General features: G+C 70.3%; 54 protein-coding genes and 1 tRNA gene (1 of these 55 cut by a window edge). 28 read left to right on the top strand and 27 right to left on the bottom strand.

Features of this window, described 5'->3' with window-relative positions:
• The 8 genes from DSC45_RS24960 to ssd form a co-directional block, all read right to left on the bottom strand.
• Nucleotides 1–1,193 carry the 5' portion of an ATP-binding protein gene (locus DSC45_RS24960; RefSeq protein WP_346426677.1) on the bottom strand. It extends 727 nt beyond the left edge of the window, so the window shows 1,193 of its 1,920 coding nt (coding positions 1–1,193); the start codon lies at nt 1,191–1,193; the stop codon falls past the left edge of the window.
• 306 nt (nt 1,194–1,499) lie between these two features.
• Entirely contained in the window at nt 1,500–1,874 is a 375-nt protein-coding gene (locus DSC45_RS36585; RefSeq protein WP_240434833.1) for an Rv3654c family TadE-like protein, read from the bottom strand.
• Between the two features lie 4 nt (nt 1,875–1,878).
• Complete coding sequence (locus DSC45_RS36580; protein ID WP_240434832.1) at nt 1,879–2,409, bottom strand: TadE family type IV pilus minor pilin; 531 nt, start codon at nt 2,407–2,409, stop codon at nt 1,879–1,881.
• On the bottom strand, nt 2,396–2,659 hold the full coding sequence (locus DSC45_RS24945; protein WP_119294179.1) for a DUF4244 domain-containing protein: 264 nt from the start codon (nt 2,657–2,659) through the stop codon (nt 2,396–2,398). Before DSC45_RS24945 ends, DSC45_RS36580 begins: the two co-directional genes overlap by 14 nt.
• Nucleotides 2,660–2,759: 100 nt before the next feature.
• Nucleotides 2,760–3,542, bottom strand: a complete 783-nt coding sequence (locus DSC45_RS24940) for a type II secretion system F family protein (RefSeq protein WP_119294306.1) — start codon at nt 3,540–3,542, stop codon at nt 2,760–2,762.
• Nucleotides 3,543–3,666: 124 nt separating this feature from the next.
• The gene (locus DSC45_RS24935) at nt 3,667–4,464 is read right to left on the bottom strand and encodes a type II secretion system F family protein (protein ID WP_119294178.1); all 798 of its coding nucleotides are present in this window, start codon (nt 4,462–4,464) and stop codon (nt 3,667–3,669) included.
• Complete coding sequence (locus DSC45_RS24930) at nt 4,461–5,615, bottom strand: TadA family conjugal transfer-associated ATPase (protein ID WP_119294177.1); 1,155 nt, start codon at nt 5,613–5,615, stop codon at nt 4,461–4,463. Before DSC45_RS24930 ends, DSC45_RS24935 begins: the two co-directional genes overlap by 4 nt.
• Entirely contained in the window at nt 5,612–6,703 is a 1,092-nt protein-coding gene (ssd, locus tag DSC45_RS24925) for a septum site-determining protein Ssd (protein WP_119294176.1), read from the bottom strand. The genes DSC45_RS24930 and ssd overlap by 4 nt, the downstream gene beginning before the upstream one ends.
• 487 nt (nt 6,704–7,190) lie before the next feature.
• On the opposite strand from ssd, the gene DSC45_RS24920 reads away from it, so the two are divergent.
• A complete protein-coding gene (locus tag DSC45_RS24920) occupies nt 7,191–8,024 on the top strand; it encodes an HAD family hydrolase (protein WP_119294175.1) in 834 nt (277 codons plus the stop codon).
• Between the two features lie 413 nt (nt 8,025–8,437).
• Here the strand turns inward: DSC45_RS24920 and DSC45_RS24915 are convergent, their stop codons facing one another.
• Nucleotides 8,438–9,253, bottom strand: a complete 816-nt coding sequence (locus tag DSC45_RS24915; protein WP_119294174.1) for a Fic family protein — start codon at nt 9,251–9,253, stop codon at nt 8,438–8,440.
• A 101-nt stretch (nt 9,254–9,354) separates the two neighbouring features.
• Between DSC45_RS24915 and DSC45_RS24910 the strand changes: the two genes are divergently transcribed.
• Nucleotides 9,355–10,419 (top strand): ATP-binding protein, encoded by a 1,065-nt coding sequence (locus DSC45_RS24910; RefSeq protein ID WP_240434830.1) that lies wholly within the window; start codon nt 9,355–9,357, stop codon nt 10,417–10,419.
• Here the strand turns inward: DSC45_RS24910 and DSC45_RS24905 are convergent.
• Entirely contained in the window at nt 10,385–11,680 is a 1,296-nt protein-coding gene (locus DSC45_RS24905) for a polysaccharide deacetylase family protein (RefSeq protein ID WP_119294173.1), read from the bottom strand. The genes DSC45_RS24910 and DSC45_RS24905 overlap by 35 nt on opposite strands.
• 427 nt (nt 11,681–12,107) lie before the next feature.
• Here DSC45_RS24905 and DSC45_RS24900 point away from each other — a divergent pair, with 427 nt between their 5' ends.
• The 6 genes from DSC45_RS24900 to DSC45_RS36575 all read left to right on the top strand — a co-directional run bounded on the left by DSC45_RS24900 (nt 12,108) and on the right by DSC45_RS36575 (nt 20,145).
• Nucleotides 12,108–14,462, top strand: coding sequence for a bifunctional SulP family inorganic anion transporter/carbonic anhydrase (locus DSC45_RS24900; protein ID WP_119294172.1), 2,355 nt, complete (start codon nt 12,108–12,110; stop codon nt 14,460–14,462).
• A 113-nt stretch (nt 14,463–14,575) separates the two neighbouring features.
• Complete coding sequence (acs, locus tag DSC45_RS24895) at nt 14,576–16,591, top strand: acetate--CoA ligase (protein ID WP_119294171.1); 2,016 nt, start codon at nt 14,576–14,578, stop codon at nt 16,589–16,591.
• A gap of 286 nt (nt 16,592–16,877) precedes the next feature.
• Nucleotides 16,878–18,278: a Na+/H+ antiporter NhaA gene (nhaA, locus tag DSC45_RS24890; RefSeq protein WP_119294170.1), complete on the top strand. Its 1,401-nt coding sequence runs from the start codon at nt 16,878–16,880 to the stop codon at nt 18,276–18,278.
• 127 nt (nt 18,279–18,405) lie between these two features.
• Nucleotides 18,406–18,897, top strand: a complete 492-nt coding sequence (locus DSC45_RS24885; RefSeq protein WP_119294169.1) for a phage holin family protein — start codon at nt 18,406–18,408, stop codon at nt 18,895–18,897.
• Entirely contained in the window at nt 18,894–19,829 is a 936-nt protein-coding gene (locus tag DSC45_RS24880; protein WP_119294168.1) for an alpha/beta fold hydrolase, read from the top strand. The genes DSC45_RS24885 and DSC45_RS24880 overlap by 4 nt, the downstream gene beginning before the upstream one ends.
• Nucleotides 19,830–19,956: 127 nt before the next feature.
• Nucleotides 19,957–20,145, top strand: a complete 189-nt coding sequence (locus tag DSC45_RS36575) for a hypothetical protein (protein WP_119294167.1) — start codon at nt 19,957–19,959, stop codon at nt 20,143–20,145.
• 146 nt (nt 20,146–20,291) lie between these two features.
• On the opposite strand, the gene DSC45_RS24870 is transcribed toward DSC45_RS36575, so the two are convergent.
• The 3 genes from DSC45_RS24870 to nth all read right to left on the bottom strand — a co-directional run bounded on the left by DSC45_RS24870 (nt 20,292) and on the right by nth (nt 23,606).
• Nucleotides 20,292–21,491, bottom strand: coding sequence for a MarP family serine protease (locus DSC45_RS24870; protein WP_119294166.1), 1,200 nt, complete (start codon nt 21,489–21,491; stop codon nt 20,292–20,294).
• A gap of 135 nt (nt 21,492–21,626) precedes the next feature.
• Nucleotides 21,627–22,334, bottom strand: coding sequence for an NUDIX hydrolase (locus DSC45_RS24865; RefSeq protein ID WP_205571421.1), 708 nt, complete (start codon nt 22,332–22,334; stop codon nt 21,627–21,629).
• Nucleotides 22,335–22,496: 162 nt separating this feature from the next.
• Nucleotides 22,497–23,606: an endonuclease III gene (gene nth, locus DSC45_RS24860; protein ID WP_162929350.1), complete on the bottom strand. Its 1,110-nt coding sequence runs from the start codon at nt 23,604–23,606 to the stop codon at nt 22,497–22,499.
• Between the two features lie 252 nt (nt 23,607–23,858).
• On the opposite strand from nth, the gene DSC45_RS24855 reads away from it, so the two are divergent.
• Nucleotides 23,859–24,533, top strand: coding sequence for a Crp/Fnr family transcriptional regulator (locus tag DSC45_RS24855; RefSeq protein WP_119294165.1), 675 nt, complete (start codon nt 23,859–23,861; stop codon nt 24,531–24,533).
• Nucleotides 24,534–24,874: 341 nt separating this feature from the next.
• Here the strand turns inward: DSC45_RS24855 and DSC45_RS24850 are convergent, their stop codons facing one another.
• From DSC45_RS24850 to DSC45_RS24835, 4 genes are all read right to left on the bottom strand, one after another.
• Nucleotides 24,875–25,705 (bottom strand): MBL fold metallo-hydrolase, encoded by an 831-nt coding sequence (locus DSC45_RS24850; RefSeq protein WP_119294164.1) that lies wholly within the window; start codon nt 25,703–25,705, stop codon nt 24,875–24,877.
• 117 nt (nt 25,706–25,822) lie between these two features.
• Entirely contained in the window at nt 25,823–26,689 is an 867-nt protein-coding gene (locus DSC45_RS24845) for an NUDIX hydrolase (protein WP_119294163.1), read from the bottom strand.
• Nucleotides 26,690–26,890: 201 nt separating this feature from the next.
• Nucleotides 26,891–27,382: a RidA family protein gene (locus DSC45_RS24840; protein ID WP_119294162.1), complete on the bottom strand. Its 492-nt coding sequence runs from the start codon at nt 27,380–27,382 to the stop codon at nt 26,891–26,893.
• The gene (locus DSC45_RS24835) at nt 27,379–27,537 is read right to left on the bottom strand and encodes a Sp36 family protein (protein ID WP_019992579.1); all 159 of its coding nucleotides are present in this window, start codon (nt 27,535–27,537) and stop codon (nt 27,379–27,381) included. Before DSC45_RS24835 ends, DSC45_RS24840 begins: the two co-directional genes overlap by 4 nt.
• A gap of 305 nt (nt 27,538–27,842) precedes the next feature.
• On the opposite strand from DSC45_RS24835, the gene DSC45_RS24830 reads away from it, so the two are divergent.
• Both DSC45_RS24830 and DSC45_RS24825 read left to right on the top strand, forming a co-directional pair.
• Nucleotides 27,843–28,811, top strand: coding sequence for an ATPase BagA (locus DSC45_RS24830; RefSeq protein WP_119294161.1), 969 nt, complete (start codon nt 27,843–27,845; stop codon nt 28,809–28,811).
• Nucleotides 28,808–30,340, top strand: coding sequence for an ArsA family ATPase (locus tag DSC45_RS24825; protein ID WP_119294160.1), 1,533 nt, complete (start codon nt 28,808–28,810; stop codon nt 30,338–30,340). Before DSC45_RS24830 ends, DSC45_RS24825 begins: the two co-directional genes overlap by 4 nt.
• Before the next feature lie 286 nt (nt 30,341–30,626).
• Here the strand turns inward: DSC45_RS24825 and DSC45_RS24820 are convergent, their stop codons facing one another.
• The gene (locus DSC45_RS24820; protein ID WP_205571429.1) at nt 30,627–31,001 is read right to left on the bottom strand and encodes a WhiB family transcriptional regulator; all 375 of its coding nucleotides are present in this window, start codon (nt 30,999–31,001) and stop codon (nt 30,627–30,629) included.
• Between the two features lie 421 nt (nt 31,002–31,422).
• Here DSC45_RS24820 and DSC45_RS24810 point away from each other — a divergent pair, with 421 nt between their 5' ends.
• The gene (locus DSC45_RS24810; protein WP_119294158.1) at nt 31,423–33,684 is read left to right on the top strand and encodes a transglycosylase domain-containing protein; all 2,262 of its coding nucleotides are present in this window, start codon (nt 31,423–31,425) and stop codon (nt 33,682–33,684) included.
• A gap of 147 nt (nt 33,685–33,831) precedes the next feature.
• On the opposite strand, the gene DSC45_RS24805 is transcribed toward DSC45_RS24810, so the two are convergent.
• Nucleotides 33,832–34,296 carry a GatB/YqeY domain-containing protein gene (locus DSC45_RS24805; protein WP_119294157.1) on the bottom strand — a complete coding sequence of 155 codons (465 nt, stop codon included), beginning with the start codon at nt 34,294–34,296 and terminating at the stop codon, nt 33,832–33,834.
• 93 nt (nt 34,297–34,389) lie between these two features.
• Here DSC45_RS24805 and DSC45_RS24800 point away from each other — a divergent pair, with 93 nt between their 5' ends.
• Nucleotides 34,390–35,319 (top strand): metallophosphoesterase, encoded by a 930-nt coding sequence (locus DSC45_RS24800; protein ID WP_119294156.1) that lies wholly within the window; start codon nt 34,390–34,392, stop codon nt 35,317–35,319.
• A gap of 105 nt (nt 35,320–35,424) precedes the next feature.
• A tRNA-Pro gene (locus DSC45_RS24795) sits at nt 35,425–35,498 on the top strand.
• A 302-nt stretch (nt 35,499–35,800) separates the two neighbouring features.
• On the opposite strand, the gene DSC45_RS24790 is transcribed toward DSC45_RS24795, so the two are convergent.
• The 3 genes from DSC45_RS24790 to DSC45_RS24780 form a co-directional block, all read right to left on the bottom strand.
• On the bottom strand, nt 35,801–37,048 hold the full coding sequence (locus DSC45_RS24790) for a DUF418 domain-containing protein (RefSeq protein WP_119294155.1): 1,248 nt from the start codon (nt 37,046–37,048) through the stop codon (nt 35,801–35,803).
• Nucleotides 37,038–37,364, bottom strand: coding sequence for a hypothetical protein (locus tag DSC45_RS24785; protein ID WP_162929347.1), 327 nt, complete (start codon nt 37,362–37,364; stop codon nt 37,038–37,040). Before DSC45_RS24785 ends, DSC45_RS24790 begins: the two co-directional genes overlap by 11 nt.
• Before the next feature lie 189 nt (nt 37,365–37,553).
• Nucleotides 37,554–37,892 carry a MerR family transcriptional regulator gene (locus DSC45_RS24780; protein ID WP_119294153.1) on the bottom strand — a complete coding sequence of 113 codons (339 nt, stop codon included), beginning with the start codon at nt 37,890–37,892 and terminating at the stop codon, nt 37,554–37,556.
• A gap of 1,116 nt (nt 37,893–39,008) precedes the next feature.
• Here DSC45_RS24780 and DSC45_RS24775 point away from each other — a divergent pair.
• The gene (locus tag DSC45_RS24775; protein ID WP_119294152.1) at nt 39,009–39,548 is read left to right on the top strand and encodes a DUF4231 domain-containing protein; all 540 of its coding nucleotides are present in this window, start codon (nt 39,009–39,011) and stop codon (nt 39,546–39,548) included.
• 325 nt (nt 39,549–39,873) lie between these two features.
• Here DSC45_RS24775 and DSC45_RS24770 read toward each other — a convergent pair whose 3' ends face one another.
• Complete coding sequence (locus DSC45_RS24770; protein WP_119294151.1) at nt 39,874–40,686, bottom strand: LacI family DNA-binding transcriptional regulator; 813 nt, start codon at nt 40,684–40,686, stop codon at nt 39,874–39,876.
• A gap of 30 nt (nt 40,687–40,716) precedes the next feature.
• Here DSC45_RS24770 and DSC45_RS24765 point away from each other — a divergent pair, with 30 nt between their 5' ends.
• The 3 genes from DSC45_RS24765 to DSC45_RS24755 are packed head-to-tail and all read left to right on the top strand — an operon-like array spanning nt 40,717 to nt 44,146.
• Entirely contained in the window at nt 40,717–41,583 is an 867-nt protein-coding gene (locus tag DSC45_RS24765) for an ABC transporter permease subunit (RefSeq protein ID WP_240434829.1), read from the top strand.
• A complete protein-coding gene (locus DSC45_RS24760; RefSeq protein WP_119294149.1) occupies nt 41,580–42,521 on the top strand; it encodes a carbohydrate ABC transporter permease in 942 nt (313 codons plus the stop codon). The genes DSC45_RS24765 and DSC45_RS24760 overlap by 4 nt, the downstream gene beginning before the upstream one ends.
• 2 nt (nt 42,522–42,523) lie before the next feature.
• Entirely contained in the window at nt 42,524–44,146 is a 1,623-nt protein-coding gene (locus DSC45_RS24755) for a type 2 periplasmic-binding domain-containing protein (RefSeq protein WP_162929345.1), read from the top strand.
• A 70-nt stretch (nt 44,147–44,216) separates the two neighbouring features.
• Here the strand turns inward: DSC45_RS24755 and DSC45_RS24750 are convergent, their stop codons facing one another.
• From DSC45_RS24750 to DSC45_RS24740, 3 genes are all read right to left on the bottom strand, one after another.
• Complete coding sequence (locus DSC45_RS24750) at nt 44,217–44,774, bottom strand: GNAT family N-acetyltransferase (RefSeq protein ID WP_119294147.1); 558 nt, start codon at nt 44,772–44,774, stop codon at nt 44,217–44,219.
• Between the two features lie 66 nt (nt 44,775–44,840).
• The gene (locus DSC45_RS24745) at nt 44,841–46,037 is read right to left on the bottom strand and encodes a sensor histidine kinase (protein ID WP_119294146.1); all 1,197 of its coding nucleotides are present in this window, start codon (nt 46,035–46,037) and stop codon (nt 44,841–44,843) included.
• The gene (locus tag DSC45_RS24740) at nt 46,028–46,690 is read right to left on the bottom strand and encodes a response regulator transcription factor (protein ID WP_119294145.1); all 663 of its coding nucleotides are present in this window, start codon (nt 46,688–46,690) and stop codon (nt 46,028–46,030) included. The genes DSC45_RS24745 and DSC45_RS24740 overlap by 10 nt, the downstream gene beginning before the upstream one ends.
• Nucleotides 46,691–46,928: 238 nt before the next feature.
• Between DSC45_RS24740 and DSC45_RS24735 the strand changes: the two genes are divergently transcribed.
• The 4 genes from DSC45_RS24735 (at nt 46,929) to DSC45_RS24720 (ending at nt 50,699) form a co-directional block, all read left to right on the top strand.
• The gene (locus DSC45_RS24735) at nt 46,929–48,218 is read left to right on the top strand and encodes an FtsX-like permease family protein (protein WP_119294144.1); all 1,290 of its coding nucleotides are present in this window, start codon (nt 46,929–46,931) and stop codon (nt 48,216–48,218) included.
• A 159-nt stretch (nt 48,219–48,377) separates the two neighbouring features.
• The gene (locus tag DSC45_RS24730; protein ID WP_119294143.1) at nt 48,378–49,760 is read left to right on the top strand and encodes an ABC transporter permease; all 1,383 of its coding nucleotides are present in this window, start codon (nt 48,378–48,380) and stop codon (nt 49,758–49,760) included.
• Nucleotides 49,761–49,766: 6 nt separating this feature from the next.
• On the top strand, nt 49,767–50,477 hold the full coding sequence (locus DSC45_RS24725; protein WP_119294142.1) for an ABC transporter ATP-binding protein: 711 nt from the start codon (nt 49,767–49,769) through the stop codon (nt 50,475–50,477).
• A 75-nt stretch (nt 50,478–50,552) separates the two neighbouring features.
• A complete protein-coding gene (locus DSC45_RS24720; protein ID WP_162929342.1) occupies nt 50,553–50,699 on the top strand; it encodes a hypothetical protein in 147 nt (48 codons plus the stop codon).
• A gap of 32 nt (nt 50,700–50,731) precedes the next feature.
• On the opposite strand, the gene DSC45_RS24715 is transcribed toward DSC45_RS24720, so the two are convergent.
• On the bottom strand, nt 50,732–51,376 hold the full coding sequence (locus DSC45_RS24715) for a TetR/AcrR family transcriptional regulator (protein ID WP_119294140.1): 645 nt from the start codon (nt 51,374–51,376) through the stop codon (nt 50,732–50,734).
• Between the two features lie 342 nt (nt 51,377–51,718).
• Between DSC45_RS24715 and DSC45_RS24710 the strand changes: the two genes are divergently transcribed.
• The 6 genes from DSC45_RS24710 (at nt 51,719) to DSC45_RS24685 (ending at nt 55,909) form a co-directional block, all read left to right on the top strand.
• Nucleotides 51,719–52,855 carry an FAD-dependent oxidoreductase gene (locus tag DSC45_RS24710; protein ID WP_119294139.1) on the top strand — a complete coding sequence of 379 codons (1,137 nt, stop codon included), beginning with the start codon at nt 51,719–51,721 and terminating at the stop codon, nt 52,853–52,855.
• 199 nt (nt 52,856–53,054) lie between these two features.
• Entirely contained in the window at nt 53,055–53,627 is a 573-nt protein-coding gene (locus DSC45_RS24705; RefSeq protein WP_119294138.1) for a DUF5994 family protein, read from the top strand.
• A 6-nt stretch (nt 53,628–53,633) separates the two neighbouring features.
• Nucleotides 53,634–53,942, top strand: a complete 309-nt coding sequence (locus DSC45_RS24700; protein ID WP_119294137.1) for a hypothetical protein — start codon at nt 53,634–53,636, stop codon at nt 53,940–53,942.
• Complete coding sequence (locus DSC45_RS24695) at nt 53,939–54,253, top strand: hypothetical protein (RefSeq protein ID WP_240434828.1); 315 nt, start codon at nt 53,939–53,941, stop codon at nt 54,251–54,253. Before DSC45_RS24700 ends, DSC45_RS24695 begins: the two co-directional genes overlap by 4 nt.
• A gap of 61 nt (nt 54,254–54,314) precedes the next feature.
• Entirely contained in the window at nt 54,315–54,764 is a 450-nt protein-coding gene (locus DSC45_RS24690; protein WP_240434827.1) for a LuxR C-terminal-related transcriptional regulator, read from the top strand.
• 146 nt (nt 54,765–54,910) lie between these two features.
• The gene (locus DSC45_RS24685) at nt 54,911–55,909 is read left to right on the top strand and encodes an NAD-dependent epimerase/dehydratase family protein (RefSeq protein WP_119294136.1); all 999 of its coding nucleotides are present in this window, start codon (nt 54,911–54,913) and stop codon (nt 55,907–55,909) included.
• Nucleotides 55,910–56,038: the final 129 nt, after the last annotated feature.

Raw genomic sequence — 56,038 nt, 5'->3', positions numbered from 1 at the left:
TGACCCGACATCAGCACGGTGGCCGGTTCGTCCCGCCGCTGCTGCGGCACTCCGTACGGTTCCGGCCACCGCGCCGGCGACGCCGACTGCCCCGCCGGCTCGGTCATGAGATGGAACGGTACGAACGTCACCGCACACGTACCGCCGTACGCCGACGTTCCGTTCAGCTTCACCTCGAACCCCAGCTCACGGCTCCACCGCCCGACGCAGGCCAGCCCGAGACGGGGCACAGCGCCGAGCCGGGCCAGGTCCTGGTCGTCGCGGAGCAGCCGCGTGGCCTGCTCCAGCACGTCCTGCGGCATGCCACGCCCGGCGTCCTCGATCTCGATGACCGCGCCCGCACCGACTTCCCGGATATTGACCACCACCGGATGGTTCTGGGGCGAGAACGTGGTGGCGTTGTCCAGGAGTTCGGCGATGGCGTGCATCAGACCCTCGACGGCCGGTGCCACGGCGTACAGCGTCTGCCCGCCCCGTACCTCGATACGGCTGTACTCCACGATCCGGGACTGCGCGCCCCGCACGCAGTCGTACAGCGACACCGGACGGTTCTCCCGTCGCGCGGGCCACACCCCGCACATCACCAGGAGCGTCTGGGCCTTACGGGTCATCTGGGCGGCCGCGTGGTCCGCCTTCATGACGTCGGCCATCACCCGGGAATCGTCGATGGACTGCTCGACCTGGTCCAGAAGTTGCTGCTGCACGGAGGCCATCGCGTGCATGGTCCGGGCGACGGATTCGAATGCGGCCTGGACGGAATCACGCAGTCCGCGCTCGCGCCGCATCGCCTCGTCCGACCCCAGCGCCACGATCATCGCGGATACCGCCCGCTCGAACTCGGCACCGGTCTCGCCGGGCGCCGCGATCGGGCCCGGCACGCCTTCCAACCGCTGGCCGGCACGCACCCGTTCGGCGATCGCCGGGGCCCGTACGCCCGCGAGGTGTACGACCTCCGCGCTCCGGGCCGCGGCCAGCCGCTCCGCACGGTCACGCTCCGCCCGCTCGCCGGACAGCCGCCGTGACTGCACGAGCAGCCCGGTCAACAGCAGCACCGCCAACGAAGCGCAGCCGGCGGCCAACGCCGCGCGCCAGTCGTCCGCCGCGCCCATCAGCACGAGGACCGCGATCCCGCCCGCGACCATCACGGCCGCGGCCCACACCGCAGCCGTACGACCTGCGAAACCGCGGGTCACCACGGCACACCCGCCCCGACGCCCCTGCGCACCCCGGTCACCACGACTGCCCCTTCCGGCACACCGAACTCCCATGCGAAATAGGGAATATTGCAACCCTAGATCAACACTCCCGATTTGACTTCCCTTCTTGACGACCAGATCTCCACACTCCATCCCCTCCGCACACCTCTCCCTCACCCCTCAGTCACCCCCAGGCGCGCGTACGGCCTCCACCCGGCGCCCGGCCCGGACCTCACCCCTCATCGAACGCCTCCGCCCCCACCACCGCCTCGAACACCCCTGCTTCCGGCTCCACTTCACCCGTCACCGCCCCTCTCCTCGCACCTCCGCTCCCGACTTCGCCTCTACACCCGACGAACCCCCACCCCCGTACGCGGGCCCCGCCCTCGCCCGCACCTCCGACACAAACGGTCCCGCCGCCGCCCGCACGGTCACATCCGCGATCTCGCCACTGACCGCGCACCGCACCACCTCACCCCGCTGAGCCCGCGCCACCCGAGCCCCTGCCGCACAGGCCACCCGCGGCCCCTCCAGCGCACGGTCCGCCACCGCGAGCGCGGCCAGGTCCGCGGCCCCGCCTGCCCGATGACGGCCCAGGACCGCCTGCCCCAGGAGCAACACGGCCCCGACCACGACGGCCAACACCCCGACCACGAACACCACCCACACACTGGCCACCCCGTCATCCGCCTTCCACCAGGCCGCCCTCTCCAACTTCCCCGGCCCTTCCGGTTTCCCCGGCCCTTCCGACTTCCCCGGCCTCCCCGGCCGTTCCGACTTCCCCGGCCTCACCTGCCGTTCCGGCCTCCCCGACTCCCCCGGCCTCCCCGGCCCTTGCGGCCTCCCCGACTTCTCCGACCGCGCCACCCTCCGCCATCGCGACCGCCTCTGCCCCCACATCAAGCGCCAGACCTCCGATCCCCGCCGTACGTGCCTCGACCGACACCCGCACCAACTCCCCCTCCCTACGCACCGCCACGCGAGCCCCGCGCGGAGCCGCCTGCTCCGCGACGGCCACCGTGACCGCCTGCGGCTCCTGACGGGCCGCCGCCCTGGCGCCGGCCCGGGCGGCGTCCACACACTGGATCTGCGCGCACGCAGCCATCAGGCCCCAGAGCAGCGACACCGCGACGATCGCCAGCACCGGCAGCACCACAGCGGTCTCCGCCGTCACATAGCCCTCGTCCCCGTCAACCCGCTCAGAACTGGGCATCAAGCCCCTTACCGATGACCGCCTCCAGTGCCCCCTTGACCGTGTCGCTGGTGACCACCCGGTAGAGCACCGCCGCGAATCCGCAAGCGGCGACCGTCCCCAGCGCGTACTCGGACGTGATCATCCCCGCGTCCCCCGACCCGCTCGTCTCTCCGCACACCAGCCGAGACCACCAGACCCGCCGCCTCGACCAGCACGCCCGCCCGGACCCCTTCCGCACCCGCAACTGCAACCGCCCGACGAAACCCATCACAACCCCCACAAAACATCGCCCCACAGATCCCGCACCCCGAGCCTCAAAGCCCGACGTCCCTCAACCCTTCGCACCACCTCCCTCAACAGCCCACCCCTCACCCCCCGTTCAAGATCCGGCCAGCCATCCCGACCAACACCGGCGCGATGCCCACCACCAAGAACGCGGGAAGAAAGCAGAGCCCCACCGGCGCGGCCATCAGCACCGCCGCCCGCCGCGCCCTGGCCGTAGCCGCTCTGGCCCAAGCCGACCTGCACTCGGCAGCCAGACCCGCCACTTGGTCCGCCGCCGGCGCCCCGGACGCGTCCGCCCGCTCGAGACACCGGGCGAGCGGTCCCGCGCCAGGCCCCGGTATCGCGGCCAACCTCCGCCAGGCTTCCGCTGGTTCACCGCCGAGCCGCAACTCCGCTGCCACCCTCGCCAGACATCGCCCCACCGGCCCCGGCAGCGAACGCCCCACGGACTCGGCCGCGACAGCGGGCCCGGCACCCGCCGCCACACACGCGGCCAGCAGATCTGCGGCCAACGGCAACTGCCGTTCCGCCTCGGCCGTTTCCACCTCACCCGCCGCTGCGCCCCGGCGCCTGCGATGCCGTACGGCGTATCCCACAGTCAGGCCGATCAGCCCGCCAACCACACCTCCCCACACCGCATATCCCGCGCAAGCAACCCCCACCACAGACACCCACCCCGCCCCCGACGACCATCGCCCCGACCGCTCCCCCGACCACGACACCGGCTGCACCGCCGACGCCACCCTCGATCCCGGACTCGCCTCCGCCCTCGAACTCTCCGGCACCTCTTCCCCCACCGCCCGCACTCGCGCCCGAACCTCCCGCACCCGCCGCCCGACCACCACGGCCCACACCACCGACACCATCCCCACAAGCGCGGCCCCGATCAACAGCCCCACCCCCAGCCTGTGGACAACTTCCGCACCCAGCACCGCCACTCCCCTCGTCCCATCCCTCACCGTTCACCCCTCACCGTTCGCCGCTCGCTCCTCACGCCTCTGCCCGGCGCACGATCCACGCGGCCCACCACAGCCCGACCCCTTCCAGCACCACCCCCACGGCGAGACACCCGAGCCCCACCCCCGTATGCAGCAGGACACGCAACGGGCTCGCCCCGAGCGCGGCGCCCATCAGCAGACCGACCACAGGCAACCCGGCCAACAGCACAGCAGTCGCCCGCGCACCCGCCAACTGAGCGTGCAAATCGGCTTGTTGGTCCCGATCAGCACGCAGAGCCCCTTCGAGCCGGGCGAGCCCCCGATCCAGCCCGGCCCCTCGCTCCACCGCCACCGACCAGCACGCCGCAAGCCCGAGCAACCCCTGAGCTCCCGGCTCCTTCGCCGCATCCCGCAACGCTGCCGGCACATCGCCGCCGAACCGCGCCGCCGCCAGCACCGAACCCTCCCCACCTCCCACCCCACCGGTCTCCCGCGCCGCAGTCAGCAGCGCCTCGGCCGGCTGGCACCCCGCCCGCACCTCGGCAATCACCGCACCGCACAACGCGATGACGGCATCCCCCCGCTCCTGCGCCACCCGCCCCAGCGCACGCACCCGCCAGGCCCTCGCCAAGACCGGTGCCGCCACGCCCCCGAGCACGAGCGGCAGCACCGAGCCGCCGAGGACCGCAAGCACCAACCCACCGGCCAGACACCAGACTTCGGGCCGGCACCCCACCGCACGCCCTCTCACGACCCACCCCGACACCCGTCCGGCGCCAGCCCCACCACTCCCCGCGCCAACCGCGAACAACGCCCGCACCCGCCGCTGACCCCGCCCCCGAAGCCTCACAACTCACCCCCCGATCCTCCGAGAAGCCCCCGCAGCCGCTCCCACCCCTCCGCACGCTCGAACGCAGCCGGCCCCCACCGCAGAGCAGGCACGGCCCGCACCAGCCCGTCGCCACCCCGCTCGAGCACCCGCACCTCAGCGATACGCCGCCGGCCACCCCGGTCACGATCGAGATGCAGGACGACGGACACCGCGGCCGCCAACTGACTGTGCAGAGCGGCACGATCGAGCCCGGCCGCGGTGGCCAGCGCCTCCAGCCTCGTCGGCACATCCGCCGCAGCGTTCGCGTGAACGGTCCCCGATCCGTCGTGCCCCGTGTTGAGAGCCGCCAGCAGATGTACGACCTCGGCGCCCCGCACCTCCCCGACGACCAGCCGGTCCGGCCTCATCCGCAGCGCCTGTCGTACGAGATCCTGCAGCGTGACCAGACCGACGCCCTCCTGGTTCGCAGGACGGGCCTCCAGGCGCACCACATGCGGATGGTCGGGCCGCAGTTCCGCCGAGTCCTCGGCGAGCACGATCCGTTCACGGTCCCCGACGAGCCCGAGCAACGCGGACAGCAGGGTGGTCTTCCCCGACCCCGTGCCCCCACTGATGACGTACGAGAGCCTGGCCGCCACGAGCGCCCGCAGTACGGCGTCCCCACCCGGCGGCACAGTGCCGGCGGCCACCAACTCGGCCAGCGAGAAGGCCTTCGGCCGCACCACGCGCAGCGACAGACACGTCGAACCGACCGCGACCGGCGGAAGAACGGCATGCAGGCGGGTGCCGTCCGGGAGCCGGGCGTCCACCCAGGGCCGCGCGTCGTCGAGGCGGCGCCCGGCCACCGTAGCGAGACGCTGCGCGAGTCGCCGTACGGCGGCCGCGTCGGAGAAGGTGACCGGGGCCAGTTCGAGCCCGTGCCCGCGGTCGACCCATACCTGGTCCGGCGCGGACACCAGGACGTCGGTGACCTCGGGGTCCGCGAGCAGGGCCTGCAGAGGCCCCGACCCGACCAGCTCGGAGCGCAACTCACCTACTACATCGAGGAGTTCGCAGTCACCAAGCACCCTCCCCTGCTCCCGCAGGGCCTCGGCGACCCGCGCCGGGGTGGGCTCGGCCCCGTGCTCGGCGAGCCAGTGGCGCACGCCGTCGAGCAGTGTGCGGGTCATGCCGTACCGCCCGCCGGCACCCGCTCCCAGAAGGCCTCGCAGAACCGGGCGAGCGGTCCACGTGCCCGCGCGCCCGGAGGCGCGTCGTCCCGTGCCAGCCCGGGCTCCTCCGGCAGCTCACCGGCGAGTGGCACACCGAGCAACCTGGCGATCTCCTCGGCCCCGATGCCGACCGTGAACGGCCCTCTGACCACCGCACGCAGATCCCCGAGCACCATCCGCGCCGCCGCGGCCACCCGCCCGGAAGCCGCCACGGGCCGCAACGCCGCCGGTACCACGAGCAGCCCGAGGTCGAGTTGGGTCAGGGCCTCGGCGACCGCGGCGTCGATCCTGCGGGGCAGATCCACGACGACCACACCCCCTCGCCGTCGCGCCGCGGAGAGCACGGCCCGCATCGCCTCCGCCGGCACCGCCACCGAATCACCCCGGTCCCAGCTCAGCACGCGTAGCGCGTGCAGCTCGGGGAGCGCGCCCTCGAGGGCCCCGCTGCCGAGCCGGCCACGCGATTCCGCGAACGCGGGCCAGCGCAGCCCCTTGACCGTCTCGCCGCCGAGCAGCACATCGAGACCGCCCCCGAGCGGATCGGCGTCCACCAGCATGGTCCGCCGCCCGGCCTTGGCGGCCGTCACCGCGAGGGCGCACGCCAGCGTGGAGGCGCCGGCACCCCCGCACCCGCCGAGTACGCCGACCGTCAGGGCCTGCCCACCGACGCCTTCGACCACATCCGCGATCCGGTCCACCAGCCATTGCTCGCCGTCCGGCAACCGCAGCACGTGGTCCGCACCGATCTCGACCGCCCGCTGCCACACGTCCGGATCGTCCTGGTCCCTGCCCACCAGGCAGACGCCGCGTCTGCGAGTGGCGCCGCGCAGGCGCCGGGCCGCGTCGTCCCCCACCAGGACCAGCGGTGCCGTCTCCCAGCCGCCCCCGCGCTCCGGCAGGGCAGGGTGTACTTCCGGCCGCGCCCCCGCCGCGGCGCACAGCCGCAACAAGTCGTCGAGCAGTGCTGCGTCCTCCGTGACGATCAGCGGTCCGTCGAGCTGCCCTTCACCGGCCGACGGCCGGTCGTTCGTGATCGATGCGGTCACGATCTCCGCCCCCTCTCGCTGTGAACGTGGTGAATCCGCAGTCGCGAAGTGGGCCGTGAACACAACGCCGAACTTCGCGAGCGGGATTCACCATGAGCGAGCTTCGGAAATCGTGTGGATCTTGGTCCAAAACTGTGGACAACTCGCGGGTTGTGAATAACTCGCTCACTCAAAGCAGTGAGGTCTACGGATCTCCCTCACAGCAGCCCAACCATCACGCACAGTGACCGGATCGGCTGGTCGAGGCGCACGCCCGACGAAGCGACCAGGAGGCGAATTTGATCAAAAAAAGAGGGCCAAAACGGGCCCGGACATGCGACGACCCCCGCCGGGGGGGAGAGCGGGGGTCGTCCCCACGGCCGACTCGGGGGGGGAGGAGTCGGACCGGGTTAGCACGGTCGCGAACGATCCGTGACTTCCATGGTGTACCCGAGAGCCTTCTCAGGCAAACCCACGCGCCACACCTTACGCCGAATGGTGGGCGCCTATGCTCGACCCCGTGGAAAACCACTCGTCACCCCGGACAGCAGCCTTCTTTGACCTGGACAAGACGGTCATTGCGAAGTCGAGCACGCTCACCTTCAGCAAGTCCTTCTACCAGGGTGGACTGATCAACCGCAGGGCAGTACTGCGTACTGCCTACGCCCAGTTTGTGTTTCTCGCGGGCGGTGCGGACCACGATCAGATGGAGCGGATGCGCGAATATCTCTCCGCGCTCTGCCGTGGCTGGAATGTGCAGCAGGTCAAGGAGATCGTCGCGGAGACTCTGCACGACCTGATCGACCCGATCATCTACGACGAGGCCGCGTCCCTCATCGAGGAGCATCACACCGCCGGACGGGACGTGGTGATCGTCTCGACCTCCGGCGCCGAGGTGGTGGAGCCGATCGGCGAACTGCTCGGCGCGGACCGCGTGGTGGCCACCCGCATGGTGGTCGGCGACGACGGCTGCTTCACCGGCGAGGTGGAGTACTACGCGTACGGCCCGACGAAGGCGGAGGCGGTCCGCGAGCTGGCCCGGACCGAGGGCTACGACCTGGAGCGCTGCTACGCGTACAGCGATTCCGCGACGGACGTGCCGATGCTGGAGGCCGTCGGCCACCCGCACGCGGTGAACCCCAGCCGGGGCCTGCGCCGCGAGGCGGTCGCCCGTGACTGGCCGATTCTCGACTTCCACCGCCCGGTCCCACTCAAGCAGCGCGTCCCGTCCCTGTCGGTCCCACCGCGGCCCGCCCTGGTGGCCGTGGCCGCCGTCGGCGCCGCGGCGGCCACCGCCGGGCTCGTCTGGTACGCGAGCAGACGCCGCATCGCGGCTTCCTGACGCGCGGGACCCCGCCCGTCACCACGTCCCGATCTGACCTCTGCATTCTGCGCCCGTTTTGCACGTATTTGAAGCTAAAAGTAAAGAACCGCGGCCAGGGCTTTCGCATCCCCGGTGACAGGAGTACAAAGGATTCAACGGCCCGCGAGACCAAGGACATCCGAGAGGATTACCTTCCAACGCAATTCGGCCCCACGGACCGCGCATGGTCGTACAGCACCCACGCGACGTCGACCCGTCGAATACGGGCCAGCCGCACCAGGCAACGGGCAAAGACCCCGACCTGATGGGCAAATACACGAGGACGCTTGGTAACTGGGCGGACATGCCAGCGGCGGTACCGGGACCGGTACCGCCGCAACCCTGTTCAGGGACTTTTCCGGGAACTTCGCGCCCCGCCACCAGCAGGCACCTCAGGCAGCTCCGCGCTGCAGCGCCTCACAGACAGCCGTCGATTCCCGCGCCCCGAGTTCAACGGCCTTGCCGCAGTGGGTGATCCAGGCCGCCATACCGTCCGGCTTACCGGAGGCATAAGCGTCGAGCGCCCCGCAGTACGCGGCCCGCCCCAGCTCCGCATGGCCCACCTCGGCCGGGCACACCGACTTCGGATCGAGACCGCTACCGATCAACACGATGCGCTCCGCCGCCCGCGCCACGAGTCCGTTGTACGAGCCGAACGGGCGCAGTGCGAGCAGCTCTCCGTGCACCACCGCCGCGGTGACCAGCGCAGGGGCGGAGCTGCCGTCGATGATCAGCCGGGACAGGCCGTCGAGACGGCCGGCGACCTCGTCCGCATCAGGCAGTGCGAGCTCGATCAGCGGCTCCTCGACCGGCTCACCGGCCTGCCGGGGCCGGCCCACCGTCTCGTCCTGCACCCCTGCGGCCACCAGGTGGAGCCGGGCCAGTACGCGCAACGGCGACTGCCGCCAGATGGACAGCAGTTGCCCCGCCTCCGCGGTCAACCGCAGCGCCGCGCCGACCCCACGCGCCTCGTCCTCGCTGCCGAAGTCGCTGCGCCTGCGCACCTCTTCGAGGGCCCAGTCGGCGCCGGCGAGTGCGGCGGAGCCGCGGGCTCCGCGCAGCGCGGCCTCCGAGGTGATCTCGTTGCTGCGGCGGCGCATGACCCGGTGGCCGTAGACCTGGTCCACGGACTTGCGCACCGACTCCACGCTGTCGGCCACACCCGGGAGCGAGCCGAGAACGGAGAGCGGATCGGCTGTCGTACTCATAAGTACGACACTACGCACCCGAGGGCCGCACCCCACGAAGGAGTGGTCTTCTTCACGCTGGTCGACCACTCACCGAGATGACACCACTACTCTTGGTGAACATGAAAATTGCTTTCGTCGGGAAGGGCGGCAGCGGCAAGACGACGCTGTCCTCGCTCTTCGTCCGTCACGTCACCGCCTCCGGAACCCCGGTCATCGCAGTGGACGCGGACATCAACCAGCACCTCGCAGCCGCCCTCGGTCTGACCGACGAGGAGGCCGCCGCACTGCCCCCGATGGGCGCGCAACTGCCCCTCATCAAGGACTACCTGCGCGGCACCAACCCCCGGATCCCCTCCGCGGAGACCATGATCAAGACGACCCCGCCCGGCGAGGGTTCGCGGCTGCTGCGGGTGCGTGAGGACAATCCGGTGTACGCGGCCTGCGCCCGGAACGTGGAACTCGACGGCGGCGCCGCCCGTTTGATGGTCACCGGCCCCTTCACCGAGTCCGATCTGGGCGTCGCCTGCTACCACTCCAAGGTCGGAGCGGTGGAGCTCTGCCTGAATCACCTCGTCGACGCCCGCGACGAGTACGTGGTCGTCGACATGACGGCCGGTTCCGACTCCTTCGCCTCCGGCATGTTCACCCGCTTCGACCTGACGTTCCTGGTCGCCGAGCCCACCCGCAAGGGCGTCTCCGTCTACCGGCAGTACAAGAGCTACGCCCAGGACTTCGGCATCGCACTCGCGGTGGTGGGGAACAAGGTGCAGGGCGAGGACGACCTGGCCTTCCTGCGTGAGGAGGTAGGCGACGACCTGCTCGTCACCTTCGCCCACTCCGACTGGGTACGCGCGATGGAGAAGGGCCGTCCGCATCCCTTCGAGCAGCTCGAAGAGGCGAACGCCACCGCCCTGCGGACCATGACGGACGCCGCGGACGCCTCGTACGAGCACCGGGACTGGGCGCGCTACACCCGGCAGATGGTGCACTTCCACCGTAAGAACGCGGCGAGTTGGGGAAACGCGAAGACGGGTGCCGACCTGGCGGACCAGATCGACCCCGCCTTCGTACTCGGTGAGGGTCTTGCCGACGGAATCGGCGGAGGCCTCGAAGGAGACCTCGCAGTAAGTGGGGCTCAGGACGCGGGCGTCAGCTCCGCTCCTTGTGCTCCTCTCCCGGCTTGACGGCCGGAGCACCCGGTACGCCCTTGGGCGCCGGAGCGGGCTTTCCGGAGAGGTATGCCGGCCAGCCCTCCTTCGGCGCCTGACCGACACCGAGCTTGCGCATCTTCTGCAGCACCTTCGGGTCCTGGGCGTCGAGCCAGTCGGCGAGCTGGCGGAAGGAGACGCAGCGCACCTCCTTCTTGGTGCAGACGCCCTCGATCGTCTCCTCGATGGCACTCATGTAGGTGCCGCCGTTCCACGACTCGAAGTGGTTGCCGATGACCAGCGGGGCGCGGTTGCCCTGATAGGCGCGCTCGAAGCCCTGGAGCAGGCCGTCACGCATCTGGTCGCCCCAGTACTCGTGCTTGGAGGGGTCGCCCTTCGTGGTGCTGCCCGACTGGTTGACCATGAAGTTGTAGTCCATGGTCAGCGTCTCGAAGGCCCGGCCGGGCACGGGGACCAGCTGCATGGACAGGTCCCACAGACCCTCCTTCTTCTTGGGCCAGACCTGGTTGTTGACGCCGCTGGTGTCGTAGCGGAAGCCGAGTTCGCGGGCGGCCTTCATGAAGTTCTGCTGGCCCTCGAGGCAGGGTGTGCGGGCGCCGACGAGTTCCTTGTCGTAGTCGAAGGGCAGCGGCTCGGCCTTCTTGTCGCCGGTGTTGGTCTTCCACTGCTTGACGAAGGACTTGGCCTGGGTGATCTCGCTCTTCCAGTCCTCGACGGACCACTCGCCCACCCCGCGGCCCTTGCCGCAGAAGTGGCCGTTGAAGTGGGTGCCGATCTCGTTGCCCTCGAGCCAGGCGCCGCGCAGTTGGTCGACGGTGTCCTTGATGCCCGCGGCGTCATTGAAACCGATGTCGGAGCTGCCCTGCTCGTGCTGCGGCGGGCTGTACTGGCCCTTCTTGCCCTCCGGCAGCATGTACACACCGCTGAGGAAGTACGTCATGGTGGCGTTGTTGGCCTTGCCCACTTCACGGAAGTGCGAGAAGAGCTTCTGGCTGTCCTCGCCGGCGCCGTCCCAGGAGAACACCACGAACTGCGGAGGCTTCTGACCGGGCTTCAGGCGCTCGGGCTTGGGCTGCTTCGGCTGGGTCCCGGTGTACGCGGTCGAGCCGTCACCGATGAGCCGAACGGGACTCTTCGGGGCCGCTGCGGCCTTCTTGGGGCCGTGCGCCCCCTCCTCCTTCTTCTGCCCGGACTCTCCGCCCGAGCAGCTGACAAGTCCCACGGCGCATGCCGCGACGGCGACACCCGCGGCAAGTCTCCTGGTGGCGGCGTTCATCCGCCCACCTCTTCTTTCGGGTCGGGGTCTCTTCGGCAGGGGTGACGTGGATACGCCGGAACTACGCGGGTGGCCTGCTGCGCGGTCCTGCCGATGGCGCCGCCAAAATCGCATGGCCTTACGGAGCGAAAGGTGCGACAAGCCGTAAAGCTGCTCTATTCGCTCACCTGAGTGAACGGATGAACCATTTGCCCGGCTTGCCCGACTCCATTCTTTACTCTCCATTACTGTTCATTTACCGAGAGTTGGCACTCCACGGCGCTCTCGGTACGCCGTCCCCGCCCCCTTCGCACACCCCGCGCCACCACCCCGCCCCACCGGCCGATGCCGCCGGCGTATGCCGTGACCCACGGCCGCATCCCATCCCGACCCCGCCCACCAGCGGGGCTGTCAAGCGACCGCGAAATCCCTCACGAGACGGGAAAACATGTCCGCCTCTGTCCCCACCCGTGCCGACGACTCCGGCCCCACCAAAGACCAGCGGCCGCACGGGCCGCCGACCCGACGCCTGCGTATCGCCGGAGCCGACGTCTCCGCATCGATCGCCGTCTTCCTGATCGCCCTCCCGCTGTCCCTCGGGATCGCTCTCGCCACCGGCGCCCCGCTGCAGGCCGGACTCGTCGCCGCCGCCGTCGGCGGAATCGTCGCCGGCACGCTCGGCGGTGCACCCCTCCAGGTCAGCGGCCCGGCGGCAGGCCTGACGGTGGTGACCGCCGATCTGATCCAGCAGTACGGCTGGCGCACCACGTGCGCCATCACCGTGCTCGCCGGACTCGCCCAACTCGGCCTGGCCTTCCTCAGAGTGGCCCGTTCGGCCCTCGCAGTCAGTCCGGCCATCGTGCACGGCATGCTGGCCGGAATCGGCATCACGATCGCCTTCGCGCAGCTGCACATCGTCCTCGGCGGCAGCCCGCACAGCTCGGTCGTGGACAACGTCCGCCAGTTGCCCTCCCAGCTGGCCGACCTGCACCCCGCGGCCGTCTCGGTCAGCGTGCTCACCCTGGTCGTCCTGCTCGGCTGGCCCAGGATTCCCGGCCGGGCCGGGCGACTGGTGCGCACGGTGCCCGCCGCGCTCGCCGCGGTGACCGTCGCCACCCTCGTCGCCGCGCTCGGCGGACTGCGTCTGGACCGGGTCGACCTGCCGTCCTGGAGCAGCCACGCGCTCGCCGGACTGCCCGACGGCCCGGTGCTCGGGCTCATCGCCGCCGTACTCACCATCACCCTGGTCGGCAGCGTGGAATCGCTGCTCTCCGCCGTCGCCGTCGACAAGCTGGCCGCGGGGCGCAAGTCCGGACCGCGCGTGCCGCGCGCCGACCTCGACCGCGAGCTGCGCGGTCAGGGCGCGGCCAATATCGTCTCCGGCACCCTCGGCGGCCTGCCCGTCACAGGTGTGGCCGTACGCAGCGCGGCGAACGTCCGGGCCGGCGCGGTGAGCAGCAACTCGGCCATCCTGCACGGCTTCTGGGTAGTGATCGCCGCCCTGCTCCTGGTCGCGGTCCTCGACCTGATCCCGCTCGCCGCCCTGGCCGCGCTCGTGATGGCGGTCGGCGTACAGATGGTCTCGCTCACCCATATCCGTAACGTCACCCGTCACCGCGAGGTGCTGGTGTACGGCGTGACCACGGCCGGCGTCGTGCTGCTCGGGGTCCTGGAAGGCGTGGCGATCGGTATCGCCGTCGCGGTTGCCGTCGCGCTGCACCGGCTTTCGCGTACGCGGATCACCCACGAGGAGCGGGACGGGGTCCACCATGTACGGGTGCGGGGCCAGTTGACGTTCCTCGCCGTGCCGCGGCTGAGCCGGACACTGCATCTCGTACCGCACACAGCCGGTGCGGTGGTGGAGCTGGACGGTTCGTTCATGGACCACGCCGCGTACGAGGCGCTGCAGGACTGGCAGGACGCGCACACCACACACGGGGGCTCGGTCGAGCTGACCGGCCGTTCCGGCGGACGGATCGCCGAACCCGCCGGAGGAGGCGACCACTGCTGCCGCCCCTGGACCGCCTGGCGCAACCACCGTTGTGAGCGTCCCGCCGAGCACGGCGAGCCTCAGGTACACCAACTCGCCAGCGGGATCAGCGCGTTCCAGCGGGACACCGCGCCGCTGGTGCGCGACGAACTGGCCCGGCTCGCCGAGGAGGGCCAGCGCCCCTCGCAGCTCTTTCTGACCTGCGCCGACTCCCGGGTCGTCACATCGATGATCACGTCCAGCGGCCCCGGCGACCTCTTCGTCGTACGGAACGTGGGCAATCTGGTGCCGCCGCCCGGCGAGGAGAGCGGGGACGATTCGGTGGCGGCCGCCATCGAGTACGCGGTGGACGTGCTCGAGGTCGACTCGATCACGGTGTGCGGGCACTCCGGCTGCGGCGGCATGCAGGCCCTGCTGCAAGGCGCCCAGGACACGGCTGACGGGACGGACGACGCGGCGAGCGGACCGACGGTGCCGTCCGGCCCCGACGAGCTGCCCGCCACTCCGTTGCGTCGCTGGCTGCGGCACGGTGCACCCAGCGTGGAGCGGATGTCCCGGCAGGGGCACAACTGGGCGCGGGTCGCGGGCCGGCCGCCCGGCGACCCGATCGAGCAGCTGTGCCTGACCAATGTCGTCCAGCAATTGGAGCATCTGCGCGGCCACGAGTCGGTCAAGCGGCGGCTCGCGGACGGCAGCCTCGCGCTGCACGGCATGTACTTCCACGTGGGCGAGGCCCAGGCGTATCTGCTGACCGGCGGCGACGATCTCTTCGACGTGGTCGCCCCCGCGGCACTGCAGACGGCGCGCGTCTGAACCGGGAGCGCCCGGGCTCCGTGAGACTGTGTGGCCCCGCTTCCGGGGCCACACGCCACGCACAGGTCTAAACCAGTTGTCCAAGGGCCCTTGTCACCAGGGGCGGGCGTCTGATGAGCTGTGGCCTGGGACACAACGGTCGCCCCCCGACAAAGCACCGTAAGGGAGATGTCGTGAGCAACGAAAGCCTGGCCAACCTCTTGAAGGAGGAGCGACGCTTTGCGCCGCCTGCCGACCTGGCCGCGAACGCCAACGTCACGGCGGAGGCGTACGAGCAGGCCAAGGCTGACCGGCTGGGCTTCTGGGCCGAGCAGGCCCGGCGGCTGAGCTGGGCGACCGAACCGACCGAGACCCTCGACTGGTCGAACCCGCCGTTCGCCAAGTGGTTCGCCGACGGCCGGCTCAATGTCGCGTACAACTGCGTCGACCGCCACGTCGAAGCCGGTAACGGCGACCGGGTCGCCATCCACTTCGAGGGAGAGCCCGGCGACAGCCGCGCGATCACCTACGCCGAGCTCAAGGACGAGGTCTCCAAGGCGGCCAACGCCCTGACCGAACTCGGCGTCGGCAAGGGCGACCGGGTCGCCGTCTACATGCCGATGATCCCCGAGACGGCCATCGCCATGCTGGCCTGCGCCCGCATCGGCGCCGCCCACTCGGTGGTCTTCGGCGGCTTCTCCGCGGACGCGATCGCCAAGCGCGTCGAGGACGCCGACGCCAAGGTCGTCATCACCTCCGACGGCGGTTACCGCCGCGGCAAGCCGTCCGCCCTGAAGCCGGCCGTCGACGACGCCGTCTCCCGCGTGGACAGCGTCGACCACGTCCTCGTGGTCCGCCGCACCGGCCAGGACGTGGAGTGGAACGAGGACCGCGACCTGTGGTGGCACGAGGTCGTCGAGCGGCAGAGCGCCGAGCACACGCCGGAGGCCTTCGAGGCCGAGCAGCCGCTCTTCATCCTCTACACCTCGGGCACCACGGGTAAGCCGAAGGGCATCCTGCACACCTCGGGCGGATACCTCACGCAGGCCGCGTACACCCACCACGCGGTCTTCGACCTCAAGCCGGAGACCGACGTCTACTGGTGCACCGCCGACGTCGGCTGGGTCACCGGCCACTCGTACATCGTCTACGGCCCGCTGGCCAACGGCGCGACGCAGGTCATGTACGAAGGCACCCCGGACTCCCCGCACCAGGGCCGCTTCTGGGAGATCGTGCAGAAGTACGGCGTCTCGATCCTCTACACGGCGCCGACCGCGATCCGTACGTTCATGAAGTGGGGGGACGACATCCCCGCGAAGTTCGACCTGTCCAGCCTCAGGGTCCTCGGTTCGGTCGGTGAGCCGATCAACCCCGAGGCCTGGATGTGGTACCGCAAGCACATCGGCGGCGACCGCTGCCCGATCGTCGACACCTGGTGGCAGACCGAGACCGGCGCGATGATGATCTCGCCGCTGCCCGGTGTCACCGAGACCAAGCCGGGCTCCGCCCAGCGTGCCCTGCCCGGTATCGCGGCCACCGTCGTGGACGACGAGGCGCACGAAGTGCCGGACGGTGGCGGCGGCTATCTCGTCCTGACCGAGCCGTGGCCGTCGATGCTGCGCACCATCTGGGGCGACGACCAGCGCTTCATCGACACCTACTGGTCGCGCTTCGAGGACAAGTACTTCGCCGGTGACGGCGCCAAGAAGGACGAGGACGGCGACATCTGGCTGCTCGGCCGGGTCGACGACGTCATGCTCGTCTCCGGGCACAACATCTCGACGACCGAGGTCGAGTCCGCACTCGTCTCGCACCCGTCCGTCGCCGAGGCCGCGGTCGTCGGCGCCAACGACGAGACCACCGGACAGGCGATCGTCGCGTTCGTCATCCTGCGCGGCACGGCGGACCAGTCCGAGGAACTGATCGCGGAGCTGCGCAACCACGTCGGGGCCACCCTCGGCCCGATCGCCAAGCCCAAGCGCGTCCTGCCGGTGGCCGAGCTGCCGAAGACCCGCTCCGGCAAGATCATGCGCCGCCTCCTGCGGGACGTCGCCGAGAACCGCCAGGTCGGTGACGTCACCACCCTGGCCGACTCCTCCGTGATGAACCTGATCCAGACCCAGCTCCCCTCGGCGTCCTCCGAGGACTGAGTCACCCAGGACACGCTCCCAGGCCGCTCACCACGAGCGGACCGCTGCATACGGACAGGGCACCCGGCCTCCCGCCGGGTGCCCTGTCCGTCTCCGCATCCGCAGGCACCCGGCCTCCACGACAAGCGGCCGTGCTCCCGCGGTGCGAAGATCACCGCGTGTACGGCCTTGCGCCAGGCGGGTAGGGTGACGACCGCGTCCATCACATGAGACGCAAAACTAGGTGCGCCGGGAAGTCTGGTCGGCAACGAGTTCGTTGTGCCCGTCTTCTCGGAGGTATCGCACCGTGGCCGCGCCCGCTCCCCGCAACAACCGCAAGGTCATGGGACAACTGTCCCTTCCCGAGCGGAACTTCGTCGCCGAGGCGCTGCGCACCGAGACCGTCGGCGGCATCCTGCTCCTGCTCGCCGCGATCGCCGCCCTGATCTGGGCGAACACCCCGCTGAGCGACGCCTACGAATCGGTTCGCGGCTTCCACATCGGCCCCGAGTCGCTCGGCCTCGACCTGAGCATCCAGCACTGGGCAGCCGACGGCCTGCTCGCGGTCTTCTTCTTCGTCGCCGGTATCGAACTCAAGCGGGAACTCGTCGCCGGCGAGCTCCGCGACCCCAAGGCCGCGATCCTCCCCGTCGTCGCCGCCCTCTGCGGAATGATCGCCCCCGCCCTCGTCTACGTCCTGGTCAACGTCACCGGCGACGGATCACTGAGCGGCTGGGCCGTGCCGACCGCCACCGACATCGCCTTCGCGCTCGCCGTGCTGGCCGTGATCGGCACCTCGTTGCCGTCCGCGCTGCGCGCCTTCCTGCTGACCCTGGCCGTGGTCGACGACCTCTTCGCGATCCTGATCATCGCCGTCTTCTTCACCAGCCAGATCAGCTTCCTGCCGCTGGCCGGCGCGGTGTTCGGGCTCGCCCTGTTCTGGCTGCTGCTGCGCAAGGGGGTACGCGGCTGGTACGTCTACGTTCCGCTCGGCCTCGCCGTCTGGGCACTGATGTACAACAGCGGCGTGCACGCCACCATCGCCGGTGTCGCGATGGGCCTGATGCTGCGCTGCTCCCGCCGCGACGGCGAGGCGCACTCCCCCGGCGAGCACATCGAGCACCTGGTGCGACCGCTGTCCGCGGGCCTCGCCGTACCGCTGTTCGCCCTGTTCTCCGCCGGTGTCGCCATCTCCGGCGGCGCGATCGGCGATGTCTTCGCCCAGCCGGAGACGCTCGGTGTCGTGCTCGGCCTCGTGGTGGGCAAGACGATCGGCATCTTCGGCGGCACCTGGCTCGCCGCCCGCTTCACCCGGGCGGAGCTGAGCGACGATCTGGCCTGGCCCGACCTGTTCGCGGTGGCCTCACTGGCCGGCATCGGCTTCACGGTCTCGCTGCTGATCGGCGAACTCGCGTTCGACGGCGACGCGCAGTTGACCGACGGTGTGAAGGCCGCGGTGCTCTGCGGTTCGCTCATCGCCGCGGTGCTCTCCGGAATCCTGCTCAAGTTCCGGAACGCCAAGTACCGCAAGCTCACCGAGGACGAGGAGCGGGACGAGGACCAGTCGGGCATCCCCGACATCTACGAGGTGGGCGACCCCGCGTACCACCTGCGGATGGCCGCGCTCCACGAGCGCAAGGCGGCCGAGCACCGCAAGCTCGCCGATTCGGCTGCCGCGGGCGGCGCCGACGACTCCGGTCCGGCATGATTCAACTCCAGGCCCGCGCTGCGGACCGGCCCCGTACTCTCGGGTAGACCCGGCACGACCGGGTAGGCCCCCGGGCACCCGGCCGTCCGGCCGGGGCACCGCAGCAGAAGAGAAGAGGGAGACCGCGATGAGCGCAGCCGATGGCGCCGACCGCAGCCTTGGACAGCTGGTCGCCTCGGCCACCGCCGAGATGTCCGCACTCATGCACGACGAGATCGCGCTGGCCAAGGCGCAGTTGCGGCAGGACGCCAAGCGGGCCGGGATCGGCGGTGGCGCGTTCGCCGCAGCCGTGGCCGTGCTGATCTTCTCGCTGCCGATGCTGAGTTTCGCCCTCGCGTACGGCATCCACGCCTGGAGCGACTGGCACCTGTCCGTCTGCTTCCTGCTCTCCTTCGCGGCGAACGTCCTGTTCGCAGGGCTGCTCGCGCTGATCGGCCTGGTCTTCGCCAAGAAGGCCAAGAAGGGCAAGGGCCCGCAGAAGGTCGCCGCTTCGGCCAAGGAATCGGCTGCCGTACTGGGGAACGTCAAGCCGCATCCGCGCGCCGTCCCCGCCGGGACCAGGGAGCTGCCGGCCACGACCCCGATCGAAGCGGCGTCTGTGACACGCTCGTCCTCATGACGGAACCCGCCACACCTGCCGCGCCCGCCTCGGCCGTACGCATCGACGGCCCCTGGACGCACCGGGACGTCGCCGCCAACGGCGCGCGCTTTCATGTGGCCGAGGCGGGGGACGGCCCTCTCGTCCTGCTGCTGCACGGCTTCCCGCAGTTCTGGTGGAGCTGGCGGCACCAGCTCACCGCACTCGCCGACGCCGGATTCCGCGCGGTGGCGATGGACTTGCGGGGCGTGGGCGGCAGCGACCGCACGCCCCGGGGCTACGACCCGGCGAACCTGGCGCTCGACATCACCGGAGTCGTACGGTCCCTCGGCGAGCCGGACGCCGCGATCGTCGGGCACGACCTCGGCGGGTATCTGGCCTGGACGGCCGCCGTGATGCGCCCCAAGCTGGTGCGCCGGCTCGCGGTCTCCTCGATGCCTCATCCGCGCCGCTGGCGTTCGGCGATGCTCTCGGACGTCAAGCAGACGGCTGCCGGTTCCTACATCTGGGGCTTCCAGCGCCCATGGATCCCCGAGCGCCGACTCACCGCGGACGATGCCGCGCTGACCGGGCGTCTGATCCGCGAGTGGTCGGGGCCGCAGCTGCCGGACGACGAGACGGTGGAGGTGTACCGGCGCGCCATGTGCGTACCGTCCACGGCGCACTGCGCGATCGAGCCGTACCGCTGGATGGTGCGCTCACTCGCGCGGCCGGACGGCATCCAGTTCAACCGCCGGATGAAGATGCCGGTCCGGGTGCCGACGCTGCACCTGCACGGCTCGCTCGACCCGGTGATGCGCACACGCAGTGCGGCGGGCTCGGGCGAATACGTCGAAGCGCCGTACCGCTGGCGGCTGTTCGACGGGCTCGGGCACTTCCCGCACGAGGAGGACCCGGTCGCCTTCTCCACCGAGCTCATCAACTGGCTGAAGGACCCCGAGCCCGACCGGTAGCAGGGCCCCAGGCCGGGGTTCGCTGGTGGTGAACTCCTGTGCTACGAACGCCAATTGCCCCACGCATACGCCGATTAGGCACCGCCCTCGCGGTTACCGACCATGGGCCACGGGCACACGTCCCGGTATGGGCTGGACGCACGACTACAGTGACGTAGTACGCAATCGCCGCCGCTCCTCCGGCGCCTCGAAAGCACATCCCGGCGGTGGTTCCCCGGGCCGAGGGGCCGACGACTCCGGATTTGCGGTGGGCATTCCCCGCATTCTCCGGCGCCGGGCACGGTGGGTGTCGGCACGGCTGAGGCATCCGCGCTGAGGCATCCGCGCTGAGGCATCCGCGCTGTGAAGCGTGGCGAGGCATCCGCGCTGTGAAGCGTGGCTCTTCCAGCCGGAGCGCCCGGGCACCACACACGGACCGCAGGCCCGAGCCTTACGGCTTCGGGCCGGCAGCTCCGCTCCGGGTCACAGTGCGCAACCCTCGCTGTCCACCTGCTGCTTGGCGGACCGGCCGAGCTTGACGTCCTCGCGGACCTCGTCGGCCGTCAGCGCGTATCCGGTGTCCGGGTCGTCCAGCGACTTGGCGAACACCACGCCGTAGACCTTGCCGTCCGGGGTCAGCAGCGGGCCGCCGGAGTTGCCCTGCCGCACGGTGGCGTAGAGGGAGTAGACGTCTCGCTGCACGGTGCCGCGGTGGTAGATGTCCGGACCGTTCGCGTTGATCCGGCCGCGGACCCGGGCGGAGCGGACGTCGTACGCGCCGTTCTCCGGGAAGCCCGCGACGATGGCGCTCTTGCCGCCGTTCGCGTCCTGGTCGGTGAACTGCAGCGGCTTCGCCCGCAGATCCGGTACGTCCAGGACGGCGATGTCCCGCTCCCAGTCGTAGAGCACCACCTTGGCGTCGTACTGCCTGCCCTCGCCGCCGATCTGGACGGTCGGCTCGTCCACGCCGCCGACCACGTGGGCGTTGGTCATCACACGACGCTCGGAGAAGACGAAGCCGGTGCCCTCGAGGACCTTGTTGCAGCTCTCCGCGGTGCCGACGACCTTCACGATGGACTTCTTGGCGCGGGCGGCGACCGGGCTGCCGGCCAGCTTCGGGTCGGGCGGCTGGACCTCGGTGATCGGCTCGTTGGCGAACGGGCTGAAGACCTGCGGGAAGCCGTTCTGCGCGAGGACCGAGGAGAAGTCCGCGAACCAGGTGCCCGCCTGCTCCGGCAGCGCCTGCGAGACGCCGGTGAGCACCTTGGAGCTACGGACCTCCTTGCCGAGCGTCGGCAGGGTGGTGCCGGCCAGGGCCGAACCGATCAGCCAGGCGACGAGGAGCATCGCGAGCACGTTGACCAGGGCGCCGCCGGTGGCGTCCACGGCGCGGGCGGGCGACCACGTGATGTACCGGCGGAGTTTGTTGCCCAGGTGGGTGGTGAAGGCCTGGCCGATGGAGGCGCAGATGATGATCACGACCACCGCGACGATCGCCGCCGACGTGCTCACCTTCTGCTCGTCGGTCATCGCGTCCCAGATGACCGGCAGCAGATAGACGGCGACGAGACCACCGCCGATGAAGCCGATCACCGAGAGAACGCCCACCACGAAGCCCTGGCGGTATCCGACGATCGCGAACCACACGGCGGCGAGGAGGAGCAGGATGTCCAGCACGTTCACCGAGTCAAACCTCGCCTCGCATCACGGATCGCCCCTTACCGGCCAATCGCCTCTTCCCTGCCATGTCCGCACAGTCCGGTGGCCGGATCCAGACGGTCGTGGCCCCCGCGGCGCATGGCGCGAGTGCCCACCCTGTCATGCGTGCCAGTCGAGCGGGACCTGCTTCGAGCGGTCCCACGGCCGCTCCCAGCCTGCGAAGTGCAGAATCCGGTCGATCACGCCGGCCGTAAAACCCCAGACCAGGGCGGGTCCCACCAGGAATGCCGCCCCTTGGTGTCCCCGCGGGTGCACCGACGTCACACGGTGCTCGGGATCCGTGAGATGGGACACGGGAACCGTGAAGACCCGTGCGGTCTCGGCCGGATCGACGACCCTGATCGCGCTGGGCCGCCGCCACCAAGCCAGTACGGGCGTGACCACGAAACCGCTCACCGGGATGTAGAGCTTCGGGAGTACGCCGAAGATCTGGACCCCGGAGGGATCGAGTCCGGTCTCCTCCTCCGCCTCCCGGAGCGCGGCACGCAGCGGCCCGGTTGTGGCCGGATCGCCGTCCTCCGGATCGAGTGCGCCGCCGGGGAAGGAAGGCTGCCCGGCGTGTGAGCGCAACGAGCTCGCCCGCTCCATCAACAGCAGCTCGGGCCCCTGCTCACCCTCGCCGAACAGGACGAGTACGGCGGACTGCCGGCCGGCGCCGCTCTCCGGCGGGAGGAAACGGCTCAGCTCGCTCGGCGCGACGCTCTCGGCCGCCGCGGCCACGGGGGCCAGCCACTCAGGCAGTTGGTCCCGGCTGACGGTCACCTCGTCACCGCTGCGGGCGGTCTCGCTGGCGCGGGTCACGGGCATCCCCCTCCGTTCTCCGTAGTTCTCGGCGGCTGTGGGTCCGGGTGCGTACGGACAGCCCTGTGGTCGTGCCGCGTACCGATGGCGTTCGGTCCGTTGCTGTGGAGGACAACGCTCGCCGCCCGCCGGTTCGTTCCAGCGGCGGCGTCGTACCCCATCGCGCTGCTACGAGGCGCCGAGCGGCGGGGCGGGCTTGCCCGGGTAGTCCGGCGGGGGCTTGAGTCGCTGACCCGGGAGGCCGCCCATCTCGTACTTCAGGAGCTTCTGCGCCTTGTCCGGGTCGGTCTCGCCCTCGCCGTACGACGGGCAGAGGTGGGCGATCGGGCAGGCGCCGCACGCGGGCTTGCGGGCGTGGCAGATGCGTCGGCCGTGGAAGACGACCCGGTGCGAGAGCATCGTCCAGTCGCTCTTCGGGAAGAGGTCGCAGACCACGGCCTCGACCTTTTCGGGGTCTTCGGAGTCGGTCCATTTCCAGCGGCGGACCAGGCGGCCGAAGTGGGTGTCGACGGTGATTCCGGGGACGCCGAAGGCGTTGCCGAGCACCACGTTCGCCGTCTTGCGGCCCACGCCCGGGAGTTTGACCAGGTCGTCGAGGCGGCCCGGGACCTCGCCGCCGTGCCGGTCCCGCAGGGCCACGGCGAGCCCCATGATCGAGCGGGTCTTCGCCCGGAAGAAGCCGGTCGGGCGGATCAGCTCCTCGACCGCCTCCGGGTTCGCCGCGGCCAGGTCCTCCGGCGTGGGGTACGCGGCGAACAGGCCGGGCGTCGTCTGGTTCACCCTCAGGTCCGTGGTCTGCGCCGACAGCACCGTGGCCACCAGGAGCTGGAACGGATTCTCGAAGTCGAGCTCCGGGTGGGCGTACGGGTAGACCTCGGCGAGCTCGCGATTGATGCGGCGGGCGCGGCGGACCAGGGCGGTCCGTGACTCGTCCGGCGGGACGCGGACAGGCTTGAGGGTGAGGGCCTTGGCGGCTTCGGCGGACTTGGTGGTCGGTGCCGGGGGCGGCGTGTTCGTGGTCTTCGCCGCCTTTTGGGCTGGGGCCTTCTTCGCTGCGGTCTTCTTCGCTGGTGCCTGTGCCTTCTTCGCCGCCGTCGTCTTCTTCGCCGCCGTCGTCTCTGCTGCGGACCTTTGCGCTGCGGTCCTTTTCGCTGTCGCCTTGGCCGGGGCGGGCCGCTTCTCGGCCGCGGCGCGCCGCGCCGTGCCGGTGGGCGGTTCCTCGCCCCCGGACAGGGTTTTTGCGGGATCTTTTGCGGGCGCCGCAGGCTGTTCGCCCACAGCGGAATTGCGGTGTGCGGACACTGCCCCAGCCCCCTTGGCCTGTGCTCTCACCGGCGTATTGGACACTCGGCCAGCGTAGAGCCAGCCACTGACATCCGCCCCGGAGCCCGCACAACAGCCCCGATTGGGCCCCCTGGCGTACGACACCCCTCTTCCGTACGGCAAACTTGTGACTGATCACACTGTTTTGACCGTCCGGCATCATGGGGACCTCGTTCCCTTGATGCAGGTCGACCTAGGAGAGAACTCGTGGACGACGTTCTGCGGCGCGCCCCGCTCTTCGCGGCGCTCGATGACGAGCAGGCCGCGGACCTGCGCACCTCCATGAGTGAGGTGACGCTCGCGCGCGGAGACGCACTTTTCCATGAGGGCGACCCCGGTGACCGCCTCTACGTGGTCACCGAGGGCAAGGTGAAGCTGCACCGCACCTCGCCCGACGGGCGCGAGAACATGCTCGCCGTCCTCGGCCCCGGCGAGCTGATCGGTGAGCTCTCGCTCTTCGACCCCGGCCCGCGTACGGCCACCGCCAGCGCCCTGACCGAGGTGAAACTCCTCGGCCTCGGCCACGGCGACCTCCAGCCGTGGCTGAACATCCGGCCCGAGGTGGCCTCCGCCCTCCTGCGCGCCATCGCCCGACGGCTGCGCAAGACCAACGACCAGATGTCCGACCTGGTGTTCTCCGATGTGCCGGGCCGTGTGGCCCGCGCGCTGCTCGACCTGTCGCGCCGGTTCGGCGTGCAGTCGGAGGAGGGCATCCACGTCGTCCACGACCTCACGCAGGAAGAGCTGGCCCAGCTGGTCGGCGCCTCCCGCGAGACGGTGAACAAGGCTCTCGCCGACTTCGCCGGCCGCGGCTGGCTCCGCCTCGAAGCCCGTGCGGTGATCCTGCTCGACGTGGAGCGCCTCGCCAAGCGCTCCCGCTGATCCACGCACCACCCCGGGCCCGGCCCGGCACGACGAAGGCCCGCCTCTGAGGTGGGCCTTCGTCACGTTCCCGAGCCGGGCCTCTTCCGCCGGTACGGACGAGAGCGCCGCTCGCGAAGCAGAGCGCTGCTCTCGCCGAAGAGCACCACCCTCACCGAAGAGCGCTGCTCCCATAGCAGAGCACCGCTCACGATGAAGAGGAGCGCTCACGAACGAGAGCGCCGCTCTCACTCCGGAGCACCACCCACAAACGAGAGCACCGCTCACGCACCAGAGCGCCGCTCTCACCCCGGAGCACCACCCACAAACGAGAGCACCGCTCACGCACCAGAGCGCCGCTCTCAGATCAGACCGTGCTCCCGGAGGTACTCGAGCTGTGCTCGTACCGAGAGTTCCGCGGCCGGCCAGAGGGAGTGGTCCACGTCGGCGTATACGTGGGCGACCACCTCGGAGGGTGTCCGGTAGCCGGCCTCGACCGCCGTCTCGACCTGGGCGAGCCGGCCGGCCCGGTGCGCGAGGTAGAACTCCACGGCCCCCTGCGCGTCGTCGAGCACCGGCCCGTGCCCGGGCAGCACCGTGTGCACCCCGTCGTCCACCGTCAGGGAACGGATCCGGCGCAGCGTGTCCAAGTAGTCCCCGAGCCTGCCGTCGGGGTGCGCCACCACCGTCGTACCTCGCCCCAGAATCGTGTCACCGGTCAACAGCGCCTGGTCGGCGGGGAGATGGAAGCACAGCGAGTCCGCGGTGTGGCCGGGGGCGGGAACGACCCGGAGTTCGAGACCGCCGAGTTCCACCACGTCGCCCGCGGCGAGGCCCTCGTCACCGAGCCGGAGCGCCGGGTCGAGGGCACGGACGTCGGTCCGCGTCAGTTCGGCGAAGCGGGCCGCGCCCTCGGCGTGGTCGGGGTGGCCGTGCGTGAGGAGGGTGAGGGCGACTCGTTTCCCGGCACGTTCCGCGGTGTCGACGACCTGCCGCAGGTGGGCGTCGTCGAGGGGCCCGGGGTCGATCACGACGGCCAGGTCGGAGTCGGGTTCGGCCACGATCCAGGTGTTGGTGCCGTCGAGGGTCATGGCGGAGGGGTTGGGGGCGAGGACGTTGACCGCCCGTTCCGTCGCCGGACCCGACAGGACCGTCCCCCTCGGCTGGCCCGGCAGTGCGGCTGCGTCGGTCATACGGAGCCCTTGCGGTCTGTCATACGGAAACCCACGGAACCCTTGCGCTCGTTCATACGGACACGGACATGGCCACGGCGGCGGCCACGGACATAAACACGGCCACGGAGCAGTCGATCACGCGGAGCCCCCGAGGCCGATGTGCTTGGTGAACTCGTCGTGGCCCGGCCAGCTGAGGACGAGTTCCCCGTCGGTGAGGCGCGCCCGGGCGAGTACCGGCGTCAGATCGCGGTCCGCGGACGCCGCCAGCGCACCGGCGACGTCCGCGTACGGCAGCAGCTGACGCAGGGTCGCGATGGTCGGCGGCATCATCAGGAGGTCGCCGCGGTCATAGCCATCGGCCGCCGCCGACGGGAGCGCCCACACGGTGCGGTCGGCCTCGGTGGAGGCGTTCCGGGTGCGTTGACCGCCGGGCAGGGAGGCGACGAAGAACCAGGTGTCGAACCGTTTCGGCTCGAACTCCGGCGTGATCCACCGCGCCCATGCCCCGAGCAGGTCGGCACGCAGACAGAGCCCGCGCCGGTCCAGGAACTCGGCGAACGACAGCTCCCGCTCCACCAGCGCCGCCCGGTCGCGTTCCCAGTCCGCGCCGGTGGTGTCACCGACGACCGTGTCCGGGCTCGGCCCGGCGAGCAGTACGCCCGCTTCCTCGTACGTCTCCCGTACGGCGGCGCAGACGACGGCCTGTGCCTCGGCCGGTGCCACGCCCAGGCGAGCGGCCCAGACATCGAGCCCCGGCCCGGCCCAGCCGACCAGCCGGTCGTCGTCCCGCGGGTCCACCGAACCGCCGGGATAGGCGTACGCACCACCGGCGAACGCCATCGAGGCCCGCCGGCGCAGCATGTACACGGCCGGCCCCTCCGCGGTGTCCCTGAGGAGCATGACGGTCGCGGCCCGGCGCGGGGTCACGGCGGTGATCTCCCCGGCGGCGAGCGCGCGGATGCGCTCGGGCCACTCCGGCGGGTACCACTGACCATTGGACATGGCCGGAGGCTATCCGCTCGCGCCGTGATGTTCGAGAGGCCACCGACCGTACGTACGAATCGCGCGACGGCCCGGTCGGCGCCGACAGCCGGGGCCCAGGTCACCACGACGCAGCAGGACCCCGCGGGGAAAACCCTGCGGGGTCCTGTCACAAGCTCCGGCCGGCGCCAGAGGCACGGGCCCGCGCGCCGAAGGGCGCGCTCAGGTCTGCTCGGTCAACTCCACCTGGATCTCGACCTCGACCGGCGCGTCCAGCGGCAGTACCGCCACGCCGACCGCGCTGCGCGCGTGCACACCACGGTCGCCGAAGACCGCGCCGAGCAGCTCGCTCGCGCCGTTCAGCACGCCCGGCTGGCCGGTGAAGTCCGTGGCGGAGGCGACAAATCCGGTGACTTTGACGATGCGGGCGACCCGGTCGAGGTCACCGGCGACGGACTTGACCGCGGCGAGCGCGTTCAGCGCGCAGACCGCGGCGAGTTCCTTCGCCTCGTCGGCGGTCACCTCCGCACCCACCTTGCCGGTGGCCCGCAGAGTGCCGTCCACGATCGGCAGCTGGCCGGAGGTGTACACGTACGGGCCGGTGGTGACGGCCGGCTGATACGCGGCGAGCGGTGGCACGACCTCGGGCAGCGTCAGCCCGAGTTCGGCGAGCTTCGACTCCACGGAGCCGGTCGTGCCGGTCGCCCCGCTCACGGCTTCTCGCGCTTCAGGTAGGCCACCAGCTGCTCGGGGTTGTTGGGCCCCGGCACGACCTGGACGAGCTCCCAGCCGTCCTCGCCCCAGGTGTCCAGAATCTGCTTCGTCGCGTGTACGAGCAGCGGCACGGTCGCGTATTCCCACTTCGTCATACGGCGACTGTAATGCCCTCGCGCCGCCCACCGGACAACGCCCTCGCCCCTTCTCCCGTACGGACGCCCCTCCGGTACGGACGCCTCCTCCCGTACGGCCGCCGGAATCTTCGGGAACGCGAACGGCACACGGCACACGGCACACGGCACCGGAACAGCAACGAACGTATGGGCGCCTCGCTCCCCCACCCCCACCCACCCCCCACCGAACCCCGAAGCGCACGTAACGGACCTCACGCCCCGAACACCCCGGTGTTCCCACCCGGAGCCACCGGCACGCCCGGCGAGGAATTAGGCTCGAAGGTGTGAGCAGGTTCCAGGTCGTCAGTGGTAAGGGCGGGACCGGCAAGACCACGGTCGCCGCGGCCCTCGCGCTGGCCCTCGCGACCGAGGGCAAGCGCACCCTCCTGGTCGAGGTGGAGGGCCGGCAGGGCATCGCGCAGCTTTTCGAGACGGAGGCGCTGCCCTACGAGGAGCGGAAGATCGCCGTCGCGCCGGGCGGCGGCGAGGTGTTCGCGCTCGCCATCGACGCCGAGTTGGCGCTGCTCGACTATCTCCAGATGTTCTACCGGCTCGGCAGCGCGGGACGAGCACTCAAGAAGCTCGGCGCGGTCGACTTCGCGACCACCGTCGCGCCCGGCGTCCGCGACGTCCTGCTGACCGGCAAGGCCTGCGAGGCGGTACGCCGCAAGGACAAGCGCGGCCGGTTCGTGTACGACCACGTGGTGATGGACGCCCCGCCGACGGGCCGCATCACCCGCTTCCTCAACGTGAACGACGAGGTGGCGGGCCTCGCCAAGATCGGGCCGATACACAATCAGGCACAGGCGGTGATGCGGGTCCTCAAGTCCCCTGAAACCGCTGTGCACTTGGTGACTCTGCTCGAGGAGATGCCGGTCCAGGAGACGGTCGACGGCATCGCCGAACTGCGCGCCGCCGCCCTTCCGGTGGGGCGCGTCCTGGTCAACATGGTCCGCCCGGCGGTCCTCCCCTCCCCCGTGCCCGCGGACGTCCGCCGTACCGACATCGCCAAGGCGCTGTCCCGGGCCGGCCTCGGCGGCGCCCGCCGCGGCGGCCTCGCCGAGCAGCTGGTCGACCCACTGCTCGAGCAGGCGTCCGAGTACGAGGAGCGGGTCGCCCTGGAACGCCGCCAGCGGGCCGAGCTGACCGAACTCGGCCTGCCCGTGACCGAGTTGGAGCTTCTCCCCGAGGGGATCGACCTGGCGGGCCTGTACCGGCTCGCGACGGATCTGCGGACGCAGGGAGTGTCATGACGCTCGATCCGGCCCCGGCGCTCGACGTCGACGCGCTGCTCGACGACCCCGAGACCCGCATCGTGGTCTGCTGCGGCTCCGGCGGCGTCGGCAAGACGACGACCGCCGCGGCCCTCGGGCTGCGGGCCGCCGAACGCGGTCGCCGGGTGGTCGTCCTCACCATCGACCCGGCCCGCCGCCTGGCCCAGTCCATGGGCATCGACTCGCTCGACAACACGCCACGACGCGTCAAGGGGATCGAGCCGCAGGCGACGGCGGAGACCGCGAGGACGCAGAAGACAGCGGAGAGCCGGCAGGCCGCGGAGCCCGAGGGACGCCGCAAGGGCACGAAGCGGCAGGACGGCCACGGCGAACTCCACGCCATGATGCTCGACATGAAGCGGACCTTCGACGAGATCGTCGAGGCGCACGCCGACCCCGAGCGAGCCCGGGCCATCCTGGAGAACCCCTTCTACCAGTCCCTGTCGGCCGGCTTCGCGGGCACGCAGGAGTACATGGCGATGGAGAAGCTGGGGCAGTTGCGGGCGGAGGGCGAGTGGGACCTGATCGTCGTGGACACCCCGCCGTCGCGTTCCGCGCTCGACTTCCTGGATGCGCCGAGCCGGCTCGGCTCGTTCCTCGACGGGAAGTTCATCCGGGTCCTGATGGCTCCGGCGAAGGTCGGCGGACGGGCCGGGATGAAGTTCCTGAACGTCGGGATGTCGATGATGACCGGCACCCTCGGCAAGCTGCTCGGGGGCCAGTTCCTGCGCGACGTACAGACGTTCGTGGCCGCGATGGACACGATGTTCGGCGGGTTCCGTACGCGGGCGGACGCCACGTACCGCCTCCTGCAGGCGCCCGGTACGGCGTTTCTCGTGGTGGCGGCGCCGGAGCGGGACGCGCTGCGCGAGGCGGCGTACTTCGTGGAACGGCTCGCCGCGGACCGGATGCCGCTGGCCGGTCTCGTACTGAACCGGGTGCACGGCAGCGGGGCCGCGCGGCTGTCCGCCGAACGTGCGCTGGCGGCGGCGGAAAATCTTGACGAGGCCCGCATTGTGGATCAGGAGGGCGGGAAGGACGCACTACGTACCACTCCCGAATCTCCCGGCCGCGCGGCAGACCCCGCGGAGCGGGACTCTCAGCACGACCCCACTGCGGCGGCCGGATCCTCCACGGACACCGCAGCGGACGACAGCGCCGCACACAACGGCGCCGCACAGGACGAAGACAGAGCCGCACAGGACGAAGACACGACCACACCCGAAGACCGGGCGGCGCAGGACGCGTCGGCGCCGGATCCCGCAGCTCAACTCACCGCAGGACTGCTGAAGTTGCACGCCGAACGGATGCATCTGCTCGCCCGCGAGCAGCGCACCCGCGATCGCTTCACGGCGCTGCACCCCGAGGTCGCGGTGGCCGAGGTGGCCGCACTTCCCGGCGACGTACACGATCTGGCCGGACTGCGGGACATCGGCAACCGACTCGCGACCGACGGCACGCGCACGGACGGCTCAGGGACCGACGGCGACAACGACAGCGCGCACTGACACACGCCTCGCCGACCCGTGCGCATCGGCCTGCGCACATCAACGACCTACGCATCTCGACGCCGCACGTATCTATCGACCTACGCATCTCAACGCCGCACGTATCTATCGACTGCGCACGACGCCACGCATCGCCCCCGCGAGTCACCCGGGAAACCCCGGCCCCGCAGGGACGCCGCGGAACTCACCCGGCACAGCCGGGCATCCGTCCCGAGACACGCATCGCTCTCGAGCCGGGCCCGTGGCCGCCCTTCGGCTCACCCCGGCCCGGCTCCGCGCGCGGGGGCTACCCCACCGCGGCGTAGTCCACGTAGCGCTCCGGGTCGTCGACGACATCGTCGACCACCTCGTCCACATCGACGTCCACGGGCAGGATGCCCGTGCTGCGCTCGTACTCCGAGCGCGCCGTCTCGAGCAGGCGGCGCCAGGAGGTGACCGTCGGACGCCTGCGCAGCAATGCGCGCCGCTCCCGCTCGGTCATACCCCCCCACACGCCGAACTCGACGCGATTGTCCAGCGCATCGGCCAGGCACTCGGTACGCACCGGACATCCGGTGCACACCGCCTTGGCTCTGTTCTGCGCTGCACCTTGTACGAACAGTTCATCCGGATCGGTAGTGCGGCAGGCCGCCTGCGCACTCCAGTCGGTAACCCAGCCCATGCCGGCGCCGTCCTCTCCCGAATCGAGGCTCCCCCACGGCGGCAGCGGCATATTCACCGCCGCCAGTTGAGGACGTTACGGAAGGTCTCGACAGCGCAACACCCCCTTCGGGCCCAATCTCGAATGGCCCGAACGGACTATGGGTAAGCGGCAGATCACCCGACGGAGTGACCTGCCGACATGCGTGATCAAACCGACAGACCGGGACAGTTCAGTTGAGTCACAGCGGACACCGGGTGACGCATGGGGCGGATTCAGACACGCCTTCATGTCATCCGGTGGCAACAAAACCCCACGGACCCGTCTCAACGATTCGGGCACGCCGAGGACTTGATGTGGAACCGCACAGCTGTGACAGTTGTGAGCAGCTTAGGCCAAGGCATATACGCCTGTCCGGCGAATCAGAACGTAGGCTGCCCCCATGGGAAAGAAGCGCTCGGGCGGTGGTCTGTCACCCACGCAGCAGGCCGCCAAGTTCCTCGGAGTCAGCGTCCTCGCCGGGGCGGTCATGGCCGGTATCGCTCTGCCCGCGGCGGGTGTGCTCGGCCTCGCTTCCAAGGGTTCCGTCGAGGGGTTCGACGAGATCCCGGCGAACCTGAAGCGGCCCCCGCTGATGCAGCGGACCACGATCCAGGACGTGAACGGCGACACCTTCGCCACGGTCTACGCCCGCGACCGCACGCTCGTGGACCTCAAGGACATCTCGCCGTACATGCAGAAGGCGATCGTCGCGATCGAGGACTCGCGCTTCTACGAGCACGGGGCCGTCGACCTCAAGGGCATCCTGCGCGCGGTCAATCAGAACGCGCAGTCGGGCGGCGTCTCGCAGGGCGCGTCCACCCTGACCCAGCAGTACGTCAAGAACGTCTTCGTCGAGGAGGCCGGTGACGACCCGGAGAAGGTCGCCGAGGCCACCCAGCAGACGCTCGGCCGTAAGGTCCGCGAGCTCAAGTTCGCGATCCAGGTCGAGGAGGAGCTGGGCAAGAAGCGGATCCTCGAGAACTACCTGAACATCACGTTCTTCGGCCAGCAGGCCTACGGCGTCGAGGCCGCGGCCCAGCGTTACTTCTCCAAGTCCGCGAAGGACCTGAAGCTGGAGGAGGCCGCGCTGCTGGCCGGCATCGTGCAGTCGCCGAGCCGCTACGACCCGGTCAACGACACGCAGGAAGCCACCAAGCGCCGGAACGTCGTGCTCGAGCGCATGGGCGAGACGGGAGTCGTCCCCCGCAAGGAGATCGAGGAGGCCAAGAAGGCCGAGATCCGTCTGAAGGTCAGCAAGCCGCAGAACGGCTGCATCACGGCCACTCGCAGCGCCGGCTTCTTCTGCCAGTACGTCAAGGACGTCTTCTACAACGACCCGTCGTTCGGAGAGACCCGCGAAGAACGCGCCAAGCTCTGGGCGCAGGGCGGTATGAAGATCCGCACCACCCTGGACCCACAGGCACAGGACAGCGTCCAGGCGTCGATAGAGGGCAACGTCAAGCAGAGCGACGACGTGGCCACCGCCGTCTCCATCGTCGAACCCGGCACGGGCAAGATCCGCGGCATGGGCCAGTCCAGGCCGTACGGCTCGGACGCCAAGGACAACGAGACGACGATGAACCTCTCCGCCGACAGCCGGATGAGCGGCGGCGCCGGCTACCAGCCCGGTTCGACGTTCAAGCCGATCGTCGCCGCGGCCGCCATAGAGCAGGGCAAGTCGCCGACGCAGAAGTACAGCGCGCCCTACCAGATGGAGTACCCGAGCCCCGTACCGACGTGCAAGGGCGACTGGGTCAACACCCAGGGCGAGAAGCTGGAGAACGAGAACGAGACCGAGGTCGGCCCGTACGGCATGAAGGAAGCGACCGCGAAGTCGGTCAACACCTACTACGTGCAGCTGATCAGCGACATCGGCATCTGCCCGGTCACGGACATGGCCAAGAAGATGGGCGTGCACCGCGCCGACGGCGGGCAGTTGGCGCAGGCGCCGTCGATCGCGCTCGGCACCCAGGAGATGTCGCCGCTGACGATGGCATCGGCGTACGCGACGTTCGCGAGCCGCGGCACGTACTGCTCCCCGATCGCGATCGAGGGGATCACGGGCCCGGACGGGAAGGCGCTCGACGTTCCGAAGTCGACCTGCCGGCGGGCGATGTCCGAGAAGACCGCCGACACGATCAACACCCTGCTCAAGGGCGTGGTCGAGGACGGTACGGGCCAGCAGGCCGGTCTCGGGGACGCACGGCCGAGCGCGGGCAAGACGGGTACGACCGACTTCCGGTACGCGGCTTGGTTCGTCGGGTACACGCCGAACCTGTCCGGTGCGGTCTGGGTCGGCGACCCGTCCCACAAGCGCCAGATGTCCGACATCACCATCGGTGACCGTTACTTCGACAAGGTCTTCGGTGGCGAGGTCCCGGGTCCGATCTGGAAGCAGGCGATGAGCGGCGCGCTGGAGGGCAAGGACGCCCCGGGCTTCCACACGATCAACATCCCGGACGACAAGGACAAGGACAAGGGCAAAGACAAGGACAAGGACAAGAAGCCCGACGACGGCAAGCCCGGCCGTCCGGGCGGCGTCACCGGCGGCGGAGGCGGCAACGACAAACCGTGGCCGGACATCTCCCTTCCGCCGGACGTGATCGGCGGCGGCGGGAACGGCGGCGACGACGGTGGGGGCGGGTGGCCGCAGCCTCGGTGACAGGACGGACGGCCGCCGCCGGGTGAGGTGACGTGCGTAAGGGTGCTCCCTGACGGGATGGTTCCGTCGGGGAGCACCCTTGTGTCCGGGACTTGGAGGTACGGCCGTACGTCTGGGGCCTGCCGGTTGAGCCCGCCGGGCGTCGGCTCAGCCGGCCAGCTGCTGCTTCACCGCGGCGGCGACGCGGCCGCCCTCGGCCTGGCCGGCCACCTTCGAGTTCACGATCTTCATGACCTGGCCCATCGCGCGGGGGCCCTCGGCACCCGCGGCCTTGGCCTCCGCGACGGCCTGGGCCACGATCGCCTGCAGTTCGTCGTCACTCAGCTGCTTCGGCAGGTAGACGGCGAGGATCTCGCCCTCGGCCTTCTCCCGCTCGGCCTGCTCGGCACGGCCGCCGGAGGCGAACGCGTCGGCCGCCTCGCGGCGCTTCTTCGCCTCCTTCGTGATCACCTTGAGCACCTCGTCGTCGGAGAGCTCGCGCGCGGAGGTGCCCGAGACCTCCTCCTTGGTGATCGCCGAAAGGGTCAGCCGGAGCGTCGAGGAGCGCAGCTCGTCGCGCTCCCTGATCGCCGCGGTCAGGTCTTCCTGCAGCTGGGCCTTGAGCGTGGTCATACCTGCAGTGTCGCAGGTGCCCACCGGCGGGCGCCCGCCGATTTCGCACGCCGCCGATTTCTCGGCGCACCGGGGTCTGCGACGATGGGGCGCATGCGTGCGCGATACGGAGTACCCCTGGGAATCACGGCCACCGCGGCAGCCGCGGTGGCGTACTCGGCGGGGATCGAGGTGCGCTCGTTCCGCCTGCGACGCGTCACCGTTCCCGTACTGCCGCGCGGCATGCGGCCGTTGAGGGTCCTTCAGGTCTCGGACATCCACATGGTCAGCGGCCAGCGCAAGAAGCAGCGCTGGCTGCGCTCGCTCGCCGCCCTGCGCCCCGACTTCGTCGTCAACACCGGCGACAACCTCTCGGATCCCGAGGGCGTGCCCGAGGTCCTCGACGCCCTCGGCCCGCTCCTCGAGTATCCGGGCACGTACGTCTTCGGCTCGAACGACTACTACGGCCCGAAGCTCCGCAACCCCGCCCGTTACCTCCTCGAGAAGGCGCAGGGCCGGCACGGCCTGAACGGCAACGCTCCGGTCGTCGGCGCGCTCCACAACCCCTGGGAGGAGATCCGCGACGGCTTCGACGCGGCGGGCTGGGTCGGCCTGAGCAACGGCCGGGGCTCCCTCAAGATCGACGGTTACGAGATCGGCCTCACCGGCCTCGACGACCCGCACATCAAGCGCGACCGCTACGCGCGCGTGGCCGGCGGCCCCGAGTCCGGCGCCGACTTCTCGATCGGCCTCGTGCACGCCCCTTACCTGCGCAGCCTCGACGCCTTCACGGCGGACGGCTATCCGCTGGTCCTCGCCGGGCACACCCACGGTGGCCAGCTCCGGATCCCGCTGTACGGCGCACTCGTCACCAACTGCGACATCGACACCGAGCGCGCACGGGGCCTGTCCACGCACACGGCCGAGGGCCGCACCTCGTACCTGCACGTCTCGGCCGGCTGCGGCACCAACCGCTACACCCCGGTCCGCTTCGCCTGCCCGCCGGAGGCGACGCTCCTGACCCTGGTCGAGCGGGACGCCTGAACCGGGGCGGCCCGGAGGCCGCCAGAAACCGGATTTCGCCTCCGGCCCCCGGTCCGCTAAAGTAATCGATGTCGCTGCGACGGGATCCCCCGCGCAGGCGGACATCGGGGTGTAGCGCAGCTTGGCAGCGCGCTTCGTTCGGGACGAAGAGGTCGTGGGTTCAAATCCCGCCACCCCGACAGTGAAATAGCAGGTGAGGCGCCTACCAGGCTTGGTAGGCGCCTCACCTGTTTCTGTGTGCGTGTCTATCTGCGTGCCTGCCGCTTCGGGTGCTGGCTGGCGATGCCTCCATGGTCACGGGGCGGATCGGTCTGGGGGTAGATCTCCTCCGTCACGGGCGTTCCGGGGTGGTCTGCGTGTACGCGGTGGCAGGTCTCGTTGTGGGGGCGGGTTGCGTGACCAGTACGACGTACAGCCGCGAGCGAAGGCCAGGGCTCGATCGTCGAGGGTGGCGGGGGCGAGGGGCGCGGTGGCGGGCGGATCATCGTCGGGGGAGACGTGGCCGTCCGGTTTTCGCCGGCCGTCTGCCGTGGGTGACGGCTCGTAGCAGCCACTCCGCGGGGCCGTAGCGGAACCGGCGCAACGCGCGGTGGCTGAGCAGGAGTTGGCCGGTGTACAGCAAGAGGGCTCCGACGGTCACGGTGGCTGCGCCCAGGCGTCCGTACAGGGCGAGGCCGTAGCCGGTGAAGACGAGGGCCAGCACGAGGGACTGGAGGAGGTAGTTCGTCAGGGACATCCGTCCGGCGGCAGCCAGGAGCGGCCACACTCGCCGGCTGGACGGGCGTCCCAGCCACAGCAGCATCGCGCTCGTGTACGCGGCGGTCAGCGCGGGGGCGGTGACCGTTCCCACCGCCGTGCCGAGGATCTCCCAGCGGGGTCCGAGGGGCCCGGTCATCGCCAGCGCCATGAACGCTCCTCCGGGGAGGCCGGCGGCGAGGCCCAGCCGCAGCGTGCGGTGCAGCCTCCGCCGCATCACGCCGGAGAGAGCCGGCCGGCCGTGGCGGGCCGCCACCATGCCGAGCAGGAACGCGGGGACGACATGGCCGGCGGTCTGCACCACGCCGAACAGCACCTCGTCGAGCTGCCCGGCATTGGTCGCCACCACCGACGCGGCGTCCCCGCGGTAGCCGTCCGTCAGCTGGGCTGCCTCCGCGCTCAGCTCGGTGCTGAAGCGGGCGGCTTCCTGTGGAAGAAGGGCGAGTGCGGTGCCGATCAGCAGCAGTACGGCGCCGGCCAAACCGAACCACCACCAGGCCGTCCTCACCGCACCGCGGCCGGCCTTGCGCCCGGCGAACAGCACGAGTCCGAGCAGCGCGTACGCCATGAGGATGTCGCCGGGATACAGCAGGACCGCGTGCGTGAACCCCAGGATCAGCATTCCGGCCGAGCGGCGCAGCCGTCTCGGCCCGAAGCGCACCCCGGCGCGCTCGGCGGACCGCTGCTGCAGGGTGAAGCTGCAGCCGAAGAGGAAGGCGAACAGCACGTAGAACTTGCTCGTCACCAGCGCCGTCACCAGCCACTGGACCGCGCGGTCCAGGGCGCTCGTCCCCAACTCACCGCCGAGGCCGTACGGTCCGGCCATCATCAGGGCGTTCACGAGCAGGATGCCGAGCAGCGCGAAGCCGCGCAGCGCGTCGATCTCGGCGATGCGGCGGGCGTCGGGCAGGTCCTCGCTCCGGTGCGCGGCGCCGGCCGGTATCGCGCGGGCGGCCCCTGCGTCAGAGGTCACCGTTCAGCCACCCGAAGAGGGTCAGGACGGCCAGGGGTGCCAAGAGGATCCAGTCGAACCCGGAACGCCATCCCCGTAGGAGCGTGCGGGTCATCGCGATCGTGATGACCGCTCCGGCCCCACCCGTCCAGTGCAGGATCCGGCCGATGCTCACGACACCGGCGTCGCCTCGGGCGCCGCCCACGAGAAGGAAGAGAAATCCGATGACGGTCACAAGGAGGAAGCCGCCCGATGACTGTCTCGCCTTCTTGATCAGTTTCCAGAGCGCGCTCACGACACCCTTGGCCTCCAGCTGGGTGGAGTCGCCGGCGGCCACGGCCTGCAGAGCCGACCGCCCCTTCACCGAAAGGCCGGCACTGGCGTCCGGGTTCGCCAGCAGCGCCGACTCCGACCAGCAGAGCCCGCCCGGGGGCGGCTGTACGTGCCGAGCCGGGGGACGCTTCAGGCAGGGCGCTGGCCTCGGTGCAGGGCGCCCGGGTGCGGTATGCGGTGGGCACGCTCCGCCTCAGCCCGCGGTTGGCGGGTTCTGCGATTCGGCGGCGTTGCGGTATTCGGCGTTGATGCGTTGGGCTTCTTCGAGCTGGTCTTCCAGGACGACGATGCGGCAGGCCGCTTCGATGGCGGTGCCCTGGTCGACGAGCTCGCGGGCGCGGGCGGCGATGCGTAGCTGGTAGCGGGAGTAGCGGCGGTGGCCGCCTTCGGAACGCAGCGGGGTGATGAGGCGGGCCTCTCCGATGGCGCGGAGAAAGCCCTGCGTGGTGCCGAGCATTTCGGCGGCGCGGCCCATCGTGTAAGCGGGGTAATCGTCGTCGTCGAGACGGCCGAACGTGTCATCTGCTGTCATTTGCACCTCTCTGTGGAACGCGTTGAGGGGCCCGAGTGCCGTATGGCACCCGGGCCCCGAAGGAACTGCTACACCATCTGCCGGCCTTGGTGCTGCGCCGGCTCTCTGTTTCCGCTGACCCGGCCTGGGAGGCGTCGGGTTTGCGGGGATCGCGGTTTCTTGACCGGAGACCACCTCACTATCGATGTCCTGCGGTACCCGGACTCATGACTTCCGTCCGGGCGATCCTGATGGCGCCTGGCTCCTCCGTTTCTTCCCTCTGGGTTCAACGCACTTATCTACTGCTGTTGGTACTGCTTTCCTTCTGCTCTGTGGCCTGCGACAGCGCCACTCTTCGACAGCCAGCCCCGTTGCCCGTCCTGCGTCTGCTCTGGCTTGGAACCCCACTGCCGAACTTCCCGGTACGCGCGCCCGCAGCCGGCGCCTTCGCCGAGGAACTACTCACTGACTGCACTGCGGTGCGCTACACCCGCGGATAGCACCATGGATGAAGCGCGGTACTGCTCGTGGCGGCCCCTGATCACTGCGGGCCACCCGGTCCGGTCGTCAGTCCCGTCGCCGTCCTGCAACAGCCCTGGCTTCGAAACTCCACCACCGCACCGTCCTGCGCACTGCAACTGCGGATCCTGCTGCCGGCAGTTCGTCTCTGCCAGGCCTCACTGTCTCTCTGCGTTACGAGAGAAACCATAACCACGCCACCACCCGAATGTCTACTCCAGCCGACATAGATTTCTGCGAGTCAGAGGCAGAGATACTCGGCCTTGGCCACGGGGCGGCTGGGGGTGGCCGCCCCACCCGCGCCCGCTCGCCCGCTCGGGCCGGCGCCTGATGGGCACCGCCGACGCTGCGGATCTCGTCACCCCGGGACTCGCCACCAACGCGCCGCGGCCATGACGGCGACTCCGTGGGCCCGGACCACTCTCCTGCTTGTTGCGGCAGGTGGAACAACACGCGGTGCGTGGGGAGCTTCCGTCCCCTTCCATCCCGCCCACCATCGACCCGGCCGGAGCCGAGCGACGGCGGACGGGACGAAGGCTCTGGAGCATGGGGTGATTCGGTCAGTGCGTTCCGAGTTGGTGAGTTGACGCCATGAGCACGTACCGATGTACTCCCGGCATGCCGGAGAAGAGCGGGAAGCAGTCACTTGAAGCCCACCCGTCGCCTACTCGCTCAGTGGCTGCAGCGCAGGATTATGTGGACGGCAGGCTGACGCAATACCAAGCGTGGTACGACAAGAAGGCTGTGAAGACGAAGGCCATGCACCTTCGCATGCGCACGGTCTCGGTGGTTGGTGGTGCTCTGGTACCTGTCTTGGTGAACCTCGATCTGTCGTTCGCCAAGCTGACCGCCACCGTCCTGAGCTTGGTAGTAGTTGGTTCCGTCTCCCTCGAGAGCGTGTATCGATACCGGGAGCAGTGGAAGAACTACCGGTCGACCGAGCAGCTCCTGGCTCATGAGCGTGTCTACTTCGAGACCAAGGTTGGTCCGTACAGGGAACTTTCGGATGACGAAGCGTTCACAACACTGGTTGCGCGCGTAGAGAGCGCAATTGCCAACGAGAATTCCGCAACCCTTAATGTCATGACCTTGGGCGGTCAAGTGAATGCCGACGTTCAACCGTCTCTGGGGCTGCCCGGAGCGCGGAGCCCCGAATAAGGCGTCGCATCGAGGGACGACGGATCGGTGTCCGAGCCGTCCGCGGGCGCTCAACGTGGCCGTCGTCGGCCCATGGCCGTGTGTCGTCGTCGCGTCGGCCCGGTTCGTATCGGTGGCGGTCGTGACGGAGACGGTCCGCTCGTGGATCTGCAGGCATCAGACCGGGGAGAGCACGCCCCGCCCGCCGCCCTGCAGTTGGGCGGCGGCGAAGGTGTTCAGATCCACCGGGTGCGCGCCGAGATGGCCGTGCGGAACACCCGAGGCGTCGAAGTCCGGGGCGCACCCCCGTGGGCGACCGAAGGCGAGCCGGTGCCCGGGGGGGCGCCTACGCCCCCGGAGCGCTCTCCCGGAAGACGATCGTGTGGGGGGCGATGACGTGGCGGCCCGGGCCCGTGTAGCCCTCGATGCGTTCGGTGAGGAAGTCCAGTGCCGTGCCGACGATCGCGTCCGTGTCCGGGCTGACGGTGGTCAGGCTCGTCTCGAGGAAGGCGCCGACGGCGTCGCCGTCCCAGCCGACGACGGCCACGTCGTCCGGTACGCAGACGTCCGCGGCGCGCAGGGCGCGGAGCGCACCGACGGCCAACCCGTCGTCCCTGCACAGGAGTCCGTCGAAGCGGAGGCCCCGCTCGATCGCCCGCCGTACGGCACGTTCGCCGTCCGACGGTTGGAGTCCGTCGAGCGGGAGCAGGCGGTTCTTCGTGACCGGCAGCCCGGCGTCGCGCATCCCGGCCCGGTAGCCGGCCGTGCGGTCGACGGTCGCGGCGGTGAGCGGCTCCGGTTCGATGCCGAGGTAGGCGATGCGGCGGCGGCCGAGGGCGGCGATGACGGCTACGGCTTCGGCCGCCGCGGCGACGTTGTCGATCATCACGCGGTCGAACTCCGGGGGTGCTTCCTCCTCGCCGAGCAGGACCAGCGGATGCTTGCGGCCGCCGATCGTCGAGATGTCGGCCGCGGACAAGGTGACGGGCTGGAAGAGGATGCCGTCGACGAGGCCGGACTCCGACACGTCTATCGCGTCGCGTTCGGCCCCCGGGCCCGCGATCGTCTGCTGGATGAGCAGGCGGTAGCCGAGGAATCTCCGCCGCCTTCCTCGGCGGGGAAGCCACCTCCCCCGGTCAAGAAGCTGAGCTGGATTCAACGCGCGCGCCGTGACCGGGTCCTGATCCTCATGGCTGTGCCCGGTGTGGCATTGCTGCTCGGGTTCTTCTACCTTCCGCTGCTCGGCAACCTCATCGCGTTCCAGGAGTACCTGCCGTTCGTTCCGATCGGGCGCAGCCCATGGGTCGGCTTCGACAACTTCTCGGTCATCTTCGACGGGAACCCGGAGTTCCTGAACGCGCTGCGGAACACCCTCGAAATCACCATCGTCCAGGTGGTGTTCGTGTTCCCCGCGCCGATCCTGCTGGCGCTGCTCCTCAACAGCCTGCTGTCGGAACGGCTCAAGCGGATCGTGCAGTCGATCCTCTATCTGCCGCACTTCCTCTCCTGGGTGATCGTCGTCGCGGTCTTCCAGCAGATGCTCGGCGGCGCCGGCCTCATCAACAACGCACTGCGTGCGGGCGGGCACGGCACGGTCAACATCCTCGGAAATCCCGACGCGTTCATCGCCGTCATCACGAGCCAGGTGATCTGGAAGGACACCGGCTGGGCGACGATCCTGTTCCTCGCCGTGCTGTCCCAGATATCCCCTGCGCTCTACGAAGCGGCCAAGGTCGACGGGGCGTCGAAAATGCGGCAGTTGTGGCACGTCACGCTGCCCGGAATGCGCGGGATCATCATCCTGCTGCTCATCCTCCGGCTCGGTGACTCACTGTCCGTCGGATTCGAGCAGATCATTCTCCAACAGGGCGCATTCGGACGGGAATCGAGCGAAGTCCTGGACACCTACGTCTACAACAACGGTGTCATCGGGGGCCAATGGGGTGTGGCTGCCGCGGTCGGACTGGTCAAGGGGCTCGTCGGTGTCGTGCTGGTCTACGGCGCCAACCGGGTCGCCCACGTATTCGGCGAGGCAGGGGTGTACCAGAAGCGATGATCGACACGACCGAACACTCCGCCCGCACCGAGCGGCCACCGAGGCCCAAGCAGCGCCGTCCCCGGAACCTGGATGCTCCGTCGATGCCGGTCAGGGCATTGAAGGGCGTCGTCCTCGTGGTGATCTGCGCGCTGGTGATCATCCCGTTCTTCGGGATCGTCTCCACCAGCATCGCCACCCCGGACCAGGTCACGGACGCCGGAGGCTTCGTACTCTGGCCCGAAGGGTTCGACACCACGGCGTACTCGACGATCTTCGCCGGCGGTGTCGTCACGCAGGCGATCCTGGTGAGTGTCGGGATCACCTTCGTGGGCACGCTGGTCAGCCTCGTCGGATCGACCATGCTCGCCTACTCGTTGAGCCGCCCGGGGGCCTTCGGCCAGAAGCCGATCCTGATGCTGGTCCTGGTGACCCTGCTGATCGCGCCGGGGCTCATCCCCAACTACCTGGTCGTCAAGGAGTTCGGGCTGCTCGACTCCTACTGGGCGCTGATCATCCCGACGGCGATCAACGGCTTCAACATCATCGTCCTGAGGGCCTTCTTCATGGGCATCCCGCAGGAGCTGATCGACAGCGCGCGTATCGACGGCGCCGGCGAGTTCGGCATCTTCTGGCGCGTCGTACTGCCGCTGTCGCGTGCGGTGTTGGCGGTCATCGGGCTCTTCTACGCCGTCGGGTACTGGAACGCCTTCTTCAACGCCCTGCTGTACATCAGCGACACCGCCAAGTGGCCGCTCCAGCTCGTGCTGCGCACCTACGTGGTCAAGAACACCGAACTCGGGGGTGCCGATCTGGGCACCAGCGCCGACCAGTTGCCGCCGCAGGCGTCGATCCAGATGGCGATCCTGGTCATCTCCATCGTGCCGATTCTGATCGCGTATCCGTTCCTGCAGCGCCACTTCGCCAAGGGAATGCTGACCGGGGCAGTGAAGGGATGAACATGGGAAAGCCGATGAACCGTCGTTCCTTCGTGAGCGGCGTGGGCGGGCTGCTCCTCGGCTCCACGGGGATCGCGAGCCTGGCGGGATGTTCCACGGTGACCCGCTCCACCGACATCAAGGCCATGAACAGGGGTGTGAAGCTCCCCGCGTACCGGCCCTGGGAAGGGCCCAAGCCGGACCTGCCCGCCTCGGGCCGGATACCCGCTGCCTTCCGGCACTATCCGAAGGACACCGAGCGGACGATCACCCGCCGTCCGGGAGACGGGTCCAGGCTGTCCGGCACGGTGCCGGTTTCCGGGCCCATTCCGCCGGGAGTCGACCAGAACCGCTACTGGCGCGAGCTCAATCGGCAGCTCAATCTCGACATCGAGCTGAATATGGCTCCCGGCCCCGACTTCCCCGACAAGCTGCAGACCTCCATCGCCGGTGACACACTCGGCGACGTCTGGAACATCTTCGGCACCCCGCCCTATCTGCCGCAGCTCCTGCAGGCGAAGGCGCAGGACCTGACTCCCTATCTGTCCGGCTCCGAGATCCTGAAGTACCCGTTCCTGGCGAATCTGCCGACGGAATCCTGGCGGGGCTGCGTGTTCGCCGGAAAAATCTATGCCGTTCCGGTCGTACGAGGCGTGCTTGCCGCGAACACGATGCTGTCGAGGGCGGACCTCTTCCGTAAGCGCGGCGTCGACCCGAATTTCACGTCGATCGACGAACTCCTGGAGATCGGCCGCAAGATGACCGACGAGCGCCGGAACATGTGGGCGTTCTCGCAGGTACCCAACACGGTGCTGTCCACCATGCTCGACATGCCGAACGTCTGGAAGGAGGAGAACGGCAGGTTCACGCACGAGAGCGAAATGGAGGAGCGCAAGGAGCAGTTGGAGGTCGGGCGGCGCATGAGTGCGGAGGGAATGCTGCACCCGGACGCCATCAACTCGTTCAACGGGAAAGTGTGGTTCCCGCAGGGAGCCACGGCCATGATCCAGGACACCTTCAGCGGGCTGCCCAGCTTCTACCAGCAGGCGACCGTCGACGACTTCGAGATCGCGATGCCCACGATTCCCGGTCCCGACGGAAAGCCGGGGAAGGTGTGGTTCGCCCCCAACAACTCCATCACGGCGATCTCCGCGACGTCACCGGAACGCACCCGCATGATCCTGGAAGTCCTCAACTGGGCGGCGGCGCCCTTCGGTACGAAGGAGTACACCTTCCGTAAGTACGGCATCGAGGGGCACGACTTCAATTTCAAGGACGGAGAGCCGAGGTCGACGAGGGCGGGAAACAGCGAGACCGTACTGACCTACTTCCCCCTCGGGTACTTCGTCGACACCGCGCCCCCCATCTACTACGCGGGCTTTCCCGACGCGGCCGACGCGGTGTACGAGAACCTCAGGCATTCCGCCGAATCCATGATCCTCAACGCCGGTTACGGTCTCTATTCGCCGACGTACGCGTCCAAGCAGGCGCTCCTGGGAACCCTCCTCGACAACGCGGCGAAGGACATCTACCGCGGCCGCAAGCCCGTGTCCAGCTGGGACGAGACCATGAAGGACTGGCGCGCTCGCGGCGGCGAGGCCATCCGCCGCGAGTTCGAGGAGGCGCAGGAGACGCGGGAGCGGTGAGCCGCCTCGGCCCGGCGCCGAGAGGCGAGTAGTCCACCCCGGCACGGCACGGCGCGGCACGCCGCGATCGCTAGGAGCACGGTCCGGTACCGTCCGTCGCGTCCGTCGCGTCCGTCGCGTCCGTCGCGTCCGTCGCGTCCGTCCAGGAGGCTTCGAAGTACCGGACGCGTTCGTCCTGGCCGGTCGGCCGCATGCCGGCCGCCGTCATGACGTGGTGGGACGCGATGTTGTCGTGGTCGGCGTCGCCTTTCACGCTGGTGACACCGCGTTCCCGTGCATACAGCAGCAGTGCGCGCAGGGCTTCGGACGCGTATCCCTTGCCCCGCTCCGACGGGACGAGGCCGTAGCCGATCGTGACGCTGCCGTGCTCGTCCACCGGTCCGTGGAAGTCCACGCCGCCGATCACCCGGCCGTCCTCGCGGCGACGGATCTCGTAGGTGCCGAACGGCTGGGGATCACCGGTGTCCGCGCAGGTGCGCAGGAAGCGCTCGACGGCGGAGGCGTCGCCCTCGGTGGGGTACCCGGGCGCCCATCGGGTGCCACCGCCCGACTCGCCCGCCAGCACTCGCTCCGCCTCGCCGGCCGTCATCGGATGGAGCACCAGCCGCGCTGTCACAAGATCGCCCATAGCCGGGAGAGGTATCACGAGTGGCGGCCTGACCGTTCGTGGCTCATCCGGCGGGGGCTCCGCGGGTCAGGGGAAGTGCAGGGTGAGGGTGAGGCCTCCGTCGGGGGCCGGGGCGGCTGTGAGGGTGGCGTGGTGGGCCGTGGCGATGGATGCGGCGATGGAGAGACCGAGGCCGTGGCCGGTGGTGGTGGTGCGGTCGGTGGCCAGCCGGCGGAACGGGTCGAAGAGGCCGGGGATGCGTTCCGGGGGTACGACGGGTCCGGTGTTGGTGACCGTCAGGGTGCGGGCGTCGAGGTGGACGCGGACGTGGCCGGCGGGTTGGTTGTACTGGACTGCGTTGCGGATCAGGTTCGTGAGCAGGTGGCGGAGGAGGACCGGGTCGCCGGGGACGGTCGGTGCGGCGCCGGCCTCGAGGGCGATGCGGACGTCGTACCGGGCGGCGAGCGGGGCGAGTTCGGCGAGGGCGGATCGGGCCGTGGCCGCGAGGTCCACGGGCTCGGTCCGCTCCAGGCCGCGGTCGCTGCGGGCCAGCAACAGCAAGGCGTCGACGAGCTGTTCGGCTTCCCGGTTGGCGGTGAGCAGGTCCTCGCGTACGCCGGTGAGAGCGTCCGGCAAGGGGTCGGCGAGGCCGACCTGGAGGCTCGTGCGCTGGACGGCGAGGGGTGTCTTGAGTTCGTGGGAGGCGTTGGCGACGAAGCGGCGCTGGCTCTCGAACGACTTCTCCAGGCGGTCGAGCATGGTGTCGAAGGTGTCGGCGAGACGGTGGAGTTCGTCGTCGGGGCCGGTGAGCGCGAGGCGTTGGTGCAGGTTCTGTTCGCTGATGCGGCGGGCCGCCTCGGTCATGGAGGCGACGGGGCGCAGGGCCCGGCCCGCCAGCCACCGGCCGAGCAGTCCGGCGAGGAGCGCCATCACCAGGAGGCCGACGGCCGACCAGACCATCATCTGACGCAGGGCGGTGTCCTGGACGGCCTGCACGGTCTGGTCGATCTTCTGGACGGCGACGTCGGCGACCCGCCCCTGCGGCTCCGTCGTGCCGTGCGGGGTGGTGGGGCGTACGGGCCCGAAGGGTGGCGCCTCCTCGTCCGGCAGGTCGCCGTACCTGACCGACATGCCCTGGACCTGCTGGTCCGTTCCGTAGCGCGCGAGGACGACCACGAAGGCGAGCAGGATGATGCCGGCGACCAGGAAGAGCCCGGAGAAGGCCACGGCCAGGCGGGAGCGGAACGGCAGCCTGCGCAGCAGGGCCCGCGGGTTCAGTCGCACAGCCGGTAGCCCTCTCCCTTGTCGGCGGCGATGAGGACCTGGTCGCCGAGCTTGGCGCGCAGTCGGCTGACGGTGGCGCGGACCGCGCTGGTGCGCGGGTCGAGGTGCTCGTCCCAGACGGTGCGGACGAGTTCGTCGTGCGGTACGGGGGCTCCACCGGCCTTCAGGAGCAGGTGCAGGACCGCGAATTCCTTCGACGTCAGTTCCAGCGGCCGGCCGTCGACGGACACCTCGCGCCGCGTCCCGTCGAGGGCTACGGGACCGAAGTGCTGCACGGCGGGCGGCAGTTTGGCGACACGGCGGCTCAACGTCCTTACCCGGGCGACGAGTTCGGTGAAGTCGAAGGGTTTCGTCAGGTAGTCGTCGGCGCCGAGCGTGGCGAGGCCGTAGATCTTGTCGGTGAGTTCGCCGGCCGCGGTCAGCATCAGGATGCGCGGCGGGTCGGAGAGTTCGCGCAGCCGTCTGCACACCTCGTCGCCGCTGAGGACCGGCAGGTCGCGGTCGAGGATCAGCACGTCGTAGGCGGTGAGCAGGCACATCCGCTCGGCCTCGTCCCCGGTGGCGGCGATGTCGACGGCCATGGCCTCGCGGCGCAGACCGGTGGCCACGGTGCGGGCGAGGATGCGGTGGTCCTCCGCTACGAGAACTCTCATGGGCTCATGGAATCAAGGCCGGGATTGCAGGCGGATAAGGACGCGGGGCGGTGGGGGCCGCGGGGCACGGCCACGCCTCACGGGTCACGCGTCACGGGTCACGGGTCACGGGTCACGGGTCACGGGTCACGGGTCACGGGTCACGGTGGGGGACGGCAGGGCTTACGCCGCTGTAACGCGCTTATCCCGGCGTAACACGCTTATCCCGCTGCACACGGCCGCCTGCTTGTGTCGCGGCATGAACTTCGTCAAGCGCGCCGGGATGAGCCTGGGTGCCAGGAGGTCCAGGACCGCCGGACTGTTCGCGGTCTTCGTCGTCATCTGCACCCTGCTGCTCGGCGGCTTCCTGCTCGAGGGCGCCGCCGCCCGCCAGGAGGCGGATGCGCAGCGCACCATCGGCGTCGATGTCACGGTCGAGAAGCAGGGCCTCACCCCGGCCCGCGCGGACCGGCTCGGCGCCTCGGAGCTGGTGCACCGCTACAACCCGGAGCTTCCGGTACGGGCGGGGGCGGCGCGAGGTGTCGTTCCGCTGGCGTCGGACGTACCGAGGCCCGGAGGCACCGGAACCGGTGCCGGAAAGGAGGACCGGAGCCCCCTCTCCGCACACGGCGTCCGCGACTCCGGCATGCTGCTCCCCTTCTCGTACGGATCGATGAAGATCACGGACGGCCGCGGTATCTCCCCATCGGACGCGGCCCGTCACGTCGCGGTGATCGAGCAGCGCCTGGCCGAGAAGAACGGTCTCCGGGTGGGCGGCACCGTCCATGCGCGGTCGGCCGACGGCGAGCGCACCGTACCGATGAAGATCGTGGGCGTCTTCCAGGACCCGACGCAGGATCCGCAGGAGTGGCAGCCGCCGCACGAACTGCCCGGCAACACGCTCTACGTACCGATGGCCACGGCCCAGAAGCTCGGCGACGGCACCGAGCCGGTCCGCGAGGCGGTGTTCAGGATCGGGTCGCCGGACCGGGCCGAGCAGCTGCACGCGGAGGCCCGACGCCTGCTCGGCAAGGGCGACTTCGACTTCCGGGTGAACGACAAGGCGTACCGGGACCAGGTGCGGCCGATCCAGCAGGTCGGCACGTTCGCGGGCCTGATCGTCCGGGTGATCGCCCTGGCCGGAGCGCTGGTCCTCGGTCTCGTCGTGCTGCTGCAGATCCGTGAGCGGCGGGCCGAGCTCGGCGTGCTGCTCTCGATGGGCGAGAAGAAGTGGAAGCTGATCGGCCAGCACGCCGTGGAGGTGGCGGCGTTGGCGCTGCCGGCCGTCGCGCTCGCCGCGCTCGCCGGGTCGCTCGCCGGGCAGCACGTGGGCGACGCGCTGCTCGGCGGTCGTGACGACCGTCCGGCCCCGGCCGGCGGGCGCGATGCACGGGGCGCCGAGGTGGCTGCGCCGGAGGTACGGGTCGAGCCCGCAACCGTCGGCAAGGTGGCCGCCATCGGGCTCGGCATCTCCCTGGTCTCCACGGTCGTCCCGGGCATCGGAATCGTCCGTCTGCACCCGCGGTCCATCCTCACCGACACCGAATGACCGGGTCCCCGCACGGCCGGTGGGGCCGAACAGCCGCCCGTAGCCGGTGAGACCGGCCAGCCGCCCCGGCCGGTGAGCCGCCCGTGCCGACACCCCGCCCGAAACGACCACCCATCCATCCACCCATCCATCCGCACGGACCAGAGAGCCGATACCCCCATGAATTTCGTCAAACGCGCAGGGCTCAGCCTGTGGGCCCGCAAGGGCCGCACTCTGATCACCTGGGCCACCTTCCTCGTCATCTCCCTGATGGTGCTGGCCGGCGTCCTCATCAACGGCGCCACGGCACGGGCCGAGCAGGACGCGAAGCGGTCCGTCGGCGCGGAGGTCAACCTCCAGATGGACCTGGGCAGTTCGGCCGGATCAGGTGGCGGTCTGCAGGCACCGCGGATCGACGCGGGCACGGTCGACAAGCTCGGGAAGCTGCCCCAAGTGCAGAAGTACACCTACTCGTTGTGGGATCGCGGCATCATCAAGGGCAAGAACAAGCTGGTCGAGGGCGGACCGCAGGAGCCGATGGGGCCGGGCGGCACCGCGGCCGTCGGAGTCCTCGACTCCGCACTGCTGCCCGACTTCCGCAGCGGCAACTTCACGCTCCTGTCCGGCAAGCACCTCACGGCCGCCGACAAGGACAGCCGACGGCTGTTGATCGAGGAGCGACTGGCGAAGCAGAACGGCCTCGCGGTCGGCGACACGTTCGCGCTGACCGGTAACGACGAGAAGACCACGGCCGACTTCACCGTGGCCGGCATCTACCGTGACCCGCGCGCCACTTCGGAGCCCGAGCCGGAGTACGGCGTCAGCCCGGCCAACATGCTGTACGGCGCGGTCGGCGGCCTCTCCTCGCTCAGCTCCGAGAACGACGGTGCGCAGCAGGCCGGCAGTGCGACGTTCCTTCTCCAGGACGCCGATGCACAGGGCGAGTTCAAGGAGGAGGCCGAGCAAGTCGCGGGCTCGGCACTGGACGGATTCGAGCTGGCCGCCAACGACAAGGCCGTCCGGCAGATGACCGGCCCGCTCAAGAGCATCAGCTCGACGGCCACCGTCGCCATGTGGCTGATGGGCTTCGCCGGCGCGGCCGTACTGGCCCTGCTCGTCAACCTCGCCGTCAAGCAGCGCCGCAAGGAGTACGGCGTACTCCTCGCGATGGGCGAGAAGAAGAGCAGGCTGATAGCCCAACAGGCCCTGGAAATCGTGGTGGTGGCCGCTCTCGCCATCGGTGTGAGCGCGCTGTTCGCACCGCGGCTCACGCAGAGCGCCGGCCAGGCGCTGCTCGGCACGGAAGCCTCCGCCGCCCAGGAGAAGTTGGACTCCTGGGAGCCACCGGCCCCTGGGCGTACGGGCGTCGGTGAAGGCATCGACATGAACGACAAGCCGGTCGAGAACGCCGACCCCATCGACGAGATCACCGTACGACTCGACCCGGCCGACCTCGCCACGGTCGGCGCCGTCGGCCTCGGTATCGGCCTGCTCGCCACGGCCGTCCCGGCCGGTGCGGTGCTGCGCCTGAGTCCCCGTTCCATCCTCACGAAGGGCAACTGACCCGCCATGACCAGCGTCAACGCCACCTCCGTGCCCGTACTGCGCCTGACGGACGTCAGCCACACCTACTCCGGTCAGCGCCGCAGGACCACAGTCCTCAAGGGCATCGACCACGCCTTCGAACGCGGCACCTTCTCCACCATCCTGGGCCCCTCGGGCAGCGGCAAGACCACGCTGCTGAGCCTCGCCAGCGGCCTCGACACCCCCACCAAGGGAACGATCAGCTTCGACGGCCAGGACCTCACCACCCTCGGTCTCGGCCGGTACCGCAACAAGCACGCCGCCACGATCTTCCAGCAGTACAACCTGCTCACCTACATGACCGCCCTGCAGAACGTCACGACCGCCATGGAGATCACCGGTGCCAAGCCCGCCATCGGAAGCCGAAGGGCCCGTGCACTGCGGATACTTGAGGACATCGGCCTCGACCGGGCGATGGCCATGAGCAATGTGCTGCAGCTGTCCGGCGGCCAGCAGCAGCGCGTCGCCATCGCGCGGGCCCTCGCCTGCGACGTCGACATCCTGTTCGCCGACGAACCCACCGGCAATCTCGACGAGGACACCGCCCAGGGCATCATCGACACCTTCGCCGAACTCGCCCACGTACAGGGCAAATGCGTGGTCGTCGTCACCCATTCCCAGCACCTGGCCGCCCAGTCCGACCGGATTCTCCACCTGCGCAAGGGCAGACTCACGGAGCAGGTGAACGCGCGGTAGGTGCACCGGGGACGGAGCGCACCCCGGCCCTGCCGAACCACCTCGTCACGGTGCGCCGCCTCTGGAGACGGGCTCTTGGGCGAAGAGCGCCTCGCCGCGCTCGGGGCCGAGTGCGCACGCCCGGTCCCGCTCGGCGCGGTGCAGGTGCGCACGCCTGACTGCGGCCACGACTCGTGCATCCCGGTGCAGGACACCGAGGGGAGCCGGTTCCGCATCGACTGAGGCGTGCACCCGGGGGCGCGGAAGCTGCGTCCTCACTTCCCGGTGCGGGGCAGGGCGTTCCAGCCGAGCTCCAGCAGGTCGAAGGCGCGGGTGATGGCGTGCCGCGGGTCGGCGTGGGGGTGGACGGCGCGGGGGGCCTCGAGGGCGAAGTGGGCCAGCGCGCTGCAGGCCGGGTCGTCGGCGGGCAGGCCGCTTTCCTCGGCGATGACCTGGGACAGGGCGGCGGCGTGCCGCAACCACATGCCCTGGAGGTAGTCGCGCAGGGCGGGAGTGCTGGTCACGAGGTCCCGGAACGCCGTGAATTCCGGGTCGCCGCCTCCGCCCGCCGCGCGGTCGGCCAGCGCGTGCTCCCGCAGCGCCGCGGGGATGGACTGCCCGTCGGGCCGGTCGCGTACGGCACCCAGCAGGCGGGCCTCCTGCTCGACGTCCTCGTCGAAGACGAGGGCCTCCTTGGCCGGGAAGTGCTTGAACAGCGTGGTGGTGGACACATCGGCGGCGTCGGCGATCTCGCGGATGCCGACGTCGTCGTATCCGCGCTCCAGGAACAGGCGCAGGGCCGCATCCGCGATGGCCTGCCGGGTGGCTGCCTTCTTGCGCTCGCGGCGCCCGAGGGGGGCGGCCGGCGCGGCGGTGGGCTGCGGTGACGACGCGGCGTCCGCGGGCTCGGGACTGGGCATGGCTGCACTGTACCTGTGGGTTGACCCGATGCAAAAGTTGAACGGTTGCACTTAGGGATCCGGTGTGCTTTTCTCGTAGCAGGCGGACGGGCCCCAGCCCCGGGTCGCCGTTCACCGCGGAATCCCGGGCCCGCACCGCCGGACCTCCGGCTCCTCACGGCTGCCCGCCGGGCCCGCCGAACGCCGCCGTGCCGGCCGCCCCGGCCCGCGTCGCGGCCCAGCACGCCGCCGCGGCCCACCACCCCGCCCACTTCCTCGAGCCGTACGGCGGCCACCGCACGCCAGTCACCGCACGCCGGCCGCCGGCCGCCGTGCTGCCACGCGTCACGAACGGAGCACCCCATGAACGCCACCCACACCCCCCGCATCGCCATCATCGGCGCCGGCCCCGGCGGCCTGACCTGCGCCCGCATCCTCCAGCGGCACGGCATCGACGCCACCGTGCACGACCGGGACGCCGGACCGGACACCCGCGATCAGGGCGGCACCCTCGATCTGCACGCCGACAACGGACAGTCGGCCCTGCGCGAAGCCGGTCTGCTGGACGAGTTCTTCGAGCTCGCTCGCCCCGAGGGGCAGGAAATGCGCCAGCTCGACCCGTCCGGCGCGACCCTCTTCCACCATGTCCCCGAGGAGGGCGAACGCTTCAAGCCGGAGATCGACCGCGGCCAACTGCGCGACCTGCTCCTCGCATCGCTCGAGCCCGGCACCGTGCGCTGGGGCCGCACCCTCACGCACGTCACCGGCCCCTCGGACGGACCGCGGCAGCTGCGTTTCGCCGACGGCACCACCGTCGAGGCCGACCTCGTCATCGGCGCGGACGGCGCCTGGTCCAAGGTCCGCCCGGCCGTCTCCGACGCCGCACCCCGGTACAGCGGAGTCAGCTTCCTCGAAGCCTGGTTCCACGACGTGGACCGCCGGCACCCCGACATCGCCGAACTCGTCGGCCTCGGCGGGGCCGCGGCCGCCGACGGCGAGCGTGGCCTGTTCGCCCAGCGGAACAGCGGCGACCACATCCGCGTGTACCTCATCCAGCGCGTCCCGGCCGACTGGATCACCGCAGCGGGACTGGCGCCCACGGACACCGACGGCATCCGCGCGCTGCTCCTGGACCGCTACCGCGACTGGTCACCCCGTCTGCGCCGCCTGATCACCGACAACGACGGCCACTACGTCGACCGCCCCATCCACGCCCTGCCCGTCCCCCACATCTGGGACCACCACCCCACCGTGACGCTGCTCGGCGACGCCGCCCACCTCATGCCGCCGCTCGGTGTCGGGGTCAACCTCGCGCTGCTGGACGCCGCCGACATCGCCCGCGCCCTCGTCGAGCACGACTCGGTCGACGACGCCGTCCGCGCGTACGAGGACATCATGCTTCCCCGCTCCACCGAGACGGCCAAGCTCCTCGACGGCGCCGCGGACGACCTGCTGTCCACGGAACTGCCCGACTTCGCCTCCGCCGACGGCGGCCACTGACACCCGTCCCGTACGCGCCCGCAAAGCCGCACCGGCGTCCGTAAGCGGAAGGGCGCTCGTCGGACAGTCGTGGTCGGGGCGGCTGCCGGAGTAGCGTGGGCAGGACCGAGAGCGCTTCTCGACCGGCTTCCGTGCCGGTTTGTCTCTCGGTTCTATTGCACCGGGCCGAGCGCGACAGGCCCGGGGACAGGTCGACACCATGACGGTGATCACCGCACGAACCCCGCCGGTCACGCCGGCCTCCGAGCCCCCCGGGCACCCGCCACTGCGGCTGTCCCTCAAGCCCCCGGGCCCGCGCACCGGACTCCTCGACGGCGCCTGGTGGCCCCGCTCCCGGGACCTGGAACGCGAACTCCCCGCCCTGGCCGACATGTTGGACCCGCTCTGGGGACGCATCACGCGCCTCACGGTCAATCCGACGCACTGGCCCCACGTACCGCGCAAGATTCCCGTCAACGGCCATGTGGTGAAGGTCGGCTGGTTCCGCGGCGAGCAGGACCCGCACCAACTCCTGCTGTTCTCCTACCATGTGGGCCGCTGGGACCTGTTGATCATCCCGCCGGAGACCGCACCTGAGGCGGCCGAGCGGTTGATGGTCGCCGCGTGCACGCCCCGGATGGCCCGTACGGGCAGTGCGCTGATCGCCGACGAGCGGGAACACCATCCGACCGCCCCCGCCGCGGTAGTCCCGCCGGGCGGCTCACAGGCAGCGGCGTGGGAAGCGGAGGGCGGGGCCATGGCCCCGCCGTCCGGCGCCCGCGTCGGGAGGTAACGGGCCATGGACACCGGAATCACCGTCGCGGTCATCCTGGCGATGATCGTGATCGGCATCTACCTCATCCGCCGCCTCAACGCCCAGCACGACGAACGGATCGCGCTGCACCGCTACAGCCGCAGCGTGCGGGGCCCGCGCGGCACCCACCGGGCGACACGGCCGCCGGTCGGCGGCCCCGCACCGGCCGCCGCCCCGTCCCGCCGCGACCTGGGCGCCGGGATACGCGCACGCCTGCGCCCGCAGCACAGAGGCGACAGCGGAGCCGACAGAGCCACGAAGGGCACGAAGGGCACGAAGGGCACGAAGACATGACCCTGCAGACACCGAAGCCGCTCGGCCCGACCGGGCCGCGCCGCAGTGAACAGTCGGCCACCGCCGAGGCACGCGTCGAGATCCGCATCGTCGCCGGTGATCCCGATTCGGCGCGGGAGGTCGCGCTGCTCCTCAGCCGGTTCTTCGACTCCGACGAGCCCCGCAGCTATCCGGCTGCCGGGGGCAGCGGTACGCGGCTCCACCTGACGCTGAACACCACGGGCGGCCCGGCACGTGCTGCCGGTTCCGGTGCCGGGTCCTGGCTCGCCCGGTCGCAGGCGGGGCGCGCACATCTGGGCGAGACCGGCTGAGGGCTCGAGAACCTGAGGGCCCGCCCGTGCGGGAGCCGGACTTCACCGACGAGGGGCTGCGGTGGCGGCCCGCGAGCGGCCGCCGAACCTCTCGGTCCTGCCGCTCTCCCAGTACGTGGAGGCGCCGTACGCGCGCGAGTTGCTGACGACGGGCTCGCAGGGCGCCGGATGCGTACTGAAGGAACGGGTCACCGACGGCGCCGAGTTCGTCGCCACCGTCGCACGGGTCGCGGCCGGCGGCACGGCGATGGACCCCGAGGTGGTCTCGCAGCCGGTGACGGGCAGGGACCGCGAGGAGCCGATGAGTTCCCTGACGGGCCGGGAGCGCGAGGTGCTGGAGTGTCTGGCGCAGGGCCGGTCCGACGAGGGGAAGGGGATCGCGGAGGCGCTGTTCATGTCCGGGAAGGCGGTGGCGAAGCGCATCGGGCACATCTTCCCGAAGCCGGGTCTGCCGCAGTCGGACACGGACCACCGGCGCGGGCCGGCCGTACCGGCGTATCTCGACCGTTGAGCGAGGCGCGCCCGGTCGAGCCGCGGGATCGAGCCGCCCGGCCGAGCCGACCGGCCGCCGGACCGTACCGCCGATGGTCTTACGGACCTGTGACGTGACGCCGGGCTGCCTCGGTTCGGCCGGTGCTCCGCCCTAGCGTGGGGCTCATGCGTGTACTGGTCACCGGCGGTGCCGGGTTCATCGGGTCCCATGTCGTCCAGGAGCTCGCGGCTCGCGGGCACGAACCCGTGGTGTTCGACCTGCGACAGGACGAAGGCGCGGACGTGCGGGACGAGAAGGCGGTCCGCGAAGCGCTCGCCGGGGTCGACGCCGTCAGTCACCAGGCGGCCAAGGTGGGCCTCGGCACCGGATTCGGCGACGCACCGGACTACGTCTCGCACAACGACCTGGGTACGGCGGTGCTGCTGTCCGCCATGGCGGACGCGGGCGTGCGCCGCCTGGTCCTTGCGGGCTCGATGGTCGTGTACGGGGAGGGCAGGTACACCTGCGCGCACCACGGGGTGGTGCGGCCGGGGCCGCGGGCGGTGGCCGAACTGGCGGCCGGCCGGTTCGAGCCGCTGTGCCCGGTGTGCGGTGCGGAGTTGGCGCCGGGTCTCGTCGGCGAGGACGCTCCGACGGATCCGCGCAACGTCTACGCCACGACCAAGCTGGCCCAGGAACATCTGGCCGCCGCCTGGGCCCGGGCGACGGACGGGACGGCGGTGTCGCTGCGGTACCACAACGTGTACGGGCCGCGGATGCCCCGGGACACCCCGTACGCCGGGGTGGCCGCCCTCTTCCGCTCGGCCCTTGCACGCGGCGAGACGCCCCGCGTGTTCGAGGACGGGCTGCAGCGCCGGGACTTCGTGCACGTACGCGATGTGGCGGCGGCCAATGCGACGGCGCTCGAGGACGCAGCCGCGCCAGGGGCGTTGGCTGTCTACAACACCGGCAGCGGCGATCCGCACACGGTCGGCGAGATGGCGGGGGCGATCGCCGATGCGTACGGCGGGCCGCGGCCGGTGGTGACGGGCGAGTACCGCCTCGGGGACGTCCGGCACGTCACCGCCGACTCGTCACGGCTGCGGGCCACGCTGGGCTGGCGGGCTCGGGTCGGATTCACGGAGGGGATGCGGGAGTTCGCGGGGGAGGTTGCGGCGGGGTGAGCAAGGTCGCGGGGGAGGTTCCGGCCCGACGAGCCAAGTCCCGGCGAAGGCCCCGACCCAATGAGCCAAGTCCCGGCGAAGGCCCCGACCCAATGAGCCAAGTCCCGGCGAAGGCCCCGACCCAATGAG

This window comes from Streptomyces sp. YIM 130001 (assembly GCF_003574445.1).
Lineage (GTDB): Bacteria > Actinomycetota > Actinomycetes > Streptomycetales > Streptomycetaceae > Streptomyces.
This window is presented reverse-complemented; position numbering and strand designations above follow the sequence as displayed.

What these genes read in the sequence shown, in the direction of transcription:
- DSC45_RS36580 (WP_240434832.1), bottom strand. Translation starts at nt 2,409, where the DNA reads ATGCCCAGTTCTGAGCGGGTTGACGGGGACGAGGGCTATGTGACGGCG.
- DSC45_RS24945 (WP_119294179.1), bottom strand. Translation starts at nt 2,659, where the DNA reads ATGGGTTTCGTCGGGCGGTTGCAGTTGCGGGTGCGGAAGGGGTCCGGG.
- DSC45_RS24940 (WP_119294306.1), bottom strand. Translation starts at nt 3,542, where the DNA reads ATGGTGTCGGTGGTGTGGGCCGTGGTGGTCGGGCGGCGGGTGCGGGAG.
- DSC45_RS24930 (WP_119294177.1), bottom strand. Translation starts at nt 5,615, where the DNA reads ATGACCCGCACACTGCTCGACGGCGTGCGCCACTGGCTCGCCGAGCAC.
- DSC45_RS24920 (WP_119294175.1), top strand. Translation starts at nt 7,191, where the DNA reads ATGCTCGACCCCGTGGAAAACCACTCGTCACCCCGGACAGCAGCCTTC.
- DSC45_RS24915 (WP_119294174.1), bottom strand. Translation starts at nt 9,253, where the DNA reads ATGAGTACGACAGCCGATCCGCTCTCCGTTCTCGGCTCGCTCCCGGGT.
- DSC45_RS24910 (WP_240434830.1), top strand. Translation starts at nt 9,355, where the DNA reads ATGAAAATTGCTTTCGTCGGGAAGGGCGGCAGCGGCAAGACGACGCTG.
- DSC45_RS24905 (WP_119294173.1), bottom strand. Translation starts at nt 11,680, where the DNA reads ATGAACGCCGCCACCAGGAGACTTGCCGCGGGTGTCGCCGTCGCGGCA.
- DSC45_RS24900 (WP_119294172.1), top strand. Translation starts at nt 12,108, where the DNA reads ATGTCCGCCTCTGTCCCCACCCGTGCCGACGACTCCGGCCCCACCAAA.
- acs (WP_119294171.1), top strand. Translation starts at nt 14,576, where the DNA reads ATGAGCTGTGGCCTGGGACACAACGGTCGCCCCCCGACAAAGCACCGT.
- DSC45_RS24885 (WP_119294169.1), top strand. Translation starts at nt 18,406, where the DNA reads ATGAGCGCAGCCGATGGCGCCGACCGCAGCCTTGGACAGCTGGTCGCC.
- DSC45_RS24880 (WP_119294168.1), top strand. Translation starts at nt 18,894, where the DNA reads ATGACGGAACCCGCCACACCTGCCGCGCCCGCCTCGGCCGTACGCATC.
- DSC45_RS36575 (WP_119294167.1), top strand. Translation starts at nt 19,957, where the DNA reads ATGGGCTGGACGCACGACTACAGTGACGTAGTACGCAATCGCCGCCGC.
- DSC45_RS24865 (WP_205571421.1), bottom strand. Translation starts at nt 22,334, where the DNA reads ATGCCCGTGACCCGCGCCAGCGAGACCGCCCGCAGCGGTGACGAGGTG.
- DSC45_RS24850 (WP_119294164.1), bottom strand. Translation starts at nt 25,705, where the DNA reads ATGACCGACGCAGCCGCACTGCCGGGCCAGCCGAGGGGGACGGTCCTG.
- DSC45_RS24845 (WP_119294163.1), bottom strand. Translation starts at nt 26,689, where the DNA reads ATGTCCAATGGTCAGTGGTACCCGCCGGAGTGGCCCGAGCGCATCCGC.
- DSC45_RS24835 (WP_019992579.1), bottom strand. Translation starts at nt 27,537, where the DNA reads ATGACGAAGTGGGAATACGCGACCGTGCCGCTGCTCGTACACGCGACG.
- DSC45_RS24825 (WP_119294160.1), top strand. Translation starts at nt 28,808, where the DNA reads ATGACGCTCGATCCGGCCCCGGCGCTCGACGTCGACGCGCTGCTCGAC.
- DSC45_RS24820 (WP_205571429.1), bottom strand. Translation starts at nt 31,001, where the DNA reads ATGGGCTGGGTTACCGACTGGAGTGCGCAGGCGGCCTGCCGCACTACC.
- DSC45_RS24810 (WP_119294158.1), top strand. Translation starts at nt 31,423, where the DNA reads ATGGGAAAGAAGCGCTCGGGCGGTGGTCTGTCACCCACGCAGCAGGCC.
- DSC45_RS24805 (WP_119294157.1), bottom strand. Translation starts at nt 34,296, where the DNA reads ATGACCACGCTCAAGGCCCAGCTGCAGGAAGACCTGACCGCGGCGATC.
- DSC45_RS24800 (WP_119294156.1), top strand. Translation starts at nt 34,390, where the DNA reads ATGCGTGCGCGATACGGAGTACCCCTGGGAATCACGGCCACCGCGGCA.
- DSC45_RS24780 (WP_119294153.1), bottom strand. Translation starts at nt 37,892, where the DNA reads ATGACAGCAGATGACACGTTCGGCCGTCTCGACGACGACGATTACCCC.
- DSC45_RS24775 (WP_119294152.1), top strand. Translation starts at nt 39,009, where the DNA reads ATGCCGGAGAAGAGCGGGAAGCAGTCACTTGAAGCCCACCCGTCGCCT.
- DSC45_RS24765 (WP_240434829.1), top strand. Translation starts at nt 40,717, where the DNA reads ATGGCTGTGCCCGGTGTGGCATTGCTGCTCGGGTTCTTCTACCTTCCG.
- DSC45_RS24760 (WP_119294149.1), top strand. Translation starts at nt 41,580, where the DNA reads ATGATCGACACGACCGAACACTCCGCCCGCACCGAGCGGCCACCGAGG.
- DSC45_RS24755 (WP_162929345.1), top strand. Translation starts at nt 42,524, where the DNA reads ATGGGAAAGCCGATGAACCGTCGTTCCTTCGTGAGCGGCGTGGGCGGG.
- DSC45_RS24750 (WP_119294147.1), bottom strand. Translation starts at nt 44,774, where the DNA reads ATGGGCGATCTTGTGACAGCGCGGCTGGTGCTCCATCCGATGACGGCC.
- DSC45_RS24740 (WP_119294145.1), bottom strand. Translation starts at nt 46,690, where the DNA reads ATGAGAGTTCTCGTAGCGGAGGACCACCGCATCCTCGCCCGCACCGTG.
- DSC45_RS24735 (WP_119294144.1), top strand. Translation starts at nt 46,929, where the DNA reads ATGAACTTCGTCAAGCGCGCCGGGATGAGCCTGGGTGCCAGGAGGTCC.
- DSC45_RS24730 (WP_119294143.1), top strand. Translation starts at nt 48,378, where the DNA reads ATGAATTTCGTCAAACGCGCAGGGCTCAGCCTGTGGGCCCGCAAGGGC.
- DSC45_RS24725 (WP_119294142.1), top strand. Translation starts at nt 49,767, where the DNA reads ATGACCAGCGTCAACGCCACCTCCGTGCCCGTACTGCGCCTGACGGAC.
- DSC45_RS24715 (WP_119294140.1), bottom strand. Translation starts at nt 51,376, where the DNA reads ATGCCCAGTCCCGAGCCCGCGGACGCCGCGTCGTCACCGCAGCCCACC.
- DSC45_RS24710 (WP_119294139.1), top strand. Translation starts at nt 51,719, where the DNA reads ATGAACGCCACCCACACCCCCCGCATCGCCATCATCGGCGCCGGCCCC.
- DSC45_RS24705 (WP_119294138.1), top strand. Translation starts at nt 53,055, where the DNA reads ATGACGGTGATCACCGCACGAACCCCGCCGGTCACGCCGGCCTCCGAG.
- DSC45_RS24700 (WP_119294137.1), top strand. Translation starts at nt 53,634, where the DNA reads ATGGACACCGGAATCACCGTCGCGGTCATCCTGGCGATGATCGTGATC.
- DSC45_RS24695 (WP_240434828.1), top strand. Translation starts at nt 53,939, where the DNA reads ATGACCCTGCAGACACCGAAGCCGCTCGGCCCGACCGGGCCGCGCCGC.
- DSC45_RS24685 (WP_119294136.1), top strand. Translation starts at nt 54,911, where the DNA reads ATGCGTGTACTGGTCACCGGCGGTGCCGGGTTCATCGGGTCCCATGTC.